This window comes from Magnetospirillum sp. UT-4 (assembly GCF_902729435.1).
GTDB lineage: Bacteria > Pseudomonadota > Alphaproteobacteria > Rhodospirillales > Magnetospirillaceae > Magnetospirillum.
In genome coordinates this window covers 1-55,693 of the sequence record NZ_CACVCG010000051.1, presented here as the reverse complement: position 1 = coordinate 55,693, position 55,693 = coordinate 1, and the positions used below count along the sequence as shown (strand labels likewise).

The following is a 55,693-nucleotide window of genomic DNA, read 5'->3' as shown; positions in this document are numbered from 1 at the left end:
TTTTGGATCAGATAAGGGTGCGGCGGGCCTCGCCGAGACGGCCGCTGTCGCGGCCTCCTCAGGGTGAGGCCCGAATGAGACGAAGAACCGCTTATTCAGGCCCGCATGCCGCCGAGGGCGCCGCGCACCTGGTCCAGCGCGGCGCGCATCTCGGTCTGGAAGCGTTCGGTCGCCGCCTGGGCGGCCAGCGCCTGCTGCGCCGGCAGATGGCGCAGCACCTGCTCGGCCGCCGCCTGGGTGCCGGCCAGGCCGGCCTCGACCACATCGACCACCTCGCCGGCCTGCTTCAGCTGCGGCAGGGCGGACTGGCCCAGGGACTGGGCGTCGACCACCGCCAGCAGATGCCCCAGCCCGGCCACGGCGTTCTTCAACTGGGTGCCGGCCTGCGACACCGCCACCGCCGCGCCCTGCTGCACGGCGTTCTCGTTCAGCGTGCGCACCGCCGAGATCATGGTCTGAAGCTGTTGCGTGATATCCTGCGCGGCGCCCGACTGGCGCCGCTGCCGGTCGTGCTCCTGCTGGGCCGCCGCCTCCTCCGCCAGGCGCTGCGGATCCGGCATGTCCGAATCGACGCTGGCCGCGGCCTGGGCCGCATCCGACGCTGGAGACAACGTACTCAGGAACGAGGCGATTCTGCCGATTCCCATGAGCCACCCTTGACCGCGCGCCCTTCGGACCCGCCATAGGTTTTCCAATGAAAACCAGCATACCCCAATGGCAGCAGGGATTTCAACGGGTTCGGCAAAGTGGTCCTGCCACCTGAACAAGGGTCATGACGGCGAAAGGTGCCCCAGCGGCAGCGGGGCGCCGGCCTTCACGGTGCGGATGACGAAATTGCTGCGCACGTCCTTGACCATCGGCAGCTTGAGCAGGGTGCCCAGCAGGAACCGCTCGTAGGCGGCGAGGTCGGGCACCGCCACCTGCAGCAGGAAGTCGGATTCGCCCGACACCAGATGGCAGGACACCACTTCGGGCATGGCCACCAGCGCCTCCTGGATGGCGGTGGCGTTGTCGTCGCGGTGGCCGTCCACCTTGATCCCCACCAGCACGGTGAGGCCCAGCCCGATCGCCGCCCGCTCCAGCTCGGCGCGGTAGCCGGTGATGATTCCGGCCTCCTCCAGCGCCCGCACCCGGCGCAGGCAGGGGGTCGGCGACAGGCCGACGCGGTCGGCCAGTTCGGCATTGGAAATGCGGCCATCGGCCTGCAGGGCGGCCAGGATGCGCAAATCGATGGAATCGAACGATCTTGGCATGGTTCACCCCAAATGGCCCATTTCATGGCACGGTCTTGCGCAAGAGGGCCATATCCCGGTGAAGATCGCAAGGACATGCCCGCCCCGGCATGGCAGAGTCGGCGCCGACAGGGAGGTCCCATGAGTTTCGAAACCGATTGCGCCGTCGCCGCCCGGGCGCTGGATACCTTTGCCGCCCGGGCGCGGGACCGCGCCGACCCGGTGATCCGCCAGCCGGTGCTGGCGGCGCTGGCCGCCGACCTCGGGCTCGAACGCCTGATCGCCGAGGGCGGGCTGGGCGGCGAGGCGCTGGCGCGCTTCCTCGACACCTATCTCGGCGCCTCGACCCGGCTGCACCACCCCGGCTACATGGCCCACCAGGTGGCGGTGCCCGAGCCGCTGGCGTCCATCGCCGCCCTGGTGGATTCGTTCAGCAACAACGCCATGGCCATCTACGAGATGGGGCCGGCCGCCGCCACCGTGGAAAAGACGGTGCTGGACTGGATGCTGGGCAAGGCCGGCTGGTCCCCCGACAGCGGCGGCGGCGTACTCACCCATGGCGGCTCGCTGGCCAACCTCACCGCCCTGGCCGCCGCCCGCGCCCGCGCCGCGCCGCAGGCGTGGGAGCAGGGGGTGCCGCCGGGCCTGGCCATAATCGTCTCGCCCGGCTGCCACTACTCCATCGCCCGCGCCGCCGGCATCCTCGGGCTGGGGCAGGCGGCGGTGGTGGCGGCGCCGGCCGATGGCGACGGCCGCCTCGACCCGGCCGGGCTGGCGCCGCTGCTGGCGCGCCTCAGGGACGAGGGGCGCACGGTGATGGCGGTGGTGGCCAATGCCTGCGCCACCGCCACCGGCCTCTACGATCCCCTGCGCCCCATCGCCGAGACCTGCCGCGCCGCCGGATTGTGGCTGCACGTGGACGGCGCCCACGGCGCCTCGGCGTTGGTGTCGCCCCGCCTGCGGCATCTGCTGGACGGCCTCGAGCTGGCCGATTCCCTGGTCTGGGACGCCCACAAGATGCTGCGCGCCCCCACCGTCTGCGCCGCCGTGCTGATGCGCGACCGCGCCAGCCTGGACGGTGCCTTCCGGGAAGAGGCCAGCTACCTGTTCCACGACAAGGACCAGCCCGGCTTCGACTTCATCCACCGCACGGTGGAATGCACCAAGGCGGCGCTGGGGCTGAAGGCCTTCTTCGCCCTCGCCGCCGAGGGCGAGGCGGCCATGGCCGCCCATATCGAGCGCCAGACCGATCTGGCGACCGCCGCCGCCCGGTACCTGCGCGGCCTCGACGGCTTCGCGGTGGCGGTGGAGCCCCAGTCCAACATCGTCTGCTTCCGCGTCGACGGCGACGATGCGCGGCAGCTGGAGCTGCGCCGGGCGCTGACCGAGGCCGGCCGCCACTATGTCTCCACCGCCGAATTCCGCGGCCGCCGCTGGCTGCGCCTGGCGCTGATGAACCCGGCCACCGGCATGGCGGACATCCAGGCCCTGGCGGCCGACATCCGGGAGTGGATCAGGCCGGGCTGAGCATCCCTCACCGAACTTTCATCCCGGACCGGCGGCTTTCGTGGCATCACCTGGGCATGCCGACCACCGGCCGGGAGGGAAGGGTCATGACCAGCGCCCAATGCGACAGCACCGTCACCCCGGAACAGTTCCGCGACCGCATCCTCGACCATGCCTGCCGCACGGTGGGCAAGGCGGTGGTGACCATGACCGCCGACGACTGGCTGCAGGCCACCGCCCATGCCTGCCGCGACCTGATGGCGCCGGCCTGGCTGGCCAGCCACGACGCCTTCTACCGCGACAACGACAAGGTGGTCTGCTACCTGTCCATGGAATTCCTGATCGGCCGCTCGCTGTCGGGCAATCTGGTCAAGCTCGGGCTCTACGACACCTGCCGCAAGGCCTACGAGCTGCTGGGCCTGGACTGGAAGTCGACCGCCTTCTGCGAGCCCGAGGCCGGGCTCGGCAATGGCGGTCTCGGGCGGCTGGCCGCCTGCCTGCTGGATTCGCTGGCGACGGTGGGGGTGCGGGCCTGGGGCTACGGCATCCGCTATGATTACGGCATGTTCCGCCAGCGCCTGGTCGGCGGCGAGCAGGTGGAGGAGCCCGACGACTGGGCCCGCCACGGCAATCCGTGGGAGTTCAAGCGCGAGAAGAGCGTGTTCGAGGTGCAGTTCGGCGGCCGGGTGATCCAGTTCACCGACGCCGAGGGCCGCATTCGCCACGAATGGGTGGACGGCGAGCGGGTGCTGGCGGTGGGCCGCGACCAGGCCATCCCCGGCTTCCAGTCCGAGGTGGTCAACACCCTGCGGCTGTGGCGCGCCGAATCGCCCCACACCTTCGACCTGGGGCGCTTCAACACCGGCGACTACGTCGATGCGGTGCGCTCGGGCATCGAATCGCAGAACCTGTCGCGCATCCTCTATCCCGACGATTCCACCCATTCCGGCAAGGAATTGCGCTTCAAGCAGGAGTATTTCTTCGTCTGCGCCTCCATGCGCGACATCCTGCGCCGCTTCCTCAAGCTCAATCCCGATCTGGCGGCGCTGCCCGACAAGATCGCCATCCAGCTCAACGACACCCATCCCGCCATCGCCATCCCCGAGCTGATGCGGCTGCTGGTGGACGTGCACCAGATGGACTGGGACCGGGCCTGGGACATCTGCCGGCGCACCTTCGCCTACACCAACCACACGGTGATGCCCGAGGCGCTGGAGACCTGGCCGGTGGAGATGTTCGCCCGCCTGCTGCCGCGCCATTACGAGATCGTCTGCGAGATCAACCGCCGCTTCCTGGACGAGGTGCGGCGCGTCCGGCCCGGCGAATTCGACCTCTACCGCCGCGTCTCCATCATCGACGAGGAGGGCGGGCGCCGGGTGCGCATGGCCCATCTCGCCTTCGTCGGCTCGCACAAGGTCAACGGCGTCGCCGCCGTCCATACCGACCTGATCCGCAAGGGGCTGTTCCGCGACCTCGACACCGTGCTGCCCGGGCGCATCGTCAACGTCACCAACGGCGTCACCCCGCGGCGCTGGCTGATGCTGTCCAACCGCCAGCTCACCGAGCTGATCAACCAGCGCATCGGCACCGGGTGGCAGGGCGACCTGTCGGGGCTGACGGCGCTGGAGCCGTTCGCCAACGACACCGCCACCCTGGATGCGCTGGACGCGGTCAAGGCGCACAACAAGCGCCGCCTGGCCCGCCTGGTGGCCGAGGCGGCCGGCATCGACATCGACCCTTCCAGCCTGTTCGACGTCCAGGTCAAGCGCATCCACGAATACAAGCGCCAGCTGCTCAACCTGCTGCACGTGGTGACGCTCTACAACCGCATCCGCGCCGGCGCCACCGAGGGCATGGTGCCACGCACGGTGATCCTGGGCGGCAAGGCCGCCCCCGCCTATCACATGGCCAAGCGCATCATCCGCCTGGCCGGCGACATCGCCGGCGTGGTCAATTCCGATCCCGGCGTCAACGGCTGGCTGCGGCTGGTGTACATGCCCAACTACAACGTCTCCAACGCCCAGATCATCATCCCCGGCGCCGATGTGTCGGAGCAGATCTCCACCGCCGGCACCGAGGCCTCGGGCACCAGCAACATGAAGTTCGCGCTGAACGGGGCGCTGACCATCGGCACCCTGGATGGCGCCAACATCGAGATCAAGGACGAGGTCGGCGAGGACAACATCTTCATCTTCGGCCTCAATGCCGACCAGGCCAACGACATGCGCGCCGGCCGCCGCCAGGACAGCTGGGACCACTACCACAACGATCCCGAGCTGAGGCAGGCGCTGGACATGATCGCCGCCGGCTGGTTCTCGCCCGACCAGCAGGACCGCCACCGCCCCATCGTCGATGCCCTGCTGGGCCACGACGAGTTCCTGGTGCTGACCGATTACCGCGCCTATGTGGACTGCCAGCGCCGGGTCGCCGCCCTGTACCTGGACCGCCGCGAATGGCACCGCCGGGCGCTGCTGAACGTCGCCCGCATGGGCCGCTTCTCCAGCGACCGCACGGTCACCGAATACGCCCGCCTGATCTGGGGCGTCGCGCCCGGGGCGGCGGCGGCGCACCGCCCGGCCCGGGCGGCGGCGGAATAGGGCGGGGCGCCCGTCCGCCCCACTTGCGCACGGTCAATTCCCCCCGGCCGGCGAAACTGGCACAGTGACGGCCAAGACGGCCGTCCACGGCCGCGATCCAATGGGAGGGAAGCACCATGGCCGTCGAGACCGGGCCGCGTCAGATCGTCACCCCGTTCCGCCCGATTCCGCTGGCGGTGCCCGAGGGGATGAAACCCAACGAATTCTTCAACAGCACCGAGAACCTCAACGATCTGGCCAACAACAACGGCCTGCTGCGCAACCCCGAGGGGCTGCTGCTGTACCGCAAGGCGCTGGGCCATTCCAACCTGTTCGACACCTCGATCATCTACGACACCTCGCGCACCATCCTCGACCCGCTGGGCCGGCCGGTGCGGCGCACCCAGGTGCCCGAGCACGTCAAGGCGGTGTGGAACCGCATGAACCAGATCATCGTCGCCGCCATGCTGGAGTGGTTCCCCGATCCCGACCGCCACCTGGTGCTGGCCGGCGAGGCCAGCCTGGACGCCACCTGGCCGCTGACCTCGCCCGGCGTACCCAGCATCCGCATGCTGCACAACCACTTCATCGTCTTCGACAAGGCCGAGCTGGCGGCGGCCCCGGCCGCCGACCCCGACAACCCCAACCTCACCGACGGCGGCCAGCATTCGCTGTTCCAGTCCCACATGCGCGAGGTCTACCGCGCCTTCTTCGACGGCTTCGAGTTCCAGATCCTGAAGCCGTGCCAGGCCGGGTCGTGCCGGCTGGCGCTGACCGGCTATCCCCAGGGCCTGCCCAGCTGGGAGATCCAGGGCGGCGCCGAGGCGCTGAAGGACATCCGCTTCTGGGAGGAATACGACACCATCCTGATGGGCTTCATCGACTTCTACCGCACCTTCTTCGGCCAGGTATCGACCCGCAACGCGCCGCTGCCCGCCGGCATCCACTTCCCCGAGCTGGTCAAGCGCCGGCTGCAGCACGACAATTCGCTGCTGACCGCCGCCAAGATGGTGCGCGAGCGCTGCATCGCCGACGCCAAATACGCCAACGCCATCCGCTGGCAGCCGGCCTTCAAGCAGCTGATCTACCGCAACGATCGCGGCCAGCTGATCGTCACCATCAGCCAGAACTCCATCGGCAACGCCATCACCGAGCTGCTGGGCGTGGTGGTCGAGCGCAAGCCCGATGCCGATGCCTACGGCGCCGCCGAGCCGGCGCTGGTGGAAAAGCTGCTGGAGGTGCGCCGCCGGCTGGCGGCCGCCGATCTCGGCGACGGAATCGCCACCCCGTGGTGGGGGACGGACTGATCCCTCCCGCCACACGTTTTGGCGGGGTGTCACAGCTCGTTCACATCCCGTTCGTACTCCTGTTTTGACCTTCTGTTATAGAGGCCTCGCCGGGCTATCTTCGGGGGGGCATCATGCGGGTCAACGAACCCATCACCGACACCGAGGTGATGCTGGACGACGACAGCCTGATCGTCTCCAAGACCGACCTGGCCGGCCGCATCACCTTCGTCAACGCCGCCTTCGTCGAGATCAGCGGTTATTCCGAGCAGGAGTTGCTGGGGGCACCCCACAACATCCTGCGCCACCCCCACATGCCCGCCGTCGCCTTCGCCGATCTGTGGACCACCGTCAAAGCCGGCCGGCCGTGGGAGGGGGTGGTCAAGAACCGCACCAAGGACGGCGGTTTCTACTGGGTGCAGGCCAACGTCACGCCGCTGATGGAGAATGGCGAGACGGTGGGCTACGTCTCGGTGCGCAGCAAGCCGGCGCGCGAGCAGGTGGCCGCCGCCGACGCCCTCTACGCCGCCATCCGCGAGGGCCGCGCCGGCGACGTCGCCCTGGCCGAGGGCGTGGTGCTGCGCACCGGCACCGGCGCCCGCCTGCGGCGCCTGGCCGCCGGCCTGCAGGGCCACGTCTACGGATTGCTGGCGGCGCTGCTGGGGCTGGCGGCGGCGGTCGGCTGGCTGGGGCTGGCGACACCCGCCGGACTGGGCGCGCTGGCGGCCGGCGCCGTGGTCGCCTGGCTGCTGGGGCGCACCCTGATCGCCAGCGTCACGGCGCCGCTGGCCCGCATGGAAGGCCATTTCGCCGCCATCGCCAGCGGCGACCTGCGCCACGACATCCCGCCCGAGGCCACCCCCGAATTCGTCTCCACCAGTTCCATGCTGCGCGCCATGAAGGCCCGCCTGGCCTACGGCATCGAGGAGCGGGCCGAGATCAACCGCCGCGCCGAGGCCCACCTGAAGCGCGAGATGCTGTCGCTGACCGAGGTGCTGGAAGGCGAGATCCAGGACACCGTCGGCGACATCTCGATCCAGTCGCACCGCCTGGGCGAATCGGCGGTGCAGCTGCTCAAGGTGGCCAGCGAACTGACCGCCGCCGCCCAGGCGGTGTCGCAGGCGGTGGACACCACCGCCGGCAACGTCCAGACCGTGGCCAGCGCCACCGAGGAGCTGGAGGCGTCCAGCCGCGAAATCCTGGCCCAGGTGGCCGGTTCGTCGCAACTGGCCGAGGAGGCGCGCCGCCGCGCCGATTCCGCCACCGCCAACGTCGCCGGCCTGTCCGAGGCGGCGACCCGCATCGGCGGCGTCGTCGCCCTGATCCAGGGCATCGCCGCCCAGACCCGCATGCTGGCCTTGAACGCCACCATCGAGGCCGCCCGGGCCGGCGAGGCGGGAAAGGGCTTCGCGGTGGTGGCCGAGGAGGTCAAGGGCCTGGCCCGCCAGACCGAGGACGGCATTTCCGACGTCAACACCCATGCCGTCGAGATCGGCCGCACCACCGACGACACGGTGGAGACCGTGCAGGCGGTGGCCGCCACCATCCGCGACATCGACGCCGTCGGCGCCGAGGTCGCCCGCGCCGCCGAGGAACAGCGCGCCGCCACCGCCGAGATCATGGCCAGCGCGGTGCAGGCCGCCGACCATACCAGCGCCGTCGCCGAAAACGTGCGCGCGGTGACCGGCTCGGCCGAACAGACCAACGCCATCGCCCACAAGGTCACCGACCTCACCGGTCTGGTCAACCGCGACATCGCCTCGCTGCAGCGGCGGCTGGGGATCATCCTGCGCTCGTCCTACGGCGGCGACCGCCGCCATGCCGGCCGCGTCCCGGTGGCGCTGCGCTTCACCGCCGATTTCGGCGGCCAGACCTTCAGCGGCTTCACCGGCGACATCTCCGAGAACGGCGCGCTGCTGGTGCTGGCCGGCCACGACCGCCCCACCGCCACCGAAGCGGTGATCGAACTGGAGAAGGTGGGCGCCATCCGCGCCCGCATGCTGTCGGAAAGCATCATCGGCCTGCACGTCCGTTTCGACGACATGGGCCGCCATGTGCAGAAGGCGCTGCTGCGCGAGATCGACCGCGTCGCCGACGCCGACAAGGAATACATCGTGCTGGTCAAGGACCTGGGCGAACGGTTGTCGCGCCTGCTCGACGGCGCGGTGCGCAATCGCGAGATCGAGCCCGATTCCCTTTTCGACATCGAGTACGAAGCCATCCCCGGCACCGATCCGCAGCAGGTCATGGCCCGCCACACCGAACTGGTCGAGCGCCTGTTCCCGGCGGTCATCGAGCCGCCGCTGGAGCGCGATCCGCGCATCGTCTTCTGCTGCGCCACCGACCGCTCCGGCTACATCGCCGCCCATAACCGCAAATATTCCGAGCCGCAGCGCCCCGACGATCCGGTCTGGAACGCCGCCCACGGCCGCAACCGCCGCGTCTTCGACGACCGCGCCGGCATCCTGGCGGCACGCAACGCCAAGCCACACCTGGCGCAGACCTATTGCCGCGACATGGGCGGCGGGGTCTTCGTGCTGCTGAAGGAGCTGGACGCCCCGATCACCGTGGCGGGCCGCCACTGGGGGGCGGTGCGCATGGCCCTGAAGCTGGGGTGAGACTGAAAAACGGTTCGTCACGGAATATCGCCGTCGTTCCCGCGCAGGCGGGAACCCAGGAGTCGCGGAAACGATGTCGGCGCACCCCCTGGGTCCCCGCCTTCGCGGGGACGACGTTTCAGGTGGTGCCCGGCATGCCCCTTCCGGTGGGCACGGTCATTGGCCGGGCGGTATGAACGGCAGGATCACGCTGAAGCACGAGCCGCGGCCGGGGGTCGAGGCGACATCGATGCGGGCGCCCAGCAGGCCGGCCAGGCGCTGGGCGATGGACAGGCCGAGGCCCAGGCCCTTGCGGCGGTCGCGCTCGGTGTTGGCGATCTGGTAGAACTCCTCGAAGATCTGGCGGCGCTGGTCGCCGGCGATGCCGATGCCGGTATCGGCCACCACCACCGCCACCCGGTCGCCGCGCCGCCGGCATCCCATCAGGATGCGGCCGCGCTCGGTGTAGCTCAGGGCATTGGCCAGCAGGTTGCGCAGGATGCGGCCCAGCAGCACCGGGTCGGTATCGACCATGCCGTGGCAGGGCAGATAGCGGAAGCCCAGGCCCTTCCGTTCGGCCAGCGGCGCGATCTCGGCGGCCAGGGCGTCGGTCAGGCGGCACAGCGGGAAGCGCTCCCGCGCCGGGGAAATCAGCCCGGCATCGATCCTGGAGACGTCGAGCAGGGAATCCAGCAGCGATTTCAGGCCGGACAGGGCGCCGTCCAGTTCCGCCACCACCGGCGCCGCCGGGTGGCCGCCCAGGGCGTCGCCCAGCACCGCGCTGAAGCAGAACAGCGCCTGCACCGGCTGGCGCAGATCGTGGCTGGCCGCCGCCAGGAAGCGGACCTTGGCGGCCAGGGCGCGGTCCGAGGCCTCCACCGCCTCGCGGTAGAGGGTGGTGTCGGTGAGCGACCCCACCACCCGGCGCGGCCGCCCCTCGTCGCGCACCGCCATGCCGCGGGCCAGCATCCAGCGCCAGCGGCCGGCGGCGTCGCGCAGGCGGTGCTCGGCCGAGAACTGGTTGCTGGCGCCGTTCAGGTGCTCCTCCAGCACGCCGCGCACGCCCCCCAGGTCGTCGGGATGGACGCGGTCCAGCCAGGCGGTGATGGTGGCGGCGGCCTGCCCTTCCGCGAGCCCCAGCATCTGGTGCCAGCGCGGCGAATAGAACACCCGGCCACTGTCCAGGTCCCAGTCCCACAACCCGTCATTGGCCCCCTTGGCGGCCAGGGCGTAGCGTTCCTCGGACAGCCGCAGCGCCCGCTCGATGGCCTGGCGGGCACGGCGTCCCTCGACCTCGCGCAGCTCGCGCTCGATGGCCGGCACCAGGCGGGCGAGGTTGGATTTCAGCACGAAATCGTGCGCCCCCGCCTTCAGCAGGGTGACCGCGGCCTCCTCGGTGATGACCCCCGACACCACGATGAACGGGCAGCAGCCGCCGGCGGTCTTGTACAGCTCGAGGGCGCCGGCGGCACCGAAGCCGGGCATGCGGACGTCGCTCACCACCACATCCCAGTCGCCCTGGGCCAGGGCGGTGGCCATGTCCACCGCGGTGCAGACGCAGGCGTGCTCGACCCGGTAGCCGGCGGCGCGGATCCGGTGCACCAGCAGCAGGGCGTCATCCTCGCAATCGTCGACCACCAGCACGCGCAGGGATTGGGCCATGGGCTCAGACCGGCGGCGGCTCGTTGATGATCAGCCAGTAGAGGCCGAGGTGACGGACCGCTTCGCTGAACTGGACGAAATCGACCGGTTTCCGGATGTAGCTGTTGGCCCCCAGCTCGTAGCCGGCGATCAGGTCCTGCTCCTCGCGCGACGAGGTCAGGATCACCACCGGGGTGAGGCGGGTGCGGTGGTCGGCGCGGATGCGGCGCAGCACCTCGATGCCGTCGAGCTTGGGCAGCTTGAGGTCCAGCAGCACCACGGCCGGGCCCACGCCGACGGCGCCATCGGCGCCGAACAGGTGCTCCAGTGCCTGCGGGCCGTCGCGGGCGATCACCACCTCGTTCTGGATGTTGTTCTTCCGAAGGGCGCGCAGGGTGAGTTCCTCGTCGTCGGGGTTGTCCTCGACCAGCAGGATCGGCTTCAGGGTCATGACGTCCTCGTCAATGCAGGGTGAACCGCACGGTGGCGCCGCAATCGGGCTGCCCCACCGCCCAGACCTCGCCGCCGTGCTTGTGGATGATGCGCTGCACGGTGGCCAGGCCGACGCCGTTGCCGGGAAACTCGGCCACCCCGTGCAGGCGCTGGAAGGCGCCGAACAGCTTGTCGGCATAGGCCATGTCGAAGCCGGCGCCATCGTCGCGCACCACATAGATCCGCCTGCCATCCTCCCCCTCCTCGGCGGCGAAGGCGATGTGGGCGCGGTCCTTGCGCCCGGTGTACTTCCAGGCGTTGCCCAGCAGATTGGCCAGCACCACCCGCACCAGATGCGGATCGGCCTCGTCGCGCAGCCCGGGCTCGATATCGACGGTGGTCACGGCGGCGCGGCCGGGCTGGCCGCGCGCCAGGTCGGCGACCACCGCCCGCGCCATGTCGCTGAGATCGACGGGGCCGCGGTGCAGGTCGCCGCGGGTCAGCCGCGACAGGTCGAGAATGTCGTCGATCAGCTGCGACATGCGCTGGCTGGCGGCGCGGATGCGCCCCAGGGCGTCGCGGGCGGTCTGGTCCAGCTGGCTGGCATGGTCCTCGATCAGCACCTGGCTGAAGCCGTCGATGCTGCGCAGCGGCTGGCGCAGGTCGTGGGAGACCGAATAGGAGAAGGCTTCCAGCTCGCGGTTGGCGTTCTCCAGTTGCAGGGCACGGTGCTCGAGGTCGGCGTTGAGGGCGCGGATGGCCTCCTCGGCCTCGCGCGCCCGGGTGACGTCGCGCAGGATGGCGGTGAAGGTGACCGTTCCGCACACCATCACCCGCGAGATCGACGCCTCGGCGGGGAAGACGCTGCCGTCCTTACGCCGGCCGAAGATGCCGCCGCGCTCGCCCATGGGGCGGGCATGCACCGGCGAGGCGCGGAAGCCGGCCACATGGTCCTGATGGCGCGCCTGGGCAAGCCGCGGCAGCAGCATGTCGAGGGGCTGGCCCAGCACCTCGGTGGCGCGGTAGCCGAAGATGCGCTCGGCCCCCTGGTTGAACAGGATGATGTGCTGGCGTTCGTCGATGGAGACCACGGCGTCGTCGGCGATATCCAGGATGCTGCGGAACAGCTCGCGCGAGACCAGCACGTCGTCCTCGGCGCGGCTGCGCGAGGTGACCTCCAGGTAGACCCGGTACACCAGGGCGGTGCCGCCCCGCAGCGACGGCAGGCGCTGGACCAGGAACACCCCGGCGGGATTGCGTTCCTCGTCCAGCCGCGGGGTCGCCCGGCGCAGGCAGCTGGAATCCATGGCCAGAGCCGCCGGCTGGGCGGCCAGCGCCCCGCCCAGGCGGTCGGCCAGCGCCGGCGTCTGCATCAGCATGCGGCCATCGGCATCGAAGGCGGCGGCCATCAGACCGCCGTCGAACAGCGCGCGCTCCAGCGAAATGCCGCCTGGGGCGGTCCCGGCGCCGTCGAAAGGTGCGGATTGGTCCGGCACGGCGTACGTCCCTTATTCCGTTCGGCCAGTTCGGGTATGCTACCCTTGCCGGTCCGCGGGCGGGGGAAGGCATCCGGGGGAGGCCATCCTACCGCTGTCGGAATAGGCCGCACGGGTGGCGAAGGGGTTCCCTTTCGCGGGTCGCAAGGGCATAGTGCCGCCGGGATGCACCTTCGCAAGGGAAGCGCCGTGATCGACGTCCAGTACGTCACCGCCCAGTCCAAATTCTCGCTGGAGGTCTTCAAGGTCGTGCGCCCCCACGTGCCGCGCGAGCGCTGGCCGGCCAATCCCCTGCGCGCCACCTTCATGCCCCATCCCGACGGCCTTTACCTGGAAGGCAGCTTCGACGACCTTCCCGGCGCCTATGCCCAGGTGGCCCAGCGGGCGGTGATCCAGGCCGGGGTCGAGCTGGTACGGGTGTCCCCGGTGGCCTTCTGGGCGGCCGAGGTGGTGCGCGCCAAGCGCTGGCGCGACGCCTTCATGTTCTTCGCGGTGCCGCTGCTGTTCGCCATCCCGCTGATGGGGGCGCTGCACCAGTCGGCCATGATCTTGGCCGCCGGCGCCTTCGCCGTCAATCTGGTGGTGCTGATCTTCACCCAGGGCCTGCTCATCCGCCGCCGCGCCACCCTGGCCTCGGCCCGCTTCGTCGCCGAGATTCCGGTGCCCGGCATGCGCCTGGCGGTGGCGGCGACGCGCCAGAAGGCCGGTCTGGGCGAGGACGGCTCACCGGGGTGAATGCCCCGGATGGTCGGGTCCCGGATCATCGGGGGGCCTGCCGGCCTCGGCCCGTTCCTCGACGGTCAGGATGTCGCCTTCGCTGAACAGATAGGTCCCGAGCTGCCAGGCGAAGTCGGGATCGGCGCGGCGCAGCCATTCCAGCAGCATCGAGGCGTGTTCCAGTTCCTCGCGCATGTTGTGCAGCAACAGCGCCTGCAGCTCGGCATCGGTGCAGTCGTCGGCGCGCTGGCGGTACCAGTCCACCGCCTCCAGCTCCTCCATCAGCGAGCGGATCGCCTGGTGCAGGGTGACGGTGCGCCGCGACAGCCGCTCGACCGGCGCATGCCATTCCTCGGCCATGGATCCTCCCCGGCGGTTTTGCCTCCGGGGGCCATATGTGGCGCGGCGGCGCGGGCCGCCATTCCCCATGGGTCCTACATCCTCCCGAACCACCGGCGCAGGCGTTCCCGCAGCTCGCCGCCCGAGGCGAGGAACGGCAGCTTGGGCTTGTCGATGGGGGTGGGTTCGGCGGCCAGGCCGACCTCCGCGATGGCGCCGTCCAGGTCGAGGGCGCGCACGATCAGTTCGACCTCGCCCAGGGCGATGCGGTCGCCGACTCCCGGATGCCCGCCCAGCGACCAGTGCAGCCATTGCGCCACGGTGACGTCCTTGGCCTCGTCGGTGACGCACAGGCCGTACATCAGGCCCAGTTCGGCCATGCGGGCGCGGGGGTCGATGGGGAAGTCGCCGAAGAACTGGCGGTCGGCCTCGGCCGCCACCGCCGGGCTGGCGAACAGGCGGTCGAGCTGGGCCACCCGCTCGGGCTTGGCGAACAGCCAGACCATGTCGCCGGACCGCAGGATCGACACGCTGGACCCCAGCAGCGAGCGGCCGTCGCGCACCACCAGCGACGGCGTCGCCCAGCGCGGCAGGCGGTGGCCGTGGGCGACCAGGGAATCGGGGACGATGCGGTAGGCCACCAGCTCGTGGCGGGCGCCGGGGATCTCCAGCTCCATGCGCTCCACCGGGCCGATGCGGCTGGGCACCACCTGGCCCAGCCAGCGCGCCACCGGAGCGATGGTCCAGCCCTGCACCGCCAGCGACACCAGCACCACCAGGAAGGCGACATTGAACAGCAGCCGCCCGTCCTCGATGCCGGCGATCATCGGCAGGATGGCCAGCAGGATCGACACCGCGCCGCGCAGACCCACCCACGAGATGAAGGCGATCTCGTTCCTGTGCATGCGGAAGGGCAGCAGCCCCAGCCAGACCGCCAGCGGCCGCGCCACCAGGATCAGCACCGCCGCCACCGCCAAGGCGGGCAGGATCAGCGGCGGGAATTCGGACGGGGTGGCGAGCAGGCCCAAGGTCAGGAACATGGCGATCTGGGCCAGCCAGATGGCGCCGTCCTGGAACCGGCGCATGGTGTCGGGCGCCACCAGCCGCGAGTTGCCGGCGACCAGGCCGGCGATGTAGGCCGCCAGGAAGCCCGAGCCGCCGGCCAGCGCGGTCGCCGCGAACAGCATCAGCGCCAGCGACAGCGCCGCGATGGGCAGCAGGCTGCGCTCGATCCCCAGGCGGTTGACCGCCTGCACGATCAGCCAGCCGCCGGCCAAGCCGGCGATGGCGCCGATGCCGAATTCCCGCACCAGCTCCAGCGCCACCGTGGCGCCGAAGCCGAGATGGCTGTCGCGATCGACCAGGAAGCGCACCAGCACGATGGTGAGGAAGATGGCCATGGGGTCGTTGGACCCCGATTCCACTTCCAGGATGGACCGCACGCGGTCGCGCACGGTGATGCCGCCGACCCGCAGCAGGAAGAACACCGCAGCGGCGTCGGTGGAGGCGACGATGGCCCCCAGCAGCAGTCCGTGCAGCCAGTCCAGCCCCAGCAGCAGATGGGCCGGGACCGCCACCACGGCGGCGGTGACCACCACGCCGACCGAGGCCAGGGACAGTGCCGGCAGGGCGGCCAGGCGGACGCTCTTGACCGAGGTGTGGAAGCCGGAATCGAACAGCACCACCGCCAGGGCGGCGCTGCCCACCCCGAAGGCGATTCCGAGATCGTCGAAGGCGATGCCGCCCAGCCCGTCCTCGCCGGCCAGCAGGCCGATGCCGAGGAACACCAGCAGCAGCGGCGCGCCGATGCGGAACGACAGCAGGCTCGAGGCGACGCTGATGGTCACCAGCCCCGCCACCGCCAGCACCGCGATGTTGATCGCGTCGATCACCCCGTGCGCCCTCCTTCCCTTCCGGGTGTAGGCGGCCCTGACGCGCTTGTCCAGTACCCCCGCACTGGGCCACTATGGGAGGGACCGGGCCGGAGCCGCCTTCCTTGCACAACGACATCATCCTCGACGTCCTCATCTTCCTTGGCCTGGCGGTCACCATCTCGCCGCTGTGCCATCGTTTCCGCGTCAGTCCGGTGCTGGGCTACCTGGTGGCCGGCAGCGCCATCGGCCCGGCCGGCCTGGCGCTGCTGCCCGACAGCGAGGGCAGCCGCGGCCTCGGCGAGCTGGGCATCGTCTTCCTGCTGTTCACCATCGGCCTGGAACTGTCGTGGGAACGCTTGCGGGTGATCCGCCACTTCATCTTCGGCCTGGGCTCGGCGCAGCTGCTGCTGACCGGCACCCTGGCCGGACTGGTGCTGGCCGGCGAGGGCTTAAGTCCGGCCGGAGCCATGGTCGCCGGCCTGGCGGTGGCGTTCTCGTCCACCGCCTTCGTCCTGCAGCTGCTGTCCGAGCGCGGCGCGCTGGCGTCGCAGCATGGCCGCGTCGCGGTGGCGGTGCTGATCCTGCAGGACCTGGCGGTGGTGCCGCTGCTGGTGGCGATCCCGCTGCTTGGCGAGCATGCCGGCGGCAGCGCGCTGACCCTCAGCCTGGCGCAGGCGCTGGCCAAGGCGGCGGCGGCGCTGGCGGTGATCCTGGTGGTCGCCCATCTGGGCCTGCGGCCGCTGTTCCGGCTGGTGGCGGCGACACGCTCGCCCGAGGTGTTCGTGGCCGCCTCGCTGCTGGCGGTGATCGGCACCAGCACCGCCACCGAGGCGGTCGGCCTGTCGCACTCGCTGGGCGCCTTCCTGGCCGGCGTGCTGCTGGCCAGCAGCGAATACCGCCACCAGGTCGAGGCCGACCTGCAGCCGGTGCGCGGCCTGCTGATGGGCCTGTTCTTCCTGACCGTGGGCATGACCATCGATCCCACCGCCCTGCTGCGCCATCTGCCCGAGATCGCCGCCGGGGTGGGGGTGCTGGTGGTGCTGAAGGCGCTGATCATCACCGCCCTCGCCCTCGCCTTCCGCTTCCCGCTGGCCATGGGGCTGCATCTGGGGCTGCTGCTCGCCCAGGGCGGCGAATTCGCCTTCGTGGTGCTGGCCCGGGCGGGGCAGAACGACCTGATCCCGGCCGAGACGATCAGCACCCTGACCACCATCATCGCCCTGTCCATGGCGCTGACCCCGGCGCTGGCCCTGCTGGGCGAATGGATCGGCCGCCACCACCGGCTGTCCCGCGCCGTCTCGGCCGCCCCGCCCGACGGCGGCATCGAGGACCTGTCGGACCACGTCATCATCGCCGGCTGCGGCCGCGCCGGCCAGATCGTCGCCTCGATCCTGTCGGCCGAGGCCATCCCCTATGTCGCCATCGACCGCGACCCCCATCTGGTCGAGGTGCTGCGCGGCCAGGACCGGCCGGTGTTCTTCGGCGACGTGCGCAAGCTCGAGGTGCTGAAGGCGGTGGGCGCCGAGCGCGCCCGCGCCCTGGTGCTGACCATCGGCGCCGGCTCGGGGCGCGAGAAGCTGGTGCCGCGCGTCCGCCAGCTCTATCCCGCCTTGCGCATCCTGGCCCGCGCCCGCGACCGCCGCCAGGCCAAGGGGCTGGAGGCCTCGGGCGCCACCGCGGTGGTGCCGGAGATCCTGGAAGGCAGCCTGCAGCTGGCCGGCCGCGCCCTGCACCAGCTCGGCACCCCGGCCGAGGAGGTGCAGTCGCTGCTCGAGGAATACCGCAAGCACGACTACGCCAAGCTGGCGCTGACGCTGGAGAAGGAGTGAGGGGCCAGGTGCCCCCTGGGGGAGGGTCTCCACAAACTTCTCCCTCCCCCCTTGCGGGCGGAGCCCGCCTTCCGACAATGCGTGCTTCGCACGCGGGGGAGGGTTGGGGTGGGGGGGAACCGCGTCGGCGTTGTCGCGGAACTCACCCCGCCCCCAACCCCTCCCCATCAAGGGGAGGGGAGTAAAAAAAGGGGGAGGTAAAGTAAAGGAACCCTACGCCCCCAGCACCTTCGGCACCTTGTTGATGCGCAGGCGGTAGGCGTCGGGCATGCCCGAGCCGAGCAGCGGGCGCAGGTACATGCGGAAGGCGTCGGTGACGCCGTTGCCTTCGGCGGTGATGAACTCGTCCTCCATCACCCGGGTCTTGCCGGCGACGTCGGTCAGCGGCATCAGCTGGTAGTCCACCGAATAGAAGCCGGTGCGCTTGATCGCCACCGAGCCGTCGGTGTTGCCCCACATGGCGAACTGCACCGCCTTCTCGCCGACCTCGCGGGCCTCGCGCTGATCGACGTCCGAGACGCAGCCGACGAACGAGCGCTGCAGGTAGCCGAAGGTGTCGCCGCGCACCCGCTTCAGGCCCAGCTTGGTCTTGATCTCCTCGCACAGCAGGTCGGCCAGGGCGCCGGTGCCCGACAGCTGGACGTTGCCGTGGGCGTCCTTTTCCACTTCCTGGGCCAGCTTGGTGATGATCGGCGCCCCCGATTCGTCGTGGATGCCTTCCGACACCGCCACCACGCAGCGGCCGTAACGGTCCATGGTGGCCTTCACGTCGGCCAGGAACTGATCGACCTTGAAGGTACGCTCGGGCAGGTAGATCAGGTGCGGGCCGTCATCGGGGAACTTCTTGCCCAGCGCCGAGGCGGCGGTGAGGAAGCCGGCATGGCGGCCCATGACGACGCCGACATAGACGCCGGTCAGCGCCGCGTTGTCCAGGTTCACCCCCATGAAGGCCTGGGCGACGAAGCGGGCCGCCGACGGATAGCCCGGGGTGTGGTCGTTGCCGACCAGATCGTTGTCGATGGTCTTCGGGATGTGGATGCAGCGCAGCGGATAGCCGGCCTTGTGGGCCTCCTCCGAGACGATGCGCACGGTGTCCGAGGAATCGTTGCCGCCGACGTAGAAGAAGTAGGAAATGCCGTGGGCCTTCAGGACCTTGAAGATCTCCTGGCAGTACTTGAGGTCGGGCTTGTCGCGGGTCGAACCCAGCGCCGAGGACGGGGTGCCGGCGACCATCTCCAGGTTGTGGCTGGTCTCCTGGGTGAGATCGAGGAAATCCTCGTTGATGATGCCGCGGACGCCGTGATAGGCGCCGTAGACCAGTTCGACGTTGCGGAACTTGCGCGCCTCGAGCACCACGCCCGCCATCGACTGGTTGATCACCGCGGTCGGTCCGCCACCCTGGGCGACCAGCACCTTACCGTGCAACATGGGACCTCCTGCTCTCTTGGACGAAATTTTATTATGGGAGCGCAGGATAAGTCATTTCGCGGCGCAGCAACCAGGGGCATGGCGGGCGCCTCCGACTCCTGAGTAGGCCCGGCAGGGCCGTCATCCCCCCTTCGGGGTGCATGGGAGCAGGACTTTCGACCTACCCCGGACCAAGGTCCGGGCCGCCGCCCCGCCCGCCACCCGCCGATTCGGGTGGGACCCGGCCGCCGGTCGGGGCAACCACAACATTTTGCGCACCGCCCCACCCATGCTATGGTCCCGCGACGGGGACCCCCATCGGCGGACAAGCTGTTGAGCGATCACAAGATTTCCCTTGACCATTCGACCGTCTCGCTGATGCGGCGGTTGTTGCGCGAGGGTGTGCGGCCCTATCTTGGCATGGTCCTGGCGGCCGTCGCCTGCATGGCCATCTCGGCCGGCGCCACCGCCACCTACGCCTGGTTGATGGACCCCATCATCAACAAGATCTTCGTGGCGCGGAAGGCCGAGTATCTGTGGCCGCTGGCGGCCACCATCATCGCCACCTTCGCCGCCAAGTCGGTGGCCGATTACGGCGAGGCGGTGCTGCTGTCGCGGGTCGGCCTGAAGGTCATCGCCGACATGCAGAACCGGCTGTTCAGCCGGCTGATGGACCTGGACGTGGCCTTCTTCCACCTGCACCAGACCGGCAAGCTGATGAGCCGGATGACCAACGACGTCAATTCCATGCGCTTCGCGGTGTCCAACGCCCTGACCGGGGCGGGCAAGGACGCTTCCAGCGTGATCTTCCTGGTGGCGCTGATGTTCTACCAGGACTGGGTGCTGGCCTCGCTGACCTTCTTCGTCTTTCCCATCGCCATCCTTCCCATCGCCCGGCTGGGCCGGCGCATGCGCAAGGTGACCGCCAACACCCAGGAGCAGAACGGCCTGTTCTCCACCTACCTGAACCAGGCGATCCAGGGCATCCGGGTGGTCAAGGCCTATGGCATGGAGGATTACGAGCGGGCCAAGGTGGGCGGCCTGGTCGATACCCTGCACCAGCTCACCTACAAGGCGGCCAGGGTGCGCTCGGCCTCGTCGCCGATCATGGAGATGCTGGGCGGCATCGCCATCACCGTGGTGATCGTCTATGGCGGCTCCCAGGTCATCGCCAGCGCCGACACCAACCCCGACCGCGCCGGCGCCTTCTTCTCGTTCATCACCGCCCTGATGCTGGCCTACAAGCCCATGAAGGCGCTGGCCTCCCTGAACACCAACCTGCAGGAGGGCCTGGCCGCCGCCGCCCGCTGCTTCGAGGTGATCGACACCAGGCCGACCATCAGCGATCCGCCGGGCGCCTTGCCGCTGGTGGTGCGCGAGGGCGGGGTGCGGTTCGAGGGGGTGTTCTTCACCTATGACGGCGTCAAGGCGGCGCTGGACGGCATCGACCTCTCGGTGCCGGGCGGCCGGACGGTGGCGCTGGTGGGGCCGTCGGGGGCGGGCAAGACCACCATTCTCAACCTGCTGCCGCGCTATTTCGACGTCACCGACGGCCGCGTCACCATCGACGGCCAGGACATCCGCGGCGTCTCCATCGCAAGCTTGCGCGCCAAGATCGGCCTGGTCAGCCAGGACATCGTGCTGTTCGACGACACCATCCGCGCCAACATCGCCTATGGCCGCTTCGGCGCCACCGACGACGAGATCGAGGCCGCCGCCCGCGCCGCCGCCGCCCACGACTTCATCATGGGCCTGCCCGGCGGCTACGACACGGTGGTGGGCGAGCGCGGTCTCAACCTGTCGGGCGGCCAGCGCCAGCGCCTGGCCATCGCCCGGGCCATGCTGAAGAACGCGCCGATCCTGCTGCTGGACGAGGCGACCAGCGCCCTCGACACCGAATCCGAGCGCCAGGTCCAGGCGGCGCTGGAGCACCTGATGAAGGGCCGCACCACCATCGTCATCGCCCATCGCCTGTCCACCGTGGTCGATGCCGACCTGATCCACGTCATGGATCGCGGCCGGGTGGTGGAATCGGGCAGCCATTCCGAGCTGCTGGCCCAGGGCGGCCTCTATGCCCGCCTGCACGCCCTGCAATTCGCCGACGACCCCGCCGCCCCGGCCCGCGGCGGGCCGTACTGACGGGACGGACGCGGTGGGCCTCGCCAAGCGCATCGGCAAGCTGGAGGGCGTGCGCGTCCTGCTGTGCTGGCTGGTCGCCCAGTACATCCGACTGGTGCACGCCACCGGTCGCTGGCGCACGCAAGGGGGCGACGTTCCCGCCGCCTTCTGGGACCGGCGCGAACCGTTCATCCTGGCCTTCTGGCACGGCCGACTGCTGATGATGCCGCGGCTGTGGCGCGGCGGCATGCCCATCCACATGCTGATCAGCCAGCACCGCGACGGCCTGCTGATCGCCCGCACCGTCGCCCATCTCGGAATCTCCACCGTGGCCGGGTCATCGACTCGCGGCGGCGGATCGGCCATGCGTTCGCTGATGCGGCTGCTCAAGGACGGCGGCTGCATCGGCATCACCCCGGACGGCCCCCGGGGGCCGCGCATGCGGGTCTCCATGGGCACCGTCACCATCGCCCGGCTGTCGGGCCGGGCCATCGTTCCGGCCGCCTGCTCCGCCCGCCACCGCACGCTGCTGCGCTCGTGGGACCGCTTCCTGGTGCCGCGGCCGTTCACCGACGGGGTGTTCGTGTGGGGCGCGCCCATGCGCCTGGACAAGGATTGCGACGAGGCGGCACAGGAAGCCTTCCGCCTGGCGCTCGAGCGCGAACTCACCCGGCTGACCGACCTCGCCGATTCCCTGGTCGGGGCCGAGCCGGTGCCCCCCGCCGCGGAGGAAGGGTCGTGATCCACGCCCTGTATCGCCTCGCCACCACGCTTCTGGGGCCGCTGATCGGGCTGTACCTGAAGCGGCGCCTGGCCCGCGGCAAGGAGGACCCGGCCCGCTTTCCCGAGCGGATGGGCCGGCCCGGCCGGCCGCGTCCCGAGGGCCGGCTGGTGTGGCTGCACGGCGCCTCGGTGGGCGAGGCGCTGTCGCTGCTGCCGCTGGTCGAACGGCTGCTGGGGCGCGGCCTGAACGTGCTGATGACCACCGGCACCGTCACCTCGGCCCGGCTGATGGCCGAGCGGCTGCCGGCCGGCGCCATCCACCAGTTCGTGCCGGTGGACCGCCCGCCCTGGGTCGCCCGCTTCCTCGACCACTGGCGCCCCGATCTGGTGTTGTGGGCGGAATCCGATTTCTGGCCCAACCTGATCGAGGCGGTCGGCCGCCGGTCCATCCCGCTGGTGCTGGTGCAGGGCCGCGTTTCGGCCCGCTCCTTCGCCGGCTGGCAGCGGGCCAGGGGCTTCATCGCCCGCCTGCTGTCCCGCTTCGAGCTGTGCCTGGGCCAGACCCCGGGCGATGCCGAGCGGCTGGCGGCGCTGGGGGCGCCACGGACCGCGTGTGCCGGAAACCTCAAGCTGGCGGTGCCGCCTTTGCCCTGCGACGAGGCCGAGCTGGCGCGGCTGCGAACCATCATCGGCGGCCGCCCGGTCTGGCTGGCGGCCAGCACCCATCCCGGCGAGGAGGCCGTCGCCGCCGGCGTCCACGCGCGGCTGCGGGACCGTCTGCCCGGCCTGCTGACCATCGTGGTGCCGCGCCATCCCCATCGCGGGCCGGAGGTGGCGGCGGAAATGGCGATCCTGGGGCTGGCGGCCTCCCGGCGCTCGGCCGGCGCCGACCCGGCGGGCGACCTCTACGTCGCCGACACCATGGGCGAGCTGGGCCTGTTCCTCCGGCTGGCGCCGGTCGCCTTCGTCGGCAAGAGCCTGACCGTCGAGGGCGGGCAGAACCCGTTCGAGCCGGCCCGGCTGGGCGCCGCCGTGCTGTTCGGCCCGCGCATGAGCAATTTCGCCGACATGGCCGCCGCCATGCTGGCCGCCGGCGCCGCCGAGGAGGTGGCCGACGAGGCGGCGCTGGCCGAGGCGGTCGGCCGCCTGCTCGCCGACCCGGAGCTGCTGGCCGGCCGCCGCGCCGCCGCCCTGGCCTGGGCCGAGGCCGAGGCCGGCGCGCTGGATGCGGTGCTGGCGGTGCTGGAGCCCCATCTCGCCCGCCTGGAGCCCGGCCCCCTGGAGCACCGCCATGCGGGCGCCTGAGTTCTGGCGCACCGACTCGCTGGCGGCCCGCCTGCTGGCGCCGCTGTCGGCGCTCTATGCCGGCGCGGTGGCCCGCCGCCTGGCCGGCACCGTGCCGGTCCGCGCCCCCGTCCCGGTGATCTGTGTCGGCAACATCGTCGCCGGCGGCGCCGGCAAGACTCCGGTCTGCCTGGCCCTGGCCGACATGCTGGCGGCGCGCGGGGCGAGGCCGCACCTGCTGACCCGCGGCTATGGCGGCACCGAGGCCGGGCCCCGGCTGGTCGATCCGCTGCGCCACGATGCCGCCCGGGTCGGCGACGAGGCGTTGCTGCTGGCCGCCCGCGCCCCCACCTGGGTGGCGCGCTGCCGCCCCGATGGCGCCGTCGCCGCCGCCGAGATGGGGGCGGGGGTGGTGGTGATGGATGACGGTTTCCAGAATCCCAGCCTGCACAAGGATCTGTCGCTGGTGGTGGTGGATGGCGGCTACGGCTTCGGCAATGGCCGCGTCATACCCGCCGGACCCTGCCGCGAGCCGGTGGCCATCGGGCTGGACCGCGCCGACGCGGTGGTGCTGGTGGGCGACGACCAGACCGGCGTCCTGGCCGTCCTGGCCGGCCGCACGGTGCTGCGCGCCCGGCTGGTGCCCGGACCCGAGGCGGAAGCCTTGCGTGGCCGGCGGGTGGCGGCCTTCGCCGGCATCGGCCGCCCGGCCAAGTTCTTCGACACCCTGGCCGCCTGTGGCGCCGAACTGGCCGCCGCCCGATCCTTCCCCGACCACCATCCCTTCGCCCGGGCCGAGATCCTGCGGCTGCTGGACGAAGCGATTGCGCTGGACGCCATCGCGGTGACCACCGCCAAGGATGCCATCCGCCTCCCCCCCGACCTCAGGCCGAGGGTCATGGTCTTGACCGTGGCCCTGCAATGGGAGGATACCGGGACCCTCGACCGCCTGCTCGGCCGCCTGGAGATCCCTGCGTGAGGTTGCTGTCCAAGTCCCGCCGCCAAAGCCTGGAGGCCATCGCCGCCCGCCTGCTGTGGGGCCTGTTCGCGGCGTTGCCGCTGGACGCCGCCTCGGGACTGGCGGGCGCCGTCGGGCGCCTGGTCGGGCCGCACCTCAAGGTTTCGGACGTCGCGCGGCGCAACCTCGCCGGCGCCTTTCCCGACTGGGACGCGGCCCGCATCGAGGCCACCCTGCGCGAGGTGTGGGACAACATGGGCCGTGTCGCCGGCGAATTCCCCCATATCGCCACCATCTCCCGCGACCGCGTCGAGGTGGTCGGCGGCGAGGTGCTGGACCGCATCAAGGCGGCCGGCGGCCCGGGATTGTTCGTCTCCGCCCACCTGGCCAACTGGGAGCTGTCGGGCGCCACCGTCTGCGGCTGGGGCATCCCCGTCGCGCTGGTCTACCGCGCCGCCAACAATCCCCACATCAACGAATTCTTCGCCCGCGGCCGCGCCCCGTCGGCGGTGGCAGGCCAGATCGCCAAGGGACCCGAGGGCGCCCGCGAGATCATGGCGATGCTGAAGCGGCGCGGCTTCCTCGGGCTGCTGGTCGACCAGAAGATGAACGACGGCATCGCCGTGCCGTTCTTCGGCCGCGACGCCATGACCGCGCCGGCGGTGGCCCGCTTCGCCGCCCGCTTCGGCATCGGCATCGTGCCGGTGCAGGTCGAGCGGCTGCGGGGGGCGCGCTTCCGCATCACCTTCCACCAGCCGCTGCCGACCGATGCCGACACCCTGGCGACCATGACCGAAATCAACCGGTTGTTCGAGGAGTGGATCCGCGCCCGCCCCGGCCAGTGGCTGTGGCTGCACCGCCGCTGGCCGGACTGAGGTGGAACGCCCCTCCCCACCAGGGGAAGGGGACGGTCGGGTTAGAGCCGGATGCTATCAGGTTGAATCGCGAGGCGATCCAACCTGATAGCTGAATCCGCCTCTAAATCAATAAATTAGAGTGCGATTCAGACATTAGGTCGGCGCACCCCGTGCGCCGACCTAATGTCATCGCGCTCTAGCGCCCCAGCTGCGAGGAATCGGGGGTGGTCAGGCCGAGCTGCGAGGCGGCGACCACGGCGCGGGTGCGGTTGTTGACGTTGAGCGCCTTGAGGATGGCGGTGACGTGCAGCTTCACCGTGCCCTCGGCCAGCTGCAGCACGCGGGCGATCTCCTTGTTGGACTTGCCCTGGCCGAGCAGCGCCAGCACCTCGCGCTGGCGCGGGGTGAGGAAGGACACCGCATGCTCGCTGGCCATCGGCCCCATGCCGTCGCCCTGCATGGTGCCCTGTTCCAGCAGCGCCGGCGGCAGGTAGACGCCGCCCGACAGCACCAGCTTCAGCGCCGACAGCATGACCCGGCTGGACGATGTCTTGGGGATGAAGCCGGCGGCGCCCAGATTGACCGCCTGCAGCACGTGGCGGCGGTCGTCCGAGGCCGACAGCACGATGACCGGGGTGCCCTCGGGCAACAGCTCCTTGAGCCGCGGCAACCCCTCGTTCCACGGCATGCCGGGCATGGACAGGTCGAGCAGGACGATGTCGATGTCGGGCTCGCGCTCGACCGCCGCGACCGCCTGCGGGAAGTCGCTGGCCTCGACGATGGTCAGCGGGCCGCCCAACTGGTCCAGCACATGCCGCAGGCCGTCGCGAAACAGTTCATGGTCATCGGCGATAAGAATCTTCATGTCGTCCCACCATCTTGATATTTCGACTGCCGCGAGAGGGCCGTACCCGGCCGCCCCTGCCGCCCCTGCGGCCCCGAAGCGGGCCTTGATCTTATGATCTCAAAATCGAGCCGCGTCGTTACGAAAAAGGTCTGTGGCTATCCGAATATCCCCGGGGCGCACCCCCTTTTCGCAATTGCAAAAATAGGGGATCGCCTAGGGAATGCAACACGAAACAGGGCCGCCACCTTTCCGCCATACGATGGCCATAAATAGCCAATACATACAGCCGTGTCAGAATATATGAGCCTATGCCCAAAGTTTCTTGTGTTCTGGCAATATAGCTCTTTTGGCGCTTCTTGTCGATCGTTCCGCATATCTATGGAGAATGGCCCCATGCCCCGCCGCGAGGTCGTCGTCGGACAACGCTTCACCCCCACCGGATCCTCGGTCCAGTGGGAGGTTCGCGAACTGGTCAAGGATGCCGAGGGAATCATCCACGCCCGCCTGACCCGGGTTGGCGACCCGTCGCACACCAAGACCCTGTCGGTGGGCGCGCTCAACGACATGCGCCTGTTCCGCCCGGCGCCGGCACCACTGCCGGAAGCCGTCGCCTGCTAGACCATGTTCCGTTTGAACGGAACATGCCCTGGCATCATCGGCAGTGGCACGGTGACCTTTCGGGGACACCGGCGCCGCCGCCCCGGTTCGGCCACAATGGGCGGCTACCCCCGTCCCGACGAAACAACACCGTTCTGGGAGAGGACATGGCGCGCCGCAGAATCCGCCGCGGCCAGCAGGGCTGGCAGATCTGGTTCAAGCTGTTCAAGTTCGCGGTGGTCCTGGCCGCCTTCGGCGCCACCGGGTTCTATGCCTACGAGGTGGGGCAGCGCCTGGCGCTGGACGAGGTCGCCGCCGCGCGCCAGGAGATCGAGCGATTGTCCACCGCCGAGGCGGCCCGGCGCGGCGAGGCCGAGGCGCTCGCCGCCGAACTCGAGGCGGCCCGCGCCCGCGCCGCCGACTTCCAGGCCAAGTACGAGGCGGTCGCCCCCACCGACGAGATGAAGGACCTGACCGCCGCCCTGAAGGCCAAGCTGGCCTCGGGCCTCGAGCCCAAGCGCCTGGCCTTCGTCATCCACTCGGCCGAGAAGCCGCGCCGCTGCGGCGGCGAGGAGACCAAGCGGTTCATGGTCAAGACCGCCCGCTACGACGGCAACTCCACCTGGGTGCGGTTCTCGGACCTCATCACCGTCACCGCCGACGGCGCCGGCGGCAATGGCGGCGCCGAGCAATGGTACGACCCCGACAAGCCGGTGACGCTGCACTTCACCGCCATCGGCGGCAAGGACAGCCAGGCCAGCGGCAAGCTGCCCCTGCAGCACTCGCTGGTGGTGAAGAACGGCGAATACCGCTTCACCGCGGTGCCGGGGGCGCGCGGCTTCATCGAGATCACCGGCGACCGCTGCGAGTACAGGGGGTGACATGCTTTTCTCCCCTCCCCTTCCATGGGGAGGGAGAATGTATTGAGGCGGGCCCTCGCTCCCGACCGACAGCGCCCATTGAGGGCGCGGCCAAGCAAACCGGAGGTTTGCGCCCGGCGAGGGCGTACACATGAACAAAGGGGGCGGGCCGCCGGAGGTTGCTCCGGCGGCCCTGGTGACCGAGGCCGACCCAAGGGGGGATGGGGGGGATAGGGCCGCCTCTCGGGCTGCTCGTGGGGGGACAGGAGCAACCGTCGGGGGCAGTATGGCGCGATGGCGGGGCGGCGCGAAGCCGGGCTTGCGCACTAGGCCCTGCGGCGGCCCCTAGCGCGAAGGTATCCCTGCCGGCATGCCGCCCCCGACCTCCGGCCGGGACAAGTGCCGGACCATGATTCGCAAGTCGTTGTGCAGCGCAATATGGTACGGCCGGCGCCGCCGCCAAGACACCGTGTCCCGCCCATTGGCGGCCGGGTTGCCATTACTTTCCCCCCGGGGCGGGTGAACCGGCCTCATCCCTTCGGGTGGGAATAATAAATTTCAATGACTTCTGACCTTAGCCTTGGCCCATTTGCCGCTTTCGGGGCTGGATTCGCCGTCCCGAGTGTGCGATATGGTTCCCCCGTCCAATGGATCGATCCCCAGGTCCCGGGCCCAGCTCTCGTCGGGCAAGCGGGCGTCAGGTGATCAGGCCCGGTGGGCCAAGACAGTTCCGTGCCGGTGCCCCCGCCCGCGGCGGGCCGGGCCAGCACCCAAAGTCATCGCAAGCGGAGGAAACAATGACTGTTCGCGTCGGCATCAACGGCTTCGGCCGCATCGGTCGCATGGTTTTCCGGGCCGTCTCCAAGGAGTTCCCGGAGATCGAGATCGTTGGCATCAACGACCTGCTCGAGCCCAACTACCTGGCGTACATGCTGAAGTACGACTCGGTGCACGGCAACTTCAAGGGCGACATCGCGGTCGACGGCGACAAGCTGATCGTGAACGGCAAGAAGATCCGCCTGACCGCGGTCAAGGACCCGACCGAGCTGAAGTGGGGCGACATCGGCGCCGACCTGGTCATCGAGTCCACCGGCCTGTTCCTGACCAAGGAAAGCTGCGAGAAGCACCTGGCCGCCGGCGCCAAGAAGGTGGTGCAGTCGGCTCCGTCCAAGGACGACACCCCCATGTTCGTCTACGGCGTGAACCACACCAAGTACGCCGGCGAGGCCATCGTCTCGGCCGCCTCGTGCACCACCAACTGCCTGGCCCCGGTGGCCAAGGTCCTGAACGACAACTGGGGCATCAAGCGCGGCCTGATGAGCACCGTGCACGCCGCCACCGCCACCCAGAAGACCGTCGACGGCCCGTCCTCCAAGGATTGGCGCGGCGGCCGCGGCATCCTCGAGAACATCATCCCGTCCTCGACCGGCGCCGCCAAGGCGGTGGGCAAGGTCATCCCCGAGCTGAACAAGAAGCTGACCGGCATGGCCTTCCGCGTCCCCACCTCGGACGTCTCGGTGGTCGATCTCACCGTCGAGCTGAACAAGGAAGCCAGCTACGAGGACATCTGCAAGGCCATGAAGGCGGCGTCCGAGGGCGAGATGAAGGGCGTGCTGGGCTACACCGACGAGAAGGTGGTCTCCACCGACTTCCGCGGCTGCAAGTTCCCCTCGATCTTCGACGCCGAGGCCGGCCTCGCCCTGGATAGCACCTTCGTCAAGGTGGTCTCCTGGTACGACAACGAGTACGGCTACACCTGCAACATGCTGAACTTCGTCCAGCACGTCGCCAAGTAGGAACGGGGGACTACCGATGTTCCGCACCATCGACGCCCTTGACGTCAAGGGCAAGCGGGTCCTGGTCCGGGCCGACCTCAACGTCCCGGCCAAGGACGGCAAGGTCACCGATTCCACCCGCATCGACCGCTCGGCGGCGACGCTGAAGGACCTGGCCGGACGGGGGGCGAAGGTCATCGTCCTCACCCATTTCGGCCGGCCCAAGGGTCGCGAGGACAAGTACTCGCAGAAGCTGCTGCTGGAGCCGCTGGCCAAGGCCGTCGGCAAGCCGGTGGCCTGGGCCGACGATTGCGTCGGTCCGGCGGCCGAGGCCTGCATCGCCGCCATGAAGGACGGCGATGTGGCGCTGCTGGAAAACGTCCGCTTCCACCCCGAGGAGGAGAAGAACGACGCCGCCTTCGCCAAGAGCCTGGCCGCTCTCGGCGACGTCTACGTCAACGACGCCTTCTCCACCGCCCATCGCGCCCATGCCTCTACCGAAGGCCTGGCCCATCTGCTGCCGGCGGCTGCCGGCCGCCTGATGCAGGCCGAGCTGGAGGCCCTGGCCAAGGCGCTGGCCACCCCGGAGAAGCCGGTGGCGGCGGTGGTCGGCGGCGCCAAGGTGTCGACCAAGCTGGATCTGCTGGGCAACCTGGTGGCCCGTGTCGACTACCTGATCATCGGCGGCGGCATGGCCAACACCTTCCTGTTCGCCCAGGGCAAGCAGGTCGGCAAGAGCCTGTGCGAGAAGGACATGGCCGATACCGCCCGCGCCATCATGGAGAAGGCCAAGGCCGCCAACTGCCACATCGTCCTGCCGGTCGATGCGGTGGTCGCCGGCGAATTCGCCGCCAACGCCCCCAGCAAGGTGGTGCCGGTGGATGCCATCCCCGAGGACATGATGGTCCTGGACGCCGGCCCTGCCAGCGTCGAGGCCATCATCGACCGCCTGGGCGGCTGCAAGACCCTGGTGTGGAACGGCCCCATGGGCGCGTTCGAGATCGAGCCGTTCGACATGGCCACCAACGCGGTGGCCCGGGCCGCGGCCGAGCGCACCAAGCAGGGCAAGCTGCTGACCGTGGCCGGCGGCGGCGACACCGTCGCGGCCCTGGCCAAGGCGGGCGTCGAAGACAAGTTCTCCTACGTCTCCACCGCCGGCGGCGCCTTCCTGGAATGGCTGGAAGGCAAGACCCTGCCCGGCGTCGCGGCGCTGGACATCAAGTAGGGTTCCGTTTTTCGGGACTGAAAAGGGGCGGGTGCCGCAAGGCGCCCGCTTTTTTCGTGGGCTGGTGGCGGCTGTGGAAGGGACTGGCTTAAATTTCGTCGCCCACTATTTAACGGAAAACGTTTTTCGTTAAACAACGAACAGCAAGAGGTAACGATCAAAGGCATACAGGCGGGACCGGCGCTGGCCCGTGATTTCGACCAAAATCCCCAACCTCAGAAAATCTCGCAATAGCGCGTTGGCCGTTGGAGCGGTTACCCCAAGTTCCCCTTCGATGTCGCCGGCGCTGATAACCGGCCGGCGGTAGAGCAGGTTTAGAAGCTGGCGGGCATTGGGAGTGCGTTTACCCAATTCCAGGATAGCATGCTCCGCCTCGGACCTGAGCAACAGGATGCGGCGAAAGACCTCCCGTCCCTTGGTTGCCGTTTCAGCAACGCCATTCAGAAAGAAGCGCACCCAGTGAATCATGTCGTTTGCCACCCGAACGCGCATCAATGCATCGTAATAGGCCGCGCGGTTCCTCTCGAAGAAATCGGACAAATACAGCGATGGCTTGGCGAGAAGGCCATGACTGATGAGATAGAGCGGGATCAACAGGCGGCCGATACGTCCATTGCCATCCAGGAACGGGTGAATGGTCTCGAATTGATAATGGCTGATCGCGGCCCTGACCAAGTGCGGAACCAGGATCCCGTCGTTATGCCAGAACTTTTCAAGATCGCTCATGAGTTCATTTACACCGTCCTGGTGCGGCGGAATGAACACTGCGTCGATGACGCTTGAACCTCCGATCCAGTTCTGGCTGTTCCGGAATTCCCCTGGCTGCTTGTGTTCGCCGCGAACTCCGCTCATGAGGATGGCATGGGTCTGCTTCAACATCCGGTTGGACAGCGGCAGATGGGTCAGCTCGCCCACCGCCGCGTTCACGGCGTTGATGTAGTTTCGCACTTCGCGCCAGTCGTCGCGCTTTTCTGGCAGGATTTGCTCTTCTGGCATCAGCGCCTCGTCTATGGCGGTCTGCGTGCCTTCGATGCGGCTGGAGGTCTGCGCCTCCTTGACCACATGCATCTGAATGAATAGGTCGATATCGGGAATAATCAGCGAGAACGCATTCAACTCGCCCAGTGCCCGGGTAGCGCTTTCCAGGAGCGCATTGATGCCTGGATCCTCCCAAAGCCAATCGTGGTTCACGAGGACCGGCTCAAAGCTCTTGTAGCGATAGCGTTGCTTCCACACGCCCGCCTGGAAAGTCTCAAACTTCACGGTTGCCCCCCCTAAGCCGACACCTCGTCCCTGGGTCCGCGCCCGGTATCACGTGATACCGGGGGAGTTGCCGCTTGTCTGACCCCTACCCCATCACCCCGTGGCAGTGCTTGTACTTCTTGCCCGAGCCGCAGGGGCAGGGGGCGTTGCGGGGGGTGTCGATCCAGGTCGAGGGGTCGCCGGCCACCGCAATCTGCTTGCGCACCGGCTGGGCCGGGCCGGCCATCACGGCGGCATCGGCGGCGGGGTCGTGGCCGAAGGCGGGGTCGAAGCGGGTTTCGCGCATCTGGCGCGGCGGTTCCGGCGTCAGCGCCTGGGCCACCTCCTCCTCGGAGGGGCCGACGCGCAGCTCCACATGGGCCAGCAGGCTGGTCACCCGCTCGCGCAGATCGTGCAGCATGCCCTCGAACAGGTTGAAGGCCTCGCGCTTGTATTCGTTCAGCGGGTCGCGCTGGCCATAGGCGCGCAGGCCGATGCCCTGGCGCAGATGGTCGAGCTGGAGCAGGTGCTCCTTCCACGCCTGGTCGAGGATCTGCAGCAGCAGGCTCTTTTCCACCATGCGCATGATGTCGGGGCCGTATTCGGCGGCCTTGGACGCCATCTTGCGGTCCACCGCGTCGGTGATGCGGTGGCGGATCTCCTGGTCGGCGATGCCCTCTTCCTTGGCCCAGTCGGCGACGGGAAGGTCCAGGTTGAACACCCGCAGCACTTCCTCGTGCAGGCCGGCGACGTCCCATTCCTCGGCATAGGCGCGCTCGGGGATGGTGCGGGCGACCATGGCCTCGATCACCTCGTGGCGCATGCCGGCGACGTCGTCGGAGACGTCGTCCACCTGCATCAATTCCTTGCGCTGCTCGTAGATGACCTTGCGCTGGTCGTTCATCACGTCGTCGAACTTGAGCAGGTTCTTGCGGATGTCGAAGTTGCGCGCCTCGACCTTCTGCTGCGCCTTCTCCAGGGCCTTGTTGATCCAGGGATGGACGATGGCCTCGCCCTCCTGCAGGCCCAGCTTCTGCAGCATGCCGTCCATGCGCTCGGACCCGAAGATGCGCATCAGATCGTCTTCCAGCGACAGGAAGAACTTGGAGGCGCCGGGATCGCCCTGGCGGCCCGAGCGGCCGCGCAGCTGGTTGTCGATGCGCCGGCTTTCGTGGCGCTCGGTGCCGATGACGTAGAGGCCGCCGGCCTCCAGCACCTTCTGGCGGTTGACCTCGACCTCGGCGCGGATGGCGGCCGGATCGGTGTCGGGCTCCAGCTTCAGGCGCATCTCCACATTGCCGCCGAGCTGGATGTCGGTGCCGCGGCCGGCCATGTTGGTGGCGATGGTCACCGCGCCGGGCACGCCGGCCTGGGCGACGATCAGCGCCTCCTGCTCGTGGTAGCGGGCGTTCAGCACCTGGTGCGGCACGCCCTTGGTCTTCAGCATGTCGGCCAGCAGTTCCGACTTCTCGATGGAGGTGGTGCCGACCAGCACCGGCTGCATGCGGGTGCGGGCCTCCTCGATCAGGGTGACGATGGCGGCGTATTTCTCGCGCGCGGTGCGGTAAACCTCGTCGTCGTGGTCCTTGCGCGCCACCGCCACGTTGGTCGGCATGTCGACCACGTCGAGCTTGTAGATCTCGGCGAATTCGCCGGCCTCGGTCATGGCGGTGCCGGTCATGCCGGACAGCTTCGGGTAGAGGCGGAACAGGTTCTGGAAGGTGATCGAGGCCAGGGTCTGGTTCTCGTTCTGGATGGTCACCCCTTCCTTGGCTTCCAGCGCCTGGTGCTGGCCCTCGGAATAGCGCCGTCCCTCCATCATGCGGCCGGTGAACTCGTCGATGATGACGACCTTGTCGTTCTTGACGATGTAGTCGACGTCGCGGGTGAACAGCTTGTGGGCGCGCAGCGCCTGGTTGACGTGGTGGACCAGGCTGACATTGCCGATGTCGTAGAGGTTGCCGCCCTCCTTCATCATCCCGGCCTCGATCAGCAGCTGCTCGATGCGCTCGGTGCCCTGTTCGGTCAGGGTCACGGCGCGGGCCTTCTCGTCCTTCTCGAAATCGCCCTCGCCCAGGCCGGGGATGAGTTGATCGACCATGCGGTAGAGGTCGGAATTGTCCTCGGTGGGACCCGAGATGATGAGCGGCGTGCGCGCCTCGTCGATGAGGATCGAATCGACTTCGTCGACGATGGCGTAGTTGAACGGCCGGTGGACCATCTCCTCCAGCCGGAACTTCATGTTGTCGCGCAGATAGTCGAAGCCGATCTCGCCGTTGGTGCCGTAGGTGACGTCGCAGCCATAGGCGGCGCGGCGCTCGTCGTCGTCCATGGTATGCAGGATGACGCCCACCGACAGCCCCAGGAAGCGGTAGACCTGGCCCATCCACTCGGAATCGCGCTTGGCCAGGTAGTCGTTGACGGTCACCACGTGCACGCCCATGCCGGTCAGGGCGTTGAGGTACACCGGCAGGGTGGCGACCAGGGTCTTGCCCTCGCCGGTGCGCATCTCGGCGATCTTGCCGGAATGCAGCACCATGCCGCCCATCAGCTGGACGTCGAAATGGCGCTGGCCCAGGGTGCGCTTGGCCGCCTCGCGCACGGTGGCGAAGGCTTCCTCCATCACCTCGTCGAGGTCGGCGCCGTCGGCGACGCGCTGGCGGAATTCGTCGGTCTTGGCCCGCAGCTGGTCGTCGGACAGGGCGGCGAATTCGGGCTCCAGCGCGTTGATCGCGGCGACGTGCTTGGCCAGGCTTTTGATGATGCGGTCGTTCGCGGTTCCGAAGAGCCGCCGGGCGATGGCGCCGAACATGGAACGAATCCTCGGGAGAGATTCTGAAGAGCAGGCCGCTTGCGGCCGCGACGGGCAAGAGATAGAGCCCAAGGGGGGCTCTGTCAATGTTGGGCGCCCGTTCCCTACGGTTCGGGCAGGGTGAACGAGAAGATCGAGCCGCCGCCCGCCACCGATTCGACCCAGATGCGGCCGCCATGGGCTTCCACCAGCTTGCGCGCCAGCGCCAGCCCGGTGCCGTTGCCGGGAATGCGGTCACGGGTGTGCAGGCGGCGGAACAGCGAAAAGATGGAATCGATGTATTCCGGCTCGATGCCGAGGCCGTTGTCGCGCACCTGGAAGACGGCGCCGCCGGGATGGCGCTCGGCGCTGACGGAAACCTGGCACGGGACGTCGAGGCGGCGGAACTTGACGGCGTTGTCCAGCAGCGCGTGGAACACCACCGCCAGCTTCTCGGGATCGGCCGACACGGTGGGCAGCGGCGCCACGGTGACGGTGGCGCCGGCATCCTCGATCTGGGGCTTGAGGGAATCGACCACCCCCGCCGCCACCCGGTTGGCGTCCACCGCGACAGGCTGGGCGGCGGTCTCGATGGCGAACCGCTCGACGTCGCGGATCAGCGCCTTCAGGCGGCCGGTGCCTTCGACCGCGAAGCCGATGAACTGCTCGGCCTCGTCGTCCAGCTTGCCCTGGTAGCGGCGCTGCAGCAGCTGCACGAAGCCGCTGATCTGGCGCAGCGGCTCCTGCAGGTCGTGCGAGATGGCGTGGCTGAGCTCGCGCACCCTGCCATTGGCCGCCGCAAGGTCGTCGAGGGTGCGCAGCAGCTGGATCTCGGCCCGCAGCCTTGCGGTCACGTCCATCAGCAACACCAGCCGCAAGGTGCGCCCCGTCACCCGAACCTCCTGGCCGTGGGTGGCGACGTCGAGCACCCTTCCGTCGCGGCAGCGCACCTGCCACAGGCCGCTGCCGCCGCCCTTGGCGCGCAGCCGGGGCAGTTCGCGCCGCAGCGCCTCGCCGCCGCCATCGGTCAGCAGGTCGGCCACCCGCATGCCCTGGATGTCCTGGACCTCGTAGCCGAACAGGCGGGCGGCGGCGGCGTTGGCCTCGACCACCGCCAGCCGCTCGGGGTCGTACAGCACCAGCGCCTCGGGGCTGTCGGCGAACAGCAGGCGGTAGCGCCGCTCGGATTCCTCGACCGCCGCCAGCAGGCGGGAACCGACGACGTAGATCAGCCCGGCACTGAGGGCGACGAAGGCCCAGCCCTTCCAGGTCTGGATCATGGTCATGGTGGCGCGGTCCTCGACCAGGGCGGCGAGCAGGGTGTCGCCGGCGAGCACCCACACGGCCCCGAACACCGCATAGACCATGGCGATGGTGACGGCGATGGACATCCCCTTGCTGGCGTCCGGTGTCATGGCCCGCCACCCTACTATGCCTTGCCAAGTGTTAAATATACCACGGCCTGTCGGCGAGGAGCAGCGCATATGGCCGGGGACGGGCATGCGCCTCTTGTGCGGACCGGCCGGTTGTGGTTCAACCCCATGACCCGCCGCGCGCGCCGTGCCCGGCTTTTTCACCCTGCCAGGGAATCCCGCTTCATGCGCATGTCCGCCCTTCGCCTCGCCCTCGCCACCGCCGCCTTCGCCGTGTCCCTGCCCGCCCTCGCCGAGGACAAGGTGGTCGCCGAGGTCAACGGCACCAAGCTCCACGCCTCGGCGCTGACCGCCTACCAGCGCTCGCTGCCGCCGCAGATGGGGATGAACGCTCCCTACGGCGCGCTGCTGGACATGGTGGTCAACAACCACCTGCTGGCCGAGCAGGCGAAGAAGGACGGCGTCGCCAACGACCCCGAAGTCAAGATGGCCCTGAAGCAGTTCGAGCAGCAGCTGATGGCCAAGGCGTGGATGAGCCAGAAGCTGAAGGCGGCGGTCACCGAGGACGTGGTCAAGCGCGCCTACGACAAGTTCCTGGGCGAGTTCAAGCCGGTCGAGGAGGTGCGCGCCAGCCACGTCCTGGCCCAGACCGAGGACGAGGCCAAGGCGGTGATCGCCGAGCTGAAGAAGGGCGCCGACTTCGCCGAGACCGCCAAGGCCAGGTCCAAGGACCCCTCGGCCCGGCAGAACGGCGGCGATCTCGGCTATTTCACCGCCGACGAGATGGTCAAGGAATTCTCGGACGCCGCCTTCGCCATGAAGCCGGGCGAGCTGGCCGCCGCCCCGGTCAAGAGCCAGTTCGGCTTCCACGTCATCAAGGTCGAGGACCGCCGCATGGCCTCGCCGCCGACCCTCGAGCAGGCCCGCCCGGTGATCCGCGAGCAGCTGGCCCAGGAGGCCGCCCAGAAGCTGGTCGCCGACATCCGCGAGAAGGCCAAGGTCAAGCTCTACGACCCCGAAGGCAAGCCGATGGAAGCCACCAAGGGAAAGCCCTAATCACCGGACCAGGACGACCATGACCGCCATCTCCCCCCTCGCCCCCACCGCCTTTCCCGATCTGCCGGTGATCGCCGGCGTGCGCCTGGCCAGCCATGCCTGCGGCGTGCGCTATGCCGGCCGCACCGACCTCTTGATGGTCGAGATGGACCCGGGGACGAGCGCGGCCGGTGTGTTCACCCGCTCCCTCACCGCCTCGGCGCCGGTGGAGTGGTGCCGCGCCGCAGTGGCCAAGGGCAGGGCCCGCGCCCTGGTGGTCAATTCCGGCAACGCCAACGCCTTCACCGGCTCGGTGGGGGTGGCCTCGGTGCGGCGCACGGTGGACTCCACCGCCGCCCTGGTCGGCTGCAAGGAGTCCGAGGTCTACATCGCCTCGACCGGCACCATCGGCGTGCGCCTGCCCGACGAGAAGATCACCGCCGCCCTGGCCGAGGTGCGGGCCAAGCTGAAGCCCGAGGCCTGGGCCGAGGCGGCGCGCGCCATCATGACCACCGACACCTATCCCAAGGGGGCGACCCGCACCGCCACCATCGACGGCGTGACGGTGACCATCAACGGCATCGCCAAGGGTGCCGGCATGATCGCCCCCGACATGGCGACCATGCTGTCCTACGTCTTCACCGACGCCAACCTGCCGGCCGAGGTGCTGCAGGCCCTTCTGTCCAAGGGCGTCGACCGTTCGTTCAACTGCATCACCGTGGACAGCGACACCTCGACCTCGGACACGCTGATGCTGTTCGCCACCGGCAAGGCCGGCAACAGCCCGGTGACCGACGCCAAGGACAGGCGGCTGGCCGATTTCCGGGCCAAGCTGTTCGACCTGCTGCTGGATCTGGCCCTGCAGGTGGTGAAGGACGGCGAGGGCGCCTCGAAGTTCGTCACCATCCACGTCACCGGCGCCGCCGGCAAGCGGGCGGCCCGGCGCATCGGCATGGCCATCGCCAATTCGCCGCTGGTCAAGACCGCCATCGCCGGCGAGGACGCCAATTGGGGCCGGGTGGTGATGGCGGTGGGCAAGGCCGGCGAGCGGGCCGACCGCGACAGGCTCTGCATCCGCATGGGCGGCGTGCTGGTGGCCGACAAGGGCGAGATGGCCGCCGGCTACGACGAGGCGCCGGTGGCCGCGCACTTCAAGGGCAAGGACATCGTCATCGAGGTGGACGTCGGCATCGGCACCGGCAAGGCCACCGTCTACACCTGCGACCTCACCCACGCCTATATCGACATCAACGGGTCGTACCGGACGTAGGAAGCGCCCGGATGCGACGTGTTATTTGCCCACAGATGAACACAGATAAACACAGATAAATAAGAAAATATCATCTGTGTTTATCTGTGTTCATCTGTGGGCGATTTAAATGCGCCTGACGAGGACCACGGCTTCCGGGCGGTGAGGATAGTCTGGAACGAACGGCCACTGCTGGTCGGGCGCGGAGAGGAAAGAAGGTATTTGCCCACAGGCTGTCGATGCGATAACGGACCATGGAAGATCGCGATCCACTGACCGGAGCCATCCTGAACGCCGCCTTCGAAGTGGCGAACACCCTGGGGCACGGGTTCCTGGAGAAGGTGTGTTCCAAAGCCTTGGACCGCGAACTGGCATTGCGTGACATCGCCGCTCGGCGTGAAGTGACATATGCGGTGAGTTACAAGGGGGAGCAGATCGCCTCTTACGTGGCGGATCTCGTCGTGGAAGACCGGGTGATCGTCGAACTGAAATGCGCCGACCGGCTGACGGATGCGCATATGAGTCAATGCCTGAACTACTTGCGCGCCAGCGGCCTGACGGTTGCCCTCTTGCTCAATTTCGGGCGTCCTCGTGTGGAATACCGCCGCGTGGCGCTATGATCTTCGACTCTTATCCTCTATGGGCGACAGAACCATGTCCGACGAAGACCAAGGCTGCTGGGCGGTGGGGACGGTCTGGAACCAGCGGCCGCTGCTGACCGCGCGGCTGCGGTTGCGGCCGTTCCATGACGGCGACATTCCGCGTCTGGTCGCCGTGCTCGACGACTGGGAGATGGTGCGCCACACCCCGCGCATCCCGCATCCCTATGGCGAGGACGACGCCCGCGCCTTCCTCGCCCTCGACGCCGAACGCCGCCGCACCCGGCGCGGTGCCGCGCTGGCGGTGGAGCGCGCCATCGACGGCATGCTGGTGGGGGCGGTCGGCTTCGTCCTCGACGATCGCGACATGCCCGAGGTGGGCTATTGGGTCAGCCGTGCCGACTGGGGCCAGGGCATCGCCGCCGAGGCGCTGCTGCGGCTGCTGCGCCATCTGTTCGCCGATCTGAAGGTCGAGCGGGTGTGGGCCTCGGCCCATCCCGACAACGCGCCCTCCTGCGCCGTCATGGCCAAGGCCGGCATGGTGCTGGACGGGCATCTCACCGTCGCCATGCCGGCGCGCGGCGAAAGCGTCTATGCGCCCCGCTATGCGGTGACCCGCGAGGAGTGGAACCGCCGCCACGCCACCCGGCCGATGGTGGTGGTGGCGGCGGCGGCGCTGATCGACGCCGACGGCCGCGTGCTGCTGGCCAGCCGCCCCAGCGGCAAGACCATGGCCGGGCTGTGGGAGTTCCCCGGCGGCAAGGTCCGTCCGGGCGAGACCCCCGAGGCGGCGCTGGTGCGCGAACTGGCCGAGGAACTGGGCATCGACGTGGGCGAAAGCTGCCTGGCGCCGCTGGCCTTCGCCTCGCACGACTATGACGGCTTCCATCTGCTCATGCCGCTCTATGCCATCCGCCAGTGGAAGGGCAATCCGCACCCGCGCGAGGGCCAGGAGTTGAAGTGGGTGCGCGCCGCCGATCTCGGCGCCCTGCCCATGCCGCCGGCCGACATCCCGCTGGTCCCCCTGCTGCGCCAGTGGATATAATCGGCGGCAAGCGGCCCTGCCGTCACCCCGGGACCGAACGACATACCCTGTCGGTCCCCCCTGTCGGCACTGCCGCCTCCATCCCCATCTGCCTCTGGGATGCGAAGAGGGAGACCGCCGCGGTGCCGCTGAACCACAAGGAAAAGGAAGCGCTGAGGTTCCTGGGGGTGCACCTGGTCTACGGGCTGGCCGCGGGCCTGACCTTCGGTCTGGCGGTGCTCTACACCAATCTCGGCAACCTGCGCACCCTGGCGCTGGACTCGGCCCAGCCGGTGCTGGTCCTGGTGCTGTTCTTCTTCGGCCTGTTCGTCACCTTCGGCAGCATCGGCATGGGCGTGGGCGTGATGAGCCTGGCCAAGGACGACGAGCGGGAACGGGACTGGGATTGAAATTTTCCCGGCAGGCTTTTCCCCCCACCCGGCAGGAATTTCCCGCCCGCCCGCGCCGTCCATTCCGCAACCACAAACATATGCGTTGAAAAACAACGATTTTTTCCGTGCCGCAAGTCTGGCACGCCCCCTGCAGTGGTGAGGACGCCAAACTTCCTTGCGGGGATCAGGACCATGACCGTTCAATCCATCATCAAGCGCGCAGCGCTCGAACAGGCCAACAGCGTGACCGCGGCGACCAAGCCGTCCGTCGCCGCCGCCAGCGCCGCCGACCAGTTCGCGGCCCTGCTTGGCAGCAACGCCGCGCGCTTCGGCATGGATGCCGCCCCGTCGGCCGAGAAGGCGCTGCAGAAGGCGTTCGACCGCCCCGCCGAGAAGGTGCGCGAGCCGAAGGCGCCGGAAAAGGCCGAGCGGCCGCAGCCCAAGCACGACGACCGCGGTCCCCGCCGCACCGAGGCCAAGCAGACCGAGCGGGCCGAGAAGCCCGCCCCGGCCGAGGAGACCGCCAAGCCCCAGGCCGCCGAGGCCGAGGCTCCGGCCGACGAGGCGCCCAAGGCCGCCGACCAGTCCGACACCCAGCAGGCCACCGACGAGAGCGGCCAGCAGACCACCGGGCAGGACCAGTCCAAGACCTCCGACGACACCATGGCCCAGGCCAACGCCGCCGTGATCCAGGCCCCGACCGAGCAGGTCGAGGAGCTGCTGGTGGCCACCGTCGAGGTGGTGACCGACGAGGGCGAGGCCACCGACGAGCAGGCCAACGCCAAGGCGGCGCAGCAGACCGCCCAGGCCGCCGCCCAGGACGACCAGGCCGGCGATGCCGAGCAGGCCGCCGCCGATGACCAGCTGCTCGCCTTCGACACCGCCGCCGCCGCCAAGTCCGCCGCCAAGGCCGACACCCACGGCCGGGCCGAGGTGGCCGACGACCTGGCCCAGGCCCAGGCCGACGACCTGGCCGAGCAGCTGGCCGACACCGGCGCCCAGATCAGCGTCCAGGTCAAGGTCGCCAAGCCGGCCGAGACCCAGACCGCCACCACCGACACCGCCGCCGCCGCCCTGCTGGCTCAGGACGTGGCCGCCACCGAGGTGCCGCTGCCCGGCCAGGCGCCCGGCAACGGCAACACCGGCAACCAGAACCAGGCCGCCGGCGCCCAGACCCAGGCCCAGGCCGCCGAGGCCGCCCAGGCCGCGCCGGACCGCGCCGTCGAGACCCGCCCCTTCGCCGCCACCCTGGTGGCCCAGATGGAGGCCAGCCAGCCGGCCCAGAGCAATGCCGGCCAGTCCGGCCAGACCCAGGCGGTGGCCGGCCTGAACGGCGCCTCGGGCACGCAGGCCGCCAGCAAGGCCGCCGCCGCCCAGGCCGCCCAGGCGCCGCACCGGCCGCAGACCGCGCAGGAGCAGCAGGCGGTGCTGGACCAGGTCAAGGTGCAGATCGCCAAGCAGGCGCAGAACGGCCACGACGTCATCAAGGTGCAGCTGAAGCCGGCCGATCTGGGCAGCATCGAGGTCAAGCTCGACATTGCCCAGGACGGCCGCGTCACCGGCACCGTCACCGCCGACAACAAGGACACCCTGGCACTGCTGCAGAAGGACTCGCGCAGCCTGGAAAAGGCGCTGTCCGAGGCCGGCTTCAAGACCGAATCGGGCTCGCTGTCCTTCAGCTTGCGCGAGGGCAACCAGCAGCAGAACGCCCAGGACGGCCAGGGCCAGGGACGCACCCGGCGCTCGCGCCTGGCCGCCGCCGGCGCCGCCACCGGGACCGACCTCACCGCCCAGACGCAGGCCCAGGCCCGCACCGGCGGCCGTCGCTCCGGCGTCGATATCCAGGTCTAGGGGAGGCTTCCATGTCCATCACCACCGAAGCCCTGGGCGCCGCAGACGCCACAACCACCTCGAAGTCGGCCGCCGGCACCAAGTCGCTGGCCCAGAACTTCGACACCTTCCTGACCATGCTGACGGTGCAGCTGAAGAACCAGGACCCGCTGAGCCCCATGGACTCCACCGAGTTCACCAATCAGCTGGTCCAGTTCGCCTCGGTCGAGCAGCAGATCAACGCCAATGCCAACCTGGAAAAGCTGATCGCCTCGCAGAGCATCAACACCCAGTCGCAGCTCATCAACTACATCGGCAACAGCATCGAGGCCGACACCATGAGCGTGCCGCTGCAGGACGGCAAGGCGGCGTTCAGCGTCACCCTCGCCGACGAGGCCACCTCGGCCAACGCGGTGATCCAGGACTCGGGCGGCAAGATCGTCGCCACCCTGCCGCTGAAGGCCACCACCGACCGCCAGGAAGTGTCGTGGGACGGCAAGGACAGCGACGGCAACCAGTTGGACGACGGCGCCTACAAGGTGGCGATCTCCGCCATCGACGGCACCGGCAAGACCGTCGCCGCCGGCGTGACCGCCTACGGCAAGGTCACCGACGTGGCGTCGGGCAAGGATTCCAGCAGCAGCCTGCTGGGCATGAACGGTGTGGTGGTCGGCATCGACAAGGTGCTGACCGTTCGCGATACGGCATCCGTCAACTGACGGCCGGAGAGAATAGGAGGATACCATGAGTCTTTACGGCGCCTTGTTCTCCGGTGTGTCGGGCCTTGCGGCGCAGTCGTCCGCAATGGGTGCGATCTCGGACAACATCACCAACGTCAACACGGTCGGCTACAAGGGGACCAAGGTCAATTTCCAGACCCTGGTGACCAAGCAGACCTCGGGCACCCAGTACGCGCCGGGCGGCGTGCAGTCCAAGGTGCGGCACGGCATCGACGTGCAGGGCCTGCTGCAATCCTCGAGCTCGTCCACCGACGTCGCCCTGTCGGGGTCCGGGTTCTTCGTGGTCAACCAGACTGCCGATCCCTACACCGACGGCAATTCCATGTTCGCCTATACCCGCGCCGGCTCGTTCAAGGTCGACCGCGAGGGCTATCTGCAGAACGTGTCGGGCTGGTACATGCAGGGCTGGCCCCTGATGCCCACCGACAACACCCCGCAGGCGGTGGAAGTCACCGGCTCGGACGGCCGCACCTACATGAAGGCCTACAAGCACCCGACCTCGGGCCAGACCCAGTACATCAACGACAACATCATCAATCCCGAACATCTCAAGGCGATGAACCTGAACGAGATGGCGGGCACCGCCACCAAGACCCGCAACATCCGCCTGGGCGCCAACCTGCCGGCCGATGCCGAGATCAACGACGAGTTCAAGACCAACGTCCTGATCTACGACACCCTGGGCGGCACCCACAACACGCAGTATTCCTGGGCCAAGACCAATTCCAACGTCTGGGACCTGCAGAGCCGCGCCGACTCGTTCGGGGTGACCAATACGTCGCTGACCGCCAATGCCGCCGACACCGCCGCCGACTTCACCATCGAGGGCGCCCTTGCCGGCGGCAGCACCACCGTGCTGACCAACGGCGGCACCACCGGCTGCGCCTTCAGCGCCACCGCCGGGACCATCACCTTCGCCACCGCCGCCGATTCCGCCTCGTTGCCGGTGGGCACGGTGTTCACCATCTCGGGCGCCGAGGATACCGCCAACAACGGCACCTACTACGTCACCGGCAGCGCCGCCGGCGTGGTCACCGTCAGCAACACCAAGTACTTCGCCGAGCGCGGCATTCCCGCTCCCGAGGGTTCGGCGGTGGCGGTGGTCTATGACGACTCCGACGCGGTTTATGCCGCCCAGGGCCGCCTGGACTTCACCGCCGCCTCCACCAGCGACATCACCGCCATGAACGGGTCCCAGATCACGGTGACCATCAACGGCGTCGATACCGTGTTCGAGTTCTCCACCGACGGCGTCATCACCGGCGACGTGGAAGTGGACATCAGCTCGGCCTCGGACGGCTCCGACGTCGCCACCGCCCTGGCCAACGCCATGCGCAATCCGCGCAATTACATCGCCGCCCTGGGCGGCACCGGTGCCCTGACCGCCGGCGAGACCTTGCCCACCGTCAAGGCCAACGGCTCCACCGTCGAGATCGCCCAGCGGGTCAACGCCGAGGCCATGCAGATCGACTGCTCGGACACCAATCTCGGCACCTACTGCCTGCAGAACCAGGCCCGCAGCCTGTCGGCCACCGGCAGCCAGCTGGTGGACACGGTGACCGGCATCTTCGACATCCCGGCCATCACCCAGACCGGCAACGGCGTCACCTTCAACGGCGACGGCACCCCCGACGACTTCAACCTGTCCAAGGTCGCCGTCACCTGGTCCAACGGGTCGCAGAACATGACCCAGGTCAACGCCGACATCGACGAGCGCATGGATCTGTTCCTCGGCAACACCGACATCGCCGACGGCCTGACCCAGCTGTCGGGCAGCTACCAGCTGTCCTACATCAGCCAGGACGGCGCCCAGTTCGGCAATTTCGCCGGCGTCTCCATCGGGTCCGACGGCGTCGTCACCGCTTTGTTCGACAACGGCGTCACCCGCCCGGTCTTCCAGATCCCGGTGGCCACCTTCATCAACGCCAACGGCATGGAAAGCCTGACCGGCAACGTGTTCATCTCGACCGACTATTCGGGCGAGGCGACGTTGCGCGAAGCGGGCGAGGCGGGGGCCGGCGAAGTCGCCGCCGGCTCGCTGGAATCCTCCACCGTCGACATCGGCGAGGAGTTCACCACCATGATCGTCACCCAGCGCGCCTATTCGGCGGCGGCCAAGATCATCACCTCGGCCGACGAGATGCTGAGCGAACTGGTCAACATCAAGCGCTAGACCCGCACCTTCCGCCGACACCCCCGGGGTCCGCCGCCCCGGGGGTTTTTCGTCGCTGCGGCACTTTCCATACCTTCACAGCTAGGTGGCCTTCAGCACCCGCCCGGCGACGGCGTCCAGCTTTGCGACCAGGGCCGGGTCGCGGGTGCCGGGATGGGTGATGATGGCGTGTTCCAGCGCGGTGTGGCAGCCCTTGGCGCAGGGCGTGGTGCGGCCGCCGATGCGCGGCACGATGGCCTTGACCAGGGCGCGGGCGCGGTCGGCATTGGCGAGCAGGACCTTGACCACCTGCTCGACGGTGACCGCGTCGTGGTCGGGGTGCCAGCAATCATAGTCGGTGACCATGGCGACGGTGGCGTAGCACATCTCGGCCTCGCGGGCGAGCTTGGCCTCGGGCATGTTGGTCATGCCGATGACGTCGCAGCCCCACTGGCGATACAGGTTGCTTTCCGCCTGGGTCGAGAATTGCGGCCCCTCCATCACCAGATAGGTGCCGCCGCGCACCGCGACGATGCCGGCCTCGGCCGCCGCCGCCTCGATGGCATCCCCTAGGCGCCCGCACACCGGATGGGCCATGGAGACATGGGCCACCAGGCCGCTCTCGAAGAACGACTTGGTGCGGGCGAAGGTGCGGTCGATGAACTGGTCGACGATGACGAAGGTGCCGGGCGGCAATTCCTCCTTCAGCGACCCCACCGCCGAGACCGAGACGATCTCGGTCACCCCGGCCCGCTTCAGGGCGTCGACGTTGGCGCGGAAATTCAGCTCCGACGGCGGCACGCGGTGGCCGCGGCCGTGGCGCGGCAGGAACACCAGCTTCTGGCCGTCCAACTCGCCGAACAGCAGCTCGTCCGAGGGTGCGCCGAACGGCGAATCGACCTTGCGCCACTGGGTGTTGGTCAGGCCGTCGATGTCGTAGACGCCGGAACCGCCGATGATGCCGAGCACGGGTTGGGTCATGGGTGCGCCCCTGTTGGAATGGACCTGCGCCCCGTGCTCTAAAACAAAAAGGCCGCCGTCGCAAGGACGGCGGCCCATTCGGCTGCGCTCAGGCCAGGATCAGTGGATGTTCTTCCAGATCTGGCGCTTCAGCGCGTACAGCATGGCGGTGAAGACCAGCAGGAAGATCATCACCTTGAGGCCCATGGACTTGCGCTCGTCCAGCTCGGGCTCGGCGGCCCAGTTGAGGAACGCGGTGATGTCCTTGGCCATCTGCTCCGGCGTCGCCTTGGTGCCGTCGGCGTAGGTGACCAGGTCCTCCATCAGCTGCGGCGGCATGCTGATGGCGTTACCGGGGAAATAGGTGTTGAAGTACTTGCCCTCGGGGATGGGATGGTCGGCGGGAGGATTCTCCACGAAGCCCAGCATCAGCGAGTAGACGTAGTTGGGGCCGCCCACACGGGCCTTGGCCATCAGCGACAGATCCGGCGGCGCGGCGCCGCCATTGGCCGAGGCGGCCGCCTTCTCGTTGGGGAAGGGATCGATGTACTTGTCGCTGGGACGGCCCGGGCGCGGGCTGACCATGCCTTCGTCGTTGGGAGCGTCGGGCAGCTCGCGCTCGGCCGCCACGGTCTTGATCTCCTCCTGGTCGAGGCCGACCGCGGCGAGATTGCGGTAGGCGACCAGGCGCAGGCCGTGGCAGTTGGAGCAGACCTGGTGGAACACCTCGAAGCCGCGCTTCAGCTCGCCCTTGTCGTAGCGGCCGAATACGCCTTCCCAGCTGAAGCCGGGCTTCATCAGGGGCTCGCCACCGCCCGAGGCTTGGGCGGTGCCGCCGACGGCGGTCAGGCCGGCGGCGACGATCGCGGACAGAACCAGCTTACGCATGCGCCTTCTCCTTCAGCACGGGGGCCGAGATGCTGGCGGGCAGCGGCTTCGGCTTCTCGATCCTTCCAAGCACCGGCATCAGCACCAGGAAGTGGAAGAAGTAGTACGCGGTGGCGATCTGGCCGACGGTGATCAGGATGCCCTCGGCCGGCTTGCCGCCGACATAGCCCAGGATCAGGCAGTCGATGAGGAACAGCCAGAAGAACTGCCGGTACAGCGGCCGGAAGCGGGCCGACCGCACCTTGGAGGTGTCCAGCCACGGCAGCGCGAACAGGATCAGGATGGCGCCGAACATGGCGACCACGCCCTGCAGCTTGGCCGAGATGATCCAGATGTCGGTGGTGAAGGCGCGCAGGATCGCATAGAACGGCAGGTAATACCATTCCGGCACGATGTGCGGCGGGGTCACCATCGGGTTGGCCGGGATGTAGTTGTCCGGCTCGCCGAAGAAGTTGGGCGCCCAGAACACGAAGGCCAGGTAGAACATCAGGAACACCCCGATGCCGAACAGGTCCTTGATCGTGTAGTAGGGATGGAAGGGGATGGCATCGGCCGGGGTCTTGATCTCGACGCCCAGCGGATTGTTCGACTTCACCGTGTGCAGCGCCCAGACGTGCAGCACCACCAGGCCGAAGATGACGAACGGCAGCAGGTAGTGCAGCGAGAAGAAGCGGCTCAGGGTCGGGTTGTCGACCGAGAAGCCGCCCCACAGCCAGGTCACGATCGGCTCGCCGACGATGGGGAAGGCCGAGAACAGGTTGGTGATGACGGTGGCGCCCCAGAACGACATCTGGCCCCAGGGCAGCACGTAGCCGAGGAAGCCGGTGGCCATCATCGCCAGATAGATGACGATGCCGATCCACCACAGAACCTCGCGCGGGCTCTTGTACGAGCCGTAATAGAGGTTCCGGAAGATGTGGATGTAGACCAGGATGAAGAACATCGAGGCGCCGTTCATGTGCAGGTAGCGGATCAGCCACCCGTAATTGACGTCGCGCATGATGCGTTCGACCGAGTCGAAGGCCATCGAGGTGTGCGAGGCATAGTTCATCACCAGCACGACGCCGGTGAGGATCATGATCACCAGCACGAACCCGGCCAGCGAACCGAAGTTCCACCAGTAGTTCAGGTTCCTCGGCGTCGGGTAGTCGATGGCCGAATGCTGCATCATCGAGAAGATGGGAAGCCGCTGGTCCAGCCAGCTCACCACCTTGTTGTTGGTCTGAAAACCGCTCATGGCCAATCCTTACCCGATGCGGATGGTGGTGTCGGAAGTGAACTTGTAGTCCGGAACCGGCAGGTTCAGCGGCGCCGGACCCTTGCGGATGCGGCCCGAGGTGTCGTAGTGCGAGCCGTGGCAGGGGCAGAACCAGCCGCCGAAATCACCGCGCGGATCGGCCGACTTCTGGCCCAGCGGGACGCAGCCCAGGTGGGTGCAGACGCCGATCACGATCAGCCATTCCGCCTTCTGCACGCGGCTGGCGTCGGTCTGCTTGTCGCGCAGGTCGGACGCGCCGTCTTCCTTCTGCGCGGTGGCGATTTCCTCGGGGGTGCGGTGGCGCACGAACACCGGCTTGCCGCGCCAGACCACCGTGATCGCCTGGCCCGGCTGGATGGCCGAGATATCGACGTCGGTGGTGGACAGCGCCAGGGTGTCGGCGGCCGGGTTCATGCTGTGCACGAAGGGCCACAGCGCCAAGCCGGTGCCGGCGACGCCGACCGCGGTGGTGGCGTAGAGCAGGAAGTCCCGCCGGGTCTCGCCGTCCGCCGACGGCTGGGCATGCGTTGCCGAATCAGCCATGGAATTAACCTCTTGTTGGCCCGCAGAAGCGGCCCTATTAACCACATTGGAAGGCCTGATTCAACAGGCGAGTCAGGTCATTTAAGCAAATACTAATTCAGGCGGCTCCGATTTCGTGGGCCGGAACCTACCCGAAAGGGGCGTTTTGTTCGACGGATGAACAGCTTGCTTCGCCTGGCCCTGTTCCAGCCCGACATTCCGCAGAACGCCGGGGCGCTGCTGCGCCTTGCCGCCTGCCTGGATCTTGCCCTCGACGTCATCGAGCCGTGCGGCTTCCTGTGGGACGACAAGCGCATGCGCCGGGCCGGCATGGATTACCTCGACCATGTGGCGGTGGCACGGCATTCCTCGTTCGCCGCCTTCCGCGCCGCCCGCGCCGGGTCCCGGCTGGTGCTGCTGACCACCGGCGGCGACCATCGCCTCGACCGCTTTTCCTTCGCCGCCGGCGATGTCATCATGGTGGGGCGCGAGAGCGCGGGCGTGCCCGACGCGGTGGCGGCGGCGGCCGATTGCCGGCTGCTGATCCCGATGGCGCCGGGCCTGCGCTCGCTCAACGTGGCGCTGGCGGCGACCCTGGCGGTGGGGGCGGCGCTGGCGCAGCTGGACGGCTATCCGCGTGGAGAGCAGCCATGACCGACATGTTCGACGCCGAACGGGCCCAGGCCTACGACCGCCGCATCCGCGATGCCATCCCCGGCTACGAGGCGCTGCACCAGCTGGCCTGCATGGTGCTGGCGGAAACCTCGGGCGGGCAAGGCCGGGTGCTGGTGGCGGGGGCCGGGACCGGATCGGAATGCGTCGCCCTGGCCCAGGCCTGCCCCGGCTTGCACGTGGTCGGTGTCGATCCGGCCGAGGACATGCTGGCCCATGCCGAGCGCAAGGTGGCCGAGCACGGCCTGGTCGAGCGGGTCCGCCTCTACCCCTCGCAGGTCTCGGAGCTGCCGGTGTTCGAGCCGTTCGACGCCGCCACCCTGCTGCTGGTGCTGCACTTCCTGCCCGACGACGGCGCCAAGCAGGCGCTGCTGGAGGACGTGGCGAAACACCTCAAGCCGGGGGCGCCGCTGGTGCTGGCCGATCTGTTCGGCCCCGGCTGGGACGATCCCTGGCAGGCCGAGCTCAGGACCTTCTGGCAGCATTTGCAGCGCGCCGCCGGCATCGCCGAGGACGACATCGGCAAGGGCCTCGGCCATGTCGATCGCGACATCCATCCGGTGACCGAGGCGCGCCTGGCCGAGCTGCTGGCCGCTGCCGGCTTCGGCCCGCCGCGTCAATTCTTCCGGGCGCTGTGCTTCGGCGGCTGGGTGGCGCGGCGGGCTTGACGCCCCCTCTCCCGCAGGCGGGACCTTTGCGAAACCCTCCCCACTGGTGGGGGAGGGAGCCCAAAAAGGCAATTTCGCAAAGCTCCCGCAGGCGGGCGAGGGTATTCTGTCTGCGGCGGCGGAAGGGGAGTCCGTTACACCCGCAACCGATCCGCCATCTTCCCGTACCCCTCCAGCTTGCCCAGCGGGCCGATGGCGGCGATGGTCGGGGTGGTGGCGAACAGGCGTCTGGCCAGGCGGGCGATGTCGGCGGCCTCGATGGCCTCGATCTTCGCCACCACTTCCGCGGTCGGCACCGGTCGGCCGTAGATCAGAATCTGGCGGGCCACCTGCTCGCAGCGCGAGCTGGTGCTTTCCAGACTCATCAGGATCGAGGCCTTGAGCTGGGCGCGGGCGCGCAGCACCTCTTCCTCGGAGACGCCGCCGGCGACCTTGACCACCTCGTCGCACATCACCGGCACCAGCTCCTCGACCTCGTCCTCGCCGGTGCCGGCATAGATGCCGAACAGCCCGCCGTCGCCGTAGGACGAGGTGAAGGAATAGATGGAATAGACCAGGCCGCGCTTCTCGCGCACCTCCTGGAACAGGCGGCTGGACATGCCGCCGCCCAGCAGCGTGGACAGCACCGAGGCGGCGTAGTAGTCGGGATCGGCGAAGGAGACGCCGTCGAAGCCGACCACCAGGTTGACCTGCTCGATGTCGCGCTCCTCGCGGTAATCGCCGCCCACATAGCGGGCGGGGTGGAAGCTCCCGGCCTCGCCCGCCGCCAGGCCGGCGAAGGCCCGGCCGGCCTCCTCGACCAGGGCGTCGTGATCGACGTTGCCCGAGGCCGCCAGCACCATGCGCGGCGCCGCGTAATGGGCGCGCATGTAATCCAGGATGGTGGCGCGGCCCATGCCGCGCACCAGCTCCTCGGTGCCCAGCACCGGCCGGCCCAGCGGCTGGTCGGGGAAGGCGGCGGCCTGGAAATGGTCGAAGATGATGTCGTCGGGGGTGTCGAAGGCCTGGTTGATCTCCTGCACCACCACCGCCTGCTCGCGCGCCAGTTCCTCGGCATCGAGAAGGGAGTGCTGCAGGATGTCGGCGACGATGTCCAGCGCCAGGCCGGTATCGGCCTTCAGCACCTTGGCGTAATAGGCGGTGTGGTCGCGCGCCGTGTAGGCGTTGAGGTGGCCGCCGACGGCGTCCATCTCTTCGGCGATGGCGCGGGCCGAGCGCCGCTCGGTGCCCTTGAACGCCATGTGCTCGAGCAGGTGCGAGATGCCGTTGACGGCTTCCGGCTCGTGGCGGGTGCCGGCATCGACCCACACCCCCAGCGAGGCGCTTTCCACCGCGCTCATGGGATCGGTGACGATGCGCAGGCCGGAGGGAAGTCGGGTCTCCCGGATGCTCATGGGCGTTGCCCGCGGCCGGCGAAGGCGCGCACGTAGTCGCGCACCGCGCCGACGTCGTTGGCGATGACGTCGAGGCGCTCGGGCCGCTGGAACAGATCGGCGAGATGGGGCGGCAGGTCCGGCCGCCGCCCGGTGGCCCGCTCCACCGCGTCGGGGAACTTGGCCGGGTGGGCGGTGGCCAGCGCCACCAGCGGCGCCAGGGACGGCGCCGCCTTCAGCCCGGCGCCGATTCCGATGGCGGAATGGGGGTCGAGCACCTCGCCGGTGCCGGTCCACAGCGTGCGCATCAGCGCCAGCGTCGCCTCGTCGTCGAAGCGGTGGCCCTGGAACAGCTCGCGCATGGCGGCCCAGGCGCCCTGGGGCAGGGCGGCGCGGCCCGAGGCGCGGAACTCGTCCTGCAGCCGCTCCACCGCCGCGCCCTCGCGCCCCAGATACTCGAACAGCAGCCGCTCGAAATTGCTGGACACCTGGATGTCCATGCTGGGCGACAGGGTCGGCACCACCCCTTCCGCGCTCATCACCCCGCCCTCGAAGAAGCGGGTCAGGATGTCGTTGCGGTTGGAGCCCACCACCAGGCGATTGATGGGCAGGCCCATGCACCGCGCCACGTAGCCGGCGAAGACGTTGCCGAAATTGCCGGTGGGCACGGCGAAGTCCACGGCGACGTCGGGGGCGCCCAGGGCCACGGCGGCGGCGAAGTAATAGGCGACCTGGGCCATCACCCGGGCCCAGTTGATGGAATTGACCGCCGACAGGCCGATCTCGTCGCGGAAGGCATGGTCGTTGAACAGCCCCTTCACGATGTCCTGGCAGTCGTCGAAGGTGCCCTCGACGGCCAGGTTGCGGACGTTGGCGGACAGTACCGTGGTCATCTGGCGGCGCTGCACCTCGGAGGTGCGCCCCCGGGGATGCAGGATGACGATGTCCACGGCGGCGCGGTCGCGGCAGGCCTCGATGGCGGCCGAGCCGGTGTCGCCCGAGGTGGCGCCGACGATGGTCACCCGCCGCCCCTTCTTGGCCAGCACATGGTCGAACAGCCGCCCGACCAGCTGCAGGGCGTAGTCCTTGAAGGCCAGGGTCGGGCCGTGGAACAGCTCGCAGACCCACTGGTTGTGGCCGATCTGGCGCAAGGGCGCCACCGCCGGATGGGTGAAGCCCTTGTAGGAATCGGCGACCATGTCGGCCAATTCCTCCTCGGTCAGGCAGCCGGCGACGAACGGCGCCATCACCCGGGTGGCCAGCCGGTCATAGGGCAGGCCGCGCAGGGCCCGGATGTGGTCGGGGCTGAAGCGCGGCCAGCTCTCGGGCACGTAAAGGCCGCCGTCGCGGGCCAGCCCGGCCAGCAGCACGTCGTCGAAATCGAGGACCGGGGCGCGTCCCCGGGTGCTGACGTATTTCACCGTGTGGTCAACCTGAAACTATTCGAAAAGTGGGACACACTAGCCGGGCGGGGGCAGCTAGTCCAGATACCGCCTCTCCAGGTGGCGCTTGAACACGCCGGAATCCAGCGGGCGCCCCGTGGCGTGGATCAGCAGGTCGCGGGTGGAGAGCGACGAGCCCAGGCCGTGGACGTTGGTCTTCAGCCAGGCCAGCAGCGGCGCGAAGTCGCCCCGGCCGATGCCGGGCAGGATGGCCGGGTCGGCGCGGGTGGCGGCGTCGAACAGCTGGGCGGCGGTCATGGCGCCCAGGGTGTAGGTGGGGAAATAGCCCCACGACCCCCCGTACCAGTGGATGTCCTGCAGGCAGCCCAGGCGGTCGTCGGGCGGGGTGATGCCGAGCAGCCTGCGGTAGCCGTCGTTCCACGCCTCCGGCAGGTCTGCCAGGTCCAGGCTGCCTTCCACCAGCGCCTTCTCCAGCCGGTAGCGGATGATGACGTGGGCGGGATAGGTGACCTCGTCGGCATCGACGCGGATGAAGCCGCGCTCGACCCGGATGCCCAGGCGGTAGAGGTTCTCCGCTTCCCACTCCGGCCCGGCGCCGGCGAATGCCGCCCGCATCCTGGGCGCGGCGAAGGCCATGAACTGGCGCGAGCGGCAGGCCTGCATCTCGATCAGCAGGCTTTGGCTTTCATGCATCTGCATGCCGCGGGCCCGCGCCACCGGCTGGTGCCGCCAGCGCCCCACCGGCAGGCCGAAATCGTAGAGGGCGTGGCCGGTCTCGTGCAGCACCCCCATCAGCGCCGAGGTGAAATCGGCCTCGTCGTAGCGGGTGGTGATGCGCACGTCCTCGGGGTAGCCGCCACAGAAGGGATGGAAGCTGGTGTCCAGGCGGCCATGGGCGAAGTCGAAGCCCAGCGCCGCCATCAGCTCGGTGCCCAGCGTCTTCTGCTTTTCGGCCGGGAAGGGGCCGGCGGGCAGCCTGGGTTCCGGTCGCGCCGCCTGGGCGGCCAAGGCGCGCTCGATGAAGGCGGGCAGGAAGGTTTCCAGGTCGGCGAACACCGCGTCGATCTCGGCCGAGCGGCCGTCCGGCTCGTACTGGTCCAGCAGGGCGTCGTAGACCCCCACCCCCAGCGCCGCCGCCTTGGCCTGGCCGGCCTCGCGCACCAGCGCCAGCAGCGGCCGCAGGGTCGGCAGCACGGCGGCGTAGTCGGCGGCCGGGCGGGCCTGGCGCCACACCATCTCGCAGGCCGATTCGGCCCTGGCCAGGGCCTCGACCAGATCGGCCGGAACCGCCGCCGCATGCACCCAGTCGCGCCGCATCTCGCGCAGGTTGGCGCGCTGCCAGGGATCCGACACCGCCGCCTCGGCCTCGGCCAGCAGGTCCGGGATCTCGGGCGCGGCGATCAGCCCGTGGGCCATGGATTTCAGCAAGGCCAGCTGCTCGCCGCGGGATTCGGCGCCGCCGTCGGGCATCATGGTCGACATGTCCCAGTGCAGCACCGACAGGGCGTCGCCCAGGATGCTGGCCTTGCGGAATATCCCTTCCAGCCGGTCGCCGGCGGACTGTACAACCATGGCTCTGGCCCCATATTGCAGTGCACAAGGCGACGGCGTTGCCGTTGCGCCGGCCGTGACCATAGTGCAGGGGGCAGGCTGGAGGAAACCCGCTATCGGGATTATCGTGGTCCGCATGTCGCGCATTCGGAACGCTGTCCAAGCGGGAGGCCAGCCATGAACAGACCGACCTTCGCCGTGATCCTGTCGGGGTGCGGCGTCCATGACGGGTCCGAGATCCACGAGGCGGTGCTGGCCCTGCTGGCCATCGACCGCGCCGGCGCCGCGTATCAATGCTTCGCCCCCGATATCGCCCAGCACGACGTGGTCAACCACCTGACCGGCCAGCCCATGGCCGAAAGCCGCAACGCGCTGGTCGAATCGGCGCGCATCGCCAGGGGCAGGATCAAGCCGCTGGCGGCCCTCGATGCGGCCGGCTTCGACGGGCTGCTGCTGCCGGGCGGCTTCGGCGCCGCCAAGACCCTGAGCACCTTCGCCGCCGATGGTGGCGACTGCCGGGTCGAGCCCGAGGTGGAACGCGCCATCCGCGCCATGCATGCCGCCGGCAAGCCCATCGGCGCCCTGTGCATCGCCCCGGCGGTTCTGGCCAGGGTGCTGCCCGGCGCCGAGTTGACCATCGGCTCGGACGCCGGCACCGCCGCCGCCATCGAGCAGATGGGCGGCCGCCACCGCACCGCCGGCCACGGCGAGGTGGTGGTGGACCGTGCCGCCCGGGTGGCGACCTCGCCTTGCTACATGCTGGACGCCAGCATCGGCCAGATCGCCGAGGGCGCCGCCGCGGTGGTGGCGGCGATGATGGAGATGGCCGGCAAATAGGATTTGCCGCCACCGTGGCGGCGCACCACATGGCGGGGTGATCCCACCCGACAGGAGCCCCGCCATGGGCAGCAAGGCCAAGGACGACAAGGAGACGGCCCGCACCCGCGCCGACCCGCGCGAGCCCGGGCGCAAGGTGCCGGTCTACCAGAGCGAGCCGGCCGATGAGGACGCGGTGGACGTGGCCAGCGAGGATTCCTTCCCGGCCAGCGATCCGCCGTCCAACACCCCCATCAGCCATTCCGGCCCGCCCGATTGCGCCGTCGGCAAGAAACCGGCGCCTTGACCATCGCCCCGCCTCGATTCCCGGGTTATCCTGTGCCCCCAGGAGGGGGCCGATGGAACTGCTGCAGGAAACCCTGGACGCGCTCGACGTGGGCGTCATCCGCTTCGACGCCCAGCTGCGCCTGCTGACGTGGAACCGCCCCCTTGTCGAGATCATGGGCTTCCCGCCCGATCTGCTGCGCCCGGGCACGCCGTTCCTGGACTTCGTCGCCTTCAACATCGCCCGCGGCGAACACGGCGGCGGCGAGGCCAGGCTGATCGTCAGCCAGCGCCTGGCCAGCGTCGCCGACAGCTATTCGCGGCGCCGTCCCGACGGCACCCTGATCCGGGTGGTGGGCAAGCGCATGCCCGATGGCGGCATCCTGAAGATGTTCACCCGCGCCGCCGCCGCCGCCGAGGGACCGGCACCGGCGCTGACGGCACGCGAACGCGAGGCGCTGCTGTGGGCGGCGGAGGGCAAGACGGCGTGGGAAACCGCCACCATCCTGGGCATCTCGCCCAAGACGGTGGAGTTCCACCTGGCCAATTGCGGCCGCAAGCTCGGCACCGCCACCAAGTCCCAGACCATCCTGGCGGCAGCCCGCAAGGGCCTGCTGCCGCTGTAAGGTAGTGTGTCGACTCTGAAATCCGCAGAATGGTGCGAACTTCAGGGGGAAAGATAGGGTCTAGAGCG

47 protein-coding genes are annotated in these 55,693 nt (G+C 69.0%); 28 read left to right on the top strand and 19 right to left on the bottom strand.

The features are described 5' to 3' along the window. Window positions 1-95 precede the first annotated feature (95 nt). Window positions 96-647, bottom strand: a complete 552-nt coding sequence (locus MTBUT4_RS07880) for a hypothetical protein (RefSeq protein WP_173979127.1) — start codon at window positions 645-647, stop codon at window positions 96-98. Window positions 648-770: 123 nt separating this feature from the next. Further along, the gene (locus MTBUT4_RS07875; RefSeq protein ID WP_173979126.1) at window positions 771-1,253 is read right to left on the bottom strand and encodes an Lrp/AsnC family transcriptional regulator; all 483 of its coding nucleotides are present in this window, start codon (window positions 1,251-1,253) and stop codon (window positions 771-773) included. Window positions 1,254-1,373: 120 nt separating this feature from the next. Here MTBUT4_RS07875 and MTBUT4_RS07870 point away from each other — a divergent pair, with 120 nt between their 5' ends. From MTBUT4_RS07870 to MTBUT4_RS07855, 4 genes are all read left to right on the top strand, one after another. Next, window positions 1,374-2,759: an aminotransferase class V-fold PLP-dependent enzyme gene (locus MTBUT4_RS07870; protein ID WP_173979125.1), complete on the top strand. Its 1,386-nt coding sequence runs from the start codon at window positions 1,374-1,376 to the stop codon at window positions 2,757-2,759. A gap of 86 nt (window positions 2,760-2,845) precedes the next feature. Continuing rightward, the gene (locus MTBUT4_RS07865) at window positions 2,846-5,335 is read left to right on the top strand and encodes a glycogen/starch/alpha-glucan phosphorylase (RefSeq protein ID WP_173979124.1); all 2,490 of its coding nucleotides are present in this window, start codon (window positions 2,846-2,848) and stop codon (window positions 5,333-5,335) included. Between the two features lie 116 nt (window positions 5,336-5,451). Further along, the gene (locus tag MTBUT4_RS07860; RefSeq protein WP_173979123.1) at window positions 5,452-6,621 is read left to right on the top strand and encodes a hypothetical protein; all 1,170 of its coding nucleotides are present in this window, start codon (window positions 5,452-5,454) and stop codon (window positions 6,619-6,621) included. Between the two features lie 113 nt (window positions 6,622-6,734). Continuing rightward, window positions 6,735-9,218: a methyl-accepting chemotaxis protein gene (locus tag MTBUT4_RS07855; RefSeq protein WP_173979122.1), complete on the top strand. Its 2,484-nt coding sequence runs from the start codon at window positions 6,735-6,737 to the stop codon at window positions 9,216-9,218. 156 nt (window positions 9,219-9,374) lie between these two features. Here the strand turns inward: MTBUT4_RS07855 and MTBUT4_RS07850 are convergent, their stop codons facing one another. Genes MTBUT4_RS07850 through MTBUT4_RS07840 form a run of 3 tightly spaced genes read right to left on the bottom strand, consistent with a single transcriptional unit; the run spans window position 9,375 to window position 12,766 of the window. After that, window positions 9,375-10,859 (bottom strand): ATP-binding protein, encoded by a 1,485-nt coding sequence (locus MTBUT4_RS07850; RefSeq protein ID WP_173979121.1) that lies wholly within the window; start codon window positions 10,857-10,859, stop codon window positions 9,375-9,377. 4 nt (window positions 10,860-10,863) lie between these two features. Next, a complete protein-coding gene (locus MTBUT4_RS07845) occupies window positions 10,864-11,289 on the bottom strand; it encodes a response regulator (protein WP_173979120.1) in 426 nt (141 codons plus the stop codon). Between the two features lie 10 nt (window positions 11,290-11,299). After that, window positions 11,300-12,766 (bottom strand): PAS domain S-box protein, encoded by a 1,467-nt coding sequence (locus tag MTBUT4_RS07840; RefSeq protein WP_173979119.1) that lies wholly within the window; start codon window positions 12,764-12,766, stop codon window positions 11,300-11,302. 189 nt (window positions 12,767-12,955) lie between these two features. Between MTBUT4_RS07840 and MTBUT4_RS07835 the strand changes: the two genes are divergently transcribed. Further along, the gene (locus MTBUT4_RS07835) at window positions 12,956-13,501 is read left to right on the top strand and encodes a hypothetical protein (protein ID WP_254434786.1); all 546 of its coding nucleotides are present in this window, start codon (window positions 12,956-12,958) and stop codon (window positions 13,499-13,501) included. On the opposite strand, the gene MTBUT4_RS07830 is transcribed toward MTBUT4_RS07835, so the two are convergent. Further along, window positions 13,490-13,843 (bottom strand): ferritin, encoded by a 354-nt coding sequence (locus MTBUT4_RS07830; RefSeq protein WP_173979117.1) that lies wholly within the window; start codon window positions 13,841-13,843, stop codon window positions 13,490-13,492. The genes MTBUT4_RS07835 and MTBUT4_RS07830 overlap by 12 nt on opposite strands. A 74-nt stretch (window positions 13,844-13,917) precedes the next feature. After that, complete coding sequence (locus MTBUT4_RS07825) at window positions 13,918-15,714, bottom strand: potassium/proton antiporter (RefSeq protein ID WP_173979116.1); 1,797 nt, start codon at window positions 15,712-15,714, stop codon at window positions 13,918-13,920. A gap of 104 nt (window positions 15,715-15,818) precedes the next feature. Here MTBUT4_RS07825 and MTBUT4_RS07820 point away from each other — a divergent pair, with 104 nt between their 5' ends. Beyond that, a complete protein-coding gene (locus MTBUT4_RS07820; protein WP_173979115.1) occupies window positions 15,819-17,525 on the top strand; it encodes a cation:proton antiporter in 1,707 nt (568 codons plus the stop codon). A 213-nt stretch (window positions 17,526-17,738) separates the two neighbouring features. Here MTBUT4_RS07820 and MTBUT4_RS07815 read toward each other — a convergent pair whose 3' ends face one another. Next, window positions 17,739-18,953 (bottom strand): 6-phosphofructokinase, encoded by a 1,215-nt coding sequence (locus tag MTBUT4_RS07815; RefSeq protein ID WP_173979114.1) that lies wholly within the window; start codon window positions 18,951-18,953, stop codon window positions 17,739-17,741. A 357-nt stretch (window positions 18,954-19,310) separates the two neighbouring features. Here MTBUT4_RS07815 and MTBUT4_RS07810 point away from each other — a divergent pair, with 357 nt between their 5' ends. The 5 genes from MTBUT4_RS07810 to MTBUT4_RS07790 are packed head-to-tail and all read left to right on the top strand — an operon-like array spanning window position 19,311 to window position 24,890. Then, window positions 19,311-21,071, top strand: coding sequence for an ABC transporter ATP-binding protein (locus MTBUT4_RS07810; protein WP_371737678.1), 1,761 nt, complete (start codon window positions 19,311-19,313; stop codon window positions 21,069-21,071). A gap of 13 nt (window positions 21,072-21,084) precedes the next feature. Then, complete coding sequence (locus MTBUT4_RS07805; protein WP_173979112.1) at window positions 21,085-21,792, top strand: lysophospholipid acyltransferase family protein; 708 nt, start codon at window positions 21,085-21,087, stop codon at window positions 21,790-21,792. After that, window positions 21,789-23,078, top strand: a complete 1,290-nt coding sequence (locus MTBUT4_RS07800; protein ID WP_173979111.1) for a 3-deoxy-D-manno-octulosonic acid transferase — start codon at window positions 21,789-21,791, stop codon at window positions 23,076-23,078. The genes MTBUT4_RS07805 and MTBUT4_RS07800 overlap by 4 nt, the downstream gene beginning before the upstream one ends. Continuing rightward, complete coding sequence (gene lpxK, locus MTBUT4_RS07795; RefSeq protein WP_173979110.1) at window positions 23,065-24,036, top strand: tetraacyldisaccharide 4'-kinase; 972 nt, start codon at window positions 23,065-23,067, stop codon at window positions 24,034-24,036. Before MTBUT4_RS07800 ends, lpxK begins: the two co-directional genes overlap by 14 nt. Continuing rightward, the gene (locus MTBUT4_RS07790) at window positions 24,033-24,890 is read left to right on the top strand and encodes a lysophospholipid acyltransferase family protein (protein WP_254434784.1); all 858 of its coding nucleotides are present in this window, start codon (window positions 24,033-24,035) and stop codon (window positions 24,888-24,890) included. Before lpxK ends, MTBUT4_RS07790 begins: the two co-directional genes overlap by 4 nt. Window positions 24,891-25,068: 178 nt before the next feature. Here MTBUT4_RS07790 and MTBUT4_RS07785 read toward each other — a convergent pair whose 3' ends face one another. Further along, window positions 25,069-25,737 carry a response regulator transcription factor gene (locus tag MTBUT4_RS07785; protein ID WP_173979108.1) on the bottom strand — a complete coding sequence of 223 codons (669 nt, stop codon included), beginning with the start codon at window positions 25,735-25,737 and terminating at the stop codon, window positions 25,069-25,071. 375 nt (window positions 25,738-26,112) lie between these two features. Between MTBUT4_RS07785 and MTBUT4_RS07780 the strand changes: the two genes are divergently transcribed. The 4 genes from MTBUT4_RS07780 to pgk all read left to right on the top strand — a co-directional run bounded on the left by MTBUT4_RS07780 (window position 26,113) and on the right by pgk (window position 30,176). Further along, entirely contained in the window at window positions 26,113-26,337 is a 225-nt protein-coding gene (locus MTBUT4_RS07780; protein ID WP_173979107.1) for a hypothetical protein, read from the top strand. Window positions 26,338-26,483: 146 nt separating this feature from the next. After that, the gene (locus MTBUT4_RS07775) at window positions 26,484-27,197 is read left to right on the top strand and encodes a hypothetical protein (RefSeq protein WP_173979106.1); all 714 of its coding nucleotides are present in this window, start codon (window positions 26,484-26,486) and stop codon (window positions 27,195-27,197) included. 776 nt (window positions 27,198-27,973) lie between these two features. Continuing rightward, window positions 27,974-28,972: a type I glyceraldehyde-3-phosphate dehydrogenase gene (gene gap, locus MTBUT4_RS07770; protein WP_173979105.1), complete on the top strand. Its 999-nt coding sequence runs from the start codon at window positions 27,974-27,976 to the stop codon at window positions 28,970-28,972. A 16-nt stretch (window positions 28,973-28,988) separates the two neighbouring features. Next, window positions 28,989-30,176 carry a phosphoglycerate kinase gene (gene pgk, locus MTBUT4_RS07765; RefSeq protein ID WP_173979104.1) on the top strand — a complete coding sequence of 396 codons (1,188 nt, stop codon included), beginning with the start codon at window positions 28,989-28,991 and terminating at the stop codon, window positions 30,174-30,176. Between the two features lie 129 nt (window positions 30,177-30,305). Here pgk and MTBUT4_RS07760 read toward each other — a convergent pair whose 3' ends face one another. From MTBUT4_RS07760 to MTBUT4_RS07750, 3 genes are all read right to left on the bottom strand, one after another. Further along, window positions 30,306-31,439, bottom strand: a complete 1,134-nt coding sequence (locus tag MTBUT4_RS07760) for a Fic family protein (RefSeq protein ID WP_173979103.1) — start codon at window positions 31,437-31,439, stop codon at window positions 30,306-30,308. A gap of 85 nt (window positions 31,440-31,524) precedes the next feature. Next, window positions 31,525-34,230 (bottom strand): preprotein translocase subunit SecA, encoded by a 2,706-nt coding sequence (gene secA, locus MTBUT4_RS07755; protein ID WP_173979102.1) that lies wholly within the window; start codon window positions 34,228-34,230, stop codon window positions 31,525-31,527. A gap of 104 nt (window positions 34,231-34,334) precedes the next feature. Next, window positions 34,335-35,624 carry an ATP-binding protein gene (locus MTBUT4_RS07750; protein WP_173979101.1) on the bottom strand — a complete coding sequence of 430 codons (1,290 nt, stop codon included), beginning with the start codon at window positions 35,622-35,624 and terminating at the stop codon, window positions 34,335-34,337. Window positions 35,625-35,813: 189 nt separating this feature from the next. Here MTBUT4_RS07750 and MTBUT4_RS07745 point away from each other — a divergent pair, with 189 nt between their 5' ends. From MTBUT4_RS07745 to MTBUT4_RS07710, 8 genes are all read left to right on the top strand, one after another. Further along, on the top strand, window positions 35,814-36,638 hold the full coding sequence (locus MTBUT4_RS07745; RefSeq protein ID WP_254434783.1) for a peptidylprolyl isomerase: 825 nt from the start codon (window positions 35,814-35,816) through the stop codon (window positions 36,636-36,638). A 19-nt stretch (window positions 36,639-36,657) separates the two neighbouring features. Further along, window positions 36,658-37,887, top strand: coding sequence for a bifunctional glutamate N-acetyltransferase/amino-acid acetyltransferase ArgJ (gene argJ, locus MTBUT4_RS07740; RefSeq protein WP_173979099.1), 1,230 nt, complete (start codon window positions 36,658-36,660; stop codon window positions 37,885-37,887). A 233-nt stretch (window positions 37,888-38,120) separates the two neighbouring features. After that, entirely contained in the window at window positions 38,121-38,486 is a 366-nt protein-coding gene (locus MTBUT4_RS07735; RefSeq protein ID WP_173979098.1) for a GxxExxY protein, read from the top strand. A gap of 34 nt (window positions 38,487-38,520) precedes the next feature. Further along, complete coding sequence (locus MTBUT4_RS07730) at window positions 38,521-39,510, top strand: bifunctional GNAT family N-acetyltransferase/(deoxy)nucleoside triphosphate pyrophosphohydrolase (protein WP_173979097.1); 990 nt, start codon at window positions 38,521-38,523, stop codon at window positions 39,508-39,510. A 122-nt stretch (window positions 39,511-39,632) separates the two neighbouring features. Next, window positions 39,633-39,899 carry a hypothetical protein gene (locus tag MTBUT4_RS07725; protein ID WP_254434782.1) on the top strand — a complete coding sequence of 89 codons (267 nt, stop codon included), beginning with the start codon at window positions 39,633-39,635 and terminating at the stop codon, window positions 39,897-39,899. Window positions 39,900-40,073: 174 nt separating this feature from the next. Further along, a complete protein-coding gene (locus tag MTBUT4_RS07720) occupies window positions 40,074-41,732 on the top strand; it encodes a flagellar hook-length control protein FliK (protein WP_173979096.1) in 1,659 nt (552 codons plus the stop codon). 11 nt (window positions 41,733-41,743) lie between these two features. After that, window positions 41,744-42,430, top strand: coding sequence for a flagellar hook assembly protein FlgD (locus MTBUT4_RS07715; protein WP_173979095.1), 687 nt, complete (start codon window positions 41,744-41,746; stop codon window positions 42,428-42,430). A 25-nt stretch (window positions 42,431-42,455) separates the two neighbouring features. Further along, window positions 42,456-44,624: a flagellar hook-basal body complex protein gene (locus MTBUT4_RS07710; RefSeq protein WP_173979094.1), complete on the top strand. Its 2,169-nt coding sequence runs from the start codon at window positions 42,456-42,458 to the stop codon at window positions 44,622-44,624. Window positions 44,625-44,705: 81 nt separating this feature from the next. Here the strand turns inward: MTBUT4_RS07710 and MTBUT4_RS07705 are convergent, their stop codons facing one another. The 4 genes from MTBUT4_RS07705 to petA form a co-directional block, all read right to left on the bottom strand. Next, entirely contained in the window at window positions 44,706-45,584 is an 879-nt protein-coding gene (locus MTBUT4_RS07705; RefSeq protein ID WP_173979093.1) for an S-methyl-5'-thioadenosine phosphorylase, read from the bottom strand. Window positions 45,585-45,683: 99 nt separating this feature from the next. Further along, the gene (locus MTBUT4_RS07700) at window positions 45,684-46,451 is read right to left on the bottom strand and encodes a cytochrome c1 (protein WP_173979092.1); all 768 of its coding nucleotides are present in this window, start codon (window positions 46,449-46,451) and stop codon (window positions 45,684-45,686) included. Then, on the bottom strand, window positions 46,444-47,688 hold the full coding sequence (locus MTBUT4_RS07695; protein WP_173979091.1) for a cytochrome b N-terminal domain-containing protein: 1,245 nt from the start codon (window positions 47,686-47,688) through the stop codon (window positions 46,444-46,446). The genes MTBUT4_RS07700 and MTBUT4_RS07695 overlap by 8 nt, the downstream gene beginning before the upstream one ends. Before the next feature lie 9 nt (window positions 47,689-47,697). After that, complete coding sequence (petA, locus tag MTBUT4_RS07690) at window positions 47,698-48,252, bottom strand: ubiquinol-cytochrome c reductase iron-sulfur subunit (protein WP_173979090.1); 555 nt, start codon at window positions 48,250-48,252, stop codon at window positions 47,698-47,700. A gap of 156 nt (window positions 48,253-48,408) precedes the next feature. Between petA and MTBUT4_RS07685 the strand changes: the two genes are divergently transcribed. Next, entirely contained in the window at window positions 48,409-48,885 is a 477-nt protein-coding gene (locus MTBUT4_RS07685) for a tRNA (cytidine(34)-2'-O)-methyltransferase (protein ID WP_173979089.1), read from the top strand. Further along, complete coding sequence (locus tag MTBUT4_RS07680) at window positions 48,882-49,571, top strand: bifunctional 2-polyprenyl-6-hydroxyphenol methylase/3-demethylubiquinol 3-O-methyltransferase UbiG (protein ID WP_173979088.1); 690 nt, start codon at window positions 48,882-48,884, stop codon at window positions 49,569-49,571. The genes MTBUT4_RS07685 and MTBUT4_RS07680 overlap by 4 nt, the downstream gene beginning before the upstream one ends. Window positions 49,572-49,705: 134 nt before the next feature. Here the strand turns inward: MTBUT4_RS07680 and MTBUT4_RS07675 are convergent, their stop codons facing one another. From MTBUT4_RS07675 to MTBUT4_RS07665, 3 genes are read right to left on the bottom strand one after another with little or no spacing between them, the layout of a single operon-like run. After that, window positions 49,706-50,965 carry a pitrilysin family protein gene (locus MTBUT4_RS07675; protein ID WP_173979087.1) on the bottom strand — a complete coding sequence of 420 codons (1,260 nt, stop codon included), beginning with the start codon at window positions 50,963-50,965 and terminating at the stop codon, window positions 49,706-49,708. Further along, a complete protein-coding gene (gene thrC, locus MTBUT4_RS07670) occupies window positions 50,962-52,365 on the bottom strand; it encodes a threonine synthase (protein WP_173979086.1) in 1,404 nt (467 codons plus the stop codon). Before thrC ends, MTBUT4_RS07675 begins: the two co-directional genes overlap by 4 nt. A gap of 57 nt (window positions 52,366-52,422) precedes the next feature. Next, window positions 52,423-53,919: a carboxypeptidase M32 gene (locus MTBUT4_RS07665; RefSeq protein WP_173979085.1), complete on the bottom strand. Its 1,497-nt coding sequence runs from the start codon at window positions 53,917-53,919 to the stop codon at window positions 52,423-52,425. 156 nt (window positions 53,920-54,075) lie between these two features. Here MTBUT4_RS07665 and elbB point away from each other — a divergent pair, with 156 nt between their 5' ends. The 3 genes from elbB (at window position 54,076) to MTBUT4_RS19795 (ending at window position 55,625) form a co-directional block, all read left to right on the top strand. Next, complete coding sequence (elbB, locus tag MTBUT4_RS07660; protein WP_173979084.1) at window positions 54,076-54,735, top strand: isoprenoid biosynthesis glyoxalase ElbB; 660 nt, start codon at window positions 54,076-54,078, stop codon at window positions 54,733-54,735. 64 nt (window positions 54,736-54,799) lie between these two features. Further along, a complete protein-coding gene (locus tag MTBUT4_RS07655; protein ID WP_173979082.1) occupies window positions 54,800-55,021 on the top strand; it encodes a hypothetical protein in 222 nt (73 codons plus the stop codon). A 52-nt stretch (window positions 55,022-55,073) separates the two neighbouring features. Continuing rightward, window positions 55,074-55,625 carry a PAS-domain containing protein gene (locus MTBUT4_RS19795; RefSeq protein ID WP_173979083.1) on the top strand — a complete coding sequence of 184 codons (552 nt, stop codon included), beginning with the start codon at window positions 55,074-55,076 and terminating at the stop codon, window positions 55,623-55,625. Window positions 55,626-55,693 lie beyond the last annotated feature (68 nt).

Excerpts from the sequence above, each read along its gene's own strand:
- MTBUT4_RS07880 (WP_173979127.1), bottom strand. The coding sequence starts at position 647 with ATGGGAATCGGCAGAATCGCCTCGTTCCTGAGTACGTTGTCTCCAGCG.
- MTBUT4_RS07875 (WP_173979126.1), bottom strand. The coding sequence starts at position 1,253 with ATGCCAAGATCGTTCGATTCCATCGATTTGCGCATCCTGGCCGCCCTG.
- MTBUT4_RS07870 (WP_173979125.1), top strand. The coding sequence starts at position 1,374 with ATGAGTTTCGAAACCGATTGCGCCGTCGCCGCCCGGGCGCTGGATACC.
- MTBUT4_RS07865 (WP_173979124.1), top strand. The coding sequence starts at position 2,846 with ATGACCAGCGCCCAATGCGACAGCACCGTCACCCCGGAACAGTTCCGC.
- MTBUT4_RS07860 (WP_173979123.1), top strand. The coding sequence starts at position 5,452 with ATGGCCGTCGAGACCGGGCCGCGTCAGATCGTCACCCCGTTCCGCCCG.
- MTBUT4_RS07855 (WP_173979122.1), top strand. The coding sequence starts at position 6,735 with ATGCGGGTCAACGAACCCATCACCGACACCGAGGTGATGCTGGACGAC.
- MTBUT4_RS07850 (WP_173979121.1), bottom strand. The coding sequence starts at position 10,859 with ATGGCCCAATCCCTGCGCGTGCTGGTGGTCGACGATTGCGAGGATGAC.
- MTBUT4_RS07845 (WP_173979120.1), bottom strand. The coding sequence starts at position 11,289 with ATGACCCTGAAGCCGATCCTGCTGGTCGAGGACAACCCCGACGACGAG.
- MTBUT4_RS07830 (WP_173979117.1), bottom strand. The coding sequence starts at position 13,843 with ATGGCCGAGGAATGGCATGCGCCGGTCGAGCGGCTGTCGCGGCGCACC.
- MTBUT4_RS07815 (WP_173979114.1), bottom strand. The coding sequence starts at position 18,953 with ATGTTGCACGGTAAGGTGCTGGTCGCCCAGGGTGGCGGACCGACCGCG.
- MTBUT4_RS07810 (WP_371737678.1), top strand. The coding sequence starts at position 19,311 with ATGCGGCGGTTGTTGCGCGAGGGTGTGCGGCCCTATCTTGGCATGGTC.
- lpxK (WP_173979110.1), top strand. The coding sequence starts at position 23,065 with ATGCGGGCGCCTGAGTTCTGGCGCACCGACTCGCTGGCGGCCCGCCTG.
- MTBUT4_RS07785 (WP_173979108.1), bottom strand. The coding sequence starts at position 25,737 with ATGAAGATTCTTATCGCCGATGACCATGAACTGTTTCGCGACGGCCTG.
- MTBUT4_RS07780 (WP_173979107.1), top strand. The coding sequence starts at position 26,113 with ATGCCCCGCCGCGAGGTCGTCGTCGGACAACGCTTCACCCCCACCGGA.
- MTBUT4_RS07775 (WP_173979106.1), top strand. The coding sequence starts at position 26,484 with ATGGCGCGCCGCAGAATCCGCCGCGGCCAGCAGGGCTGGCAGATCTGG.
- gap (WP_173979105.1), top strand. The coding sequence starts at position 27,974 with ATGACTGTTCGCGTCGGCATCAACGGCTTCGGCCGCATCGGTCGCATG.
- pgk (WP_173979104.1), top strand. The coding sequence starts at position 28,989 with ATGTTCCGCACCATCGACGCCCTTGACGTCAAGGGCAAGCGGGTCCTG.
- secA (WP_173979102.1), bottom strand. The coding sequence starts at position 34,230 with ATGTTCGGCGCCATCGCCCGGCGGCTCTTCGGAACCGCGAACGACCGC.
- MTBUT4_RS07750 (WP_173979101.1), bottom strand. The coding sequence starts at position 35,624 with ATGACACCGGACGCCAGCAAGGGGATGTCCATCGCCGTCACCATCGCC.
- MTBUT4_RS07745 (WP_254434783.1), top strand. The coding sequence starts at position 35,814 with ATGTCCGCCCTTCGCCTCGCCCTCGCCACCGCCGCCTTCGCCGTGTCC.
- argJ (WP_173979099.1), top strand. The coding sequence starts at position 36,658 with ATGACCGCCATCTCCCCCCTCGCCCCCACCGCCTTTCCCGATCTGCCG.
- MTBUT4_RS07735 (WP_173979098.1), top strand. The coding sequence starts at position 38,121 with ATGGAAGATCGCGATCCACTGACCGGAGCCATCCTGAACGCCGCCTTC.
- MTBUT4_RS07730 (WP_173979097.1), top strand. The coding sequence starts at position 38,521 with ATGTCCGACGAAGACCAAGGCTGCTGGGCGGTGGGGACGGTCTGGAAC.
- MTBUT4_RS07720 (WP_173979096.1), top strand. The coding sequence starts at position 40,074 with ATGACCGTTCAATCCATCATCAAGCGCGCAGCGCTCGAACAGGCCAAC.
- MTBUT4_RS07715 (WP_173979095.1), top strand. The coding sequence starts at position 41,744 with ATGTCCATCACCACCGAAGCCCTGGGCGCCGCAGACGCCACAACCACC.
- MTBUT4_RS07710 (WP_173979094.1), top strand. The coding sequence starts at position 42,456 with ATGAGTCTTTACGGCGCCTTGTTCTCCGGTGTGTCGGGCCTTGCGGCG.
- MTBUT4_RS07705 (WP_173979093.1), bottom strand. The coding sequence starts at position 45,584 with ATGACCCAACCCGTGCTCGGCATCATCGGCGGTTCCGGCGTCTACGAC.
- MTBUT4_RS07700 (WP_173979092.1), bottom strand. The coding sequence starts at position 46,451 with ATGCGTAAGCTGGTTCTGTCCGCGATCGTCGCCGCCGGCCTGACCGCC.
- MTBUT4_RS07695 (WP_173979091.1), bottom strand. The coding sequence starts at position 47,688 with ATGAGCGGTTTTCAGACCAACAACAAGGTGGTGAGCTGGCTGGACCAG.
- petA (WP_173979090.1), bottom strand. The coding sequence starts at position 48,252 with ATGGCTGATTCGGCAACGCATGCCCAGCCGTCGGCGGACGGCGAGACC.
- MTBUT4_RS07685 (WP_173979089.1), top strand. The coding sequence starts at position 48,409 with ATGAACAGCTTGCTTCGCCTGGCCCTGTTCCAGCCCGACATTCCGCAG.
- MTBUT4_RS07680 (WP_173979088.1), top strand. The coding sequence starts at position 48,882 with ATGACCGACATGTTCGACGCCGAACGGGCCCAGGCCTACGACCGCCGC.
- MTBUT4_RS07675 (WP_173979087.1), bottom strand. The coding sequence starts at position 50,965 with ATGAGCATCCGGGAGACCCGACTTCCCTCCGGCCTGCGCATCGTCACC.
- MTBUT4_RS07665 (WP_173979085.1), bottom strand. The coding sequence starts at position 53,919 with ATGGTTGTACAGTCCGCCGGCGACCGGCTGGAAGGGATATTCCGCAAG.
- elbB (WP_173979084.1), top strand. The coding sequence starts at position 54,076 with ATGAACAGACCGACCTTCGCCGTGATCCTGTCGGGGTGCGGCGTCCAT.
- MTBUT4_RS07655 (WP_173979082.1), top strand. The coding sequence starts at position 54,800 with ATGGGCAGCAAGGCCAAGGACGACAAGGAGACGGCCCGCACCCGCGCC.
- MTBUT4_RS19795 (WP_173979083.1), top strand. The coding sequence starts at position 55,074 with ATGGAACTGCTGCAGGAAACCCTGGACGCGCTCGACGTGGGCGTCATC.